A 57671-nucleotide genomic window follows, 5' to 3' on the forward strand; every position below is an offset into this window, starting at 1 on the left:
CAGGCGCCTCCCGCATCTTCGAGGGTGGCAGCGTGAACCAGACGGTTGTGGAGATGGAGCGGGGATTCCTCTTCATCATGTCCATTTCCGACGGTTCGTCTCTCGCCGTCCTCGCACATCCGGAGGCGGACATCGGCCTCATCGGGTACGAGATGGCGCTCCTGGTCGACCGTGCCGGTACGGTCCTGACACCGGATCTGCGTGCGGAGCTCCAAGGGAGCCTGCTCAACTAACAGACAGTCGGTGCGTTTTGGCGTCCCGGGGCCGTAAGGTTTCGGGACGCGGCTCCACATGATGGGTGCCAGGCACAGTCGGAGGAGGAGAAAGTGGCAACACCCCCAGACGGTTCGTCATCGGGCAACTGGTCGTACGGCCCTGCCCAGGGTCAGCACGACGGTTCCCAGAACCGGTACAACTTCCCCTCCTCGCCGAGCCACCGGCAGCCGTACGCACCGCAGGGCCCCGGGCCCTCGCCGTACGACCAGCCGTCGGCGCCGCGCATCCAGCCGGTGCAGCCGCAGCGACGCGCCCCTGAGCCGGCGCCCGCCGGGGCGTCGAACAACCCCCTGGTGCGCCCGTACGCCATGACCGGCGGCCGGACGCGCCCGCGCTACCAGCTCGCCATCGAGGCACTGGTGCACACCACCGCGCAGCCGCACCAGATGCAGGGCCAGTTGCCCGAGCATCAGCGGATCTGCAACCTCTGCCGCGAGATCAAGTCGGTGGCGGAAATCTCCGCCCTGCTCACGATCCCTCTCGGCGTGGCCAGGATCCTCGTCGCCGACTTGGCGGAGGCGGGCCTGGTCGCCATCCATCAGCCCGGCGGCGACGAGAACGCCGGCGGCCAGCCAGACGTGACACTGCTCGAAAGGGTGCTCAGTGGACTTCGCAAGCTCTAGCGGAGGGCCTTCCCGCTCCACCACGTCCGCGAAGATCGTGGTGGCTGGCGGCTTCGGCGTGGGCAAGACCACGTTCGTCGGCGCCGTCTCGGAGATCAATCCGCTGCGCACAGAGGCCGTCATGACGTCCGCTTCGGCGGGCATCGACGACCTCACCCACACCGGGGACAAGACGACCACGACGGTCGCCATGGACTTCGGTCGTATCACCCTGGACCAGGACCTGATCCTGTACCTGTTCGGTACGCCCGGCCAGGACCGCTTCTGGTTCATGTGGGACGACCTGGTACGGGGCGCGATCGGCGCGGTGGTGCTCGTGGACACCCGGCGCCTGGCGGACTGCTTCCCCGCGGTCGACTACTTCGAGAACTCGGGTCTGCCCTTCGTGATCGCCCTCAACGGCTTCGACGGCAACCAGCCGTACTCGCCGGACGAGGTCCGTGAGGCACTGCAGATCGGCCCCGACACCCCGATCATCACGACGGACGCGCGGCATCGGGCGGACGCGAAGTCGACGCTGATCACGTTGGTGGAGCACGCGTTGATGGCGCGGCTGCGGTAGCCGCTTCGGTCTTCGGCACGTTTTGCTTGCGGCCCTCGTTCCTCCTGTGGGAGGGATGGGGGCCGCGGTGTTTTTCGCGGGACTTGAGGGAGGGGCACAGGGATGAGCGCGGAGGCGGCTGCGTTACGGCTGGGGACGACCGTGGCGCGCGCGGCGGCCCAGGCATGGCTGGGCGGGAAGCGGCGGGAGCAGGAACGCCGGTTGTCGATGGCCGAGTTGGTGCGGGTGCGGGTGTCCGGGCTGCGGCTGCAGCGGAGCGTGGAGCGACAGTTCGAGGAGATCGCGGACGCGGTGTTCGACCGGCTGGCGCCGTTTCTGGAGCGGGAGTTCCGGGGGCTGGAGGAGGGTGGGCGGCGGGCGGTGGTGGACGGTGTCTGCGACACGTTCGCGGCGGCGGACCTGTCGGACAAGGCGATGCTCGCCGCGGACGTGAACCCCGCGGAGATCGTGCGCCGGGTGACGGGTTCGGTGCGGGCCCCGGTGGGGCTGAGCGAGGCGGAGACGCGGCTGTACGAGGTGCTGTTCGCGGAGTGCTGCGAATACTACGTACGGATCGTGCGGGGTCTGCCGGTCTTCGAGGAACGGGCACTGACGGAGCTGCTGGCGCGGACCACGTCGCTGGGCGCGGAGATCGCCCGGGTGCTGGAGCGGCTGCCGGACCGGTCGTTGTTCGCGCCGGAGGGGGCGGATCGGGACGGGGAGTTCCGGCGGCGGTATCTGGAGCTGGTCAGTACGTCGCTGGACGAGGTGGAGCTGTTCCGGCGTACGTCGGACCGGGCGGCGGCGCAGGCGCGGTTGTCGGTGGCGTATGTCAGCCTGCGGGCCTCGGGGGACGACGGGACGCGGCGCCGCGCGGGAGGCCTCAGAGGGCGCTCCATGCCGCTGCTGCGGCCCGATATGAGCGACTGGGAGGAGGGCGGCCGGAGCGAGGCCGCGGGGATGCGCGTGGAGGCCGCTCTGGGCGGCGCCTCGCGGGTGCTGCTGCGCGGTGAGGCGGGCTCCGGCAAGACGACGCTGCTGCGGTGGCTGGCCGTCATGGCGGCGCGGGGCGCGTTCACGGGTGAGCTGGCGGGCTGGAACGGTCTGACGCCGGTGTTCGTGAAGTTGCGGGAGTACAGCGGGCGGACGCTGCCGACGCCGGAGGCGATGCTGGACTCGGTGGCCGGGCACATCACGGGGGTGATGCCGAAGGCATGGGTGGAGCGGCAGTTGGCCGAGGGCCGGGCCCTGCTGCTCATCGACGGCGTGGACGAGCTGCTGGACGGGGAGCGGCGAGCCGTACGGGAGTGGCTGCGGAAGCTGCTCGTGGCGTACGGGGAGGTCCGCGTGGTCATCACCTCGCGGCCGGCTGCGGCGGGGGCGGACTGGCTGCGGCGGGAGGAGTTCACCGCGCTGCACCTGGACCGTATGACTCCCCCTGATCTGGCGGCCTTCGTCCGGCAGTGGCATCGGGCGGTGCGGGAGCTCGGCGAGGAGCTGCCGTGTGCGGTGGAGGAACTGCCGCAGTACGAGCAGTCGTTGCTGAACAGCCTGAAGGACCGGCCCCATCTGCAGTCGCTGGCGGGGACGCCGCTGCTGGCGTCGATGCTGTGCGCGATGCATCTGAACCGCGGCAGCCAACTCCCCCGGGACCGCATGGAGTTGTACCGGAACGCTCTGCACACGCTGGTCCATGAGCGGGACGCGCACCGCAACGTCCCCAGTGCCGTGGACAGCCGGCTGAGCCTCGGGGACAAGCTGGTGCTGCTGCGGGATCTGGCCTGGCGGCTGTCGGACAACAACCGCAGTGAGATCTCGCTGGACCAGGCGGAGCGGTATGTGGGCCGGAAGCTGGCGGGGATGCGGCATCTGGAGGAGCAGGACGGCGGTCGGGTGCTGGCGCAGCTACGCGGGCGCTCCGGGGTACTCCGCTCCCCCGCCGTGGGACGGCTGGACTTCGTCCATCGCACCTTCCAGGAGTACCTGGCGGCGGCGGAGGCGACGGAGGAGGACCGGATCGGGAACCTCGTCGGGCGGGCCCACCTGGACATCTGGCGCGAGACGATCGTCATGGCCGCAGGCCATGCGAACCGGCCCCAGCGGGAGGAACTGCTGGGCGGGATCCTGGACCGGGCGCAGGAGGAGCCCGGACACGCGCGGCGGTTGCGACTGGTGGCGGCGGCCTGTCAGGAGACGGTGCTGGAGGTCTCCGAGGGGCTGGCGGAGCGGTTGGACGCGGCGGTGGAGGCGTTGTTGCCGGCGCGACGGGAGACGGACCCGCCGGCGCTGGCCGCGGTGGGGGTGAGCCTGCTGCGCAAGTTGCCGCGCTCGTTGAGCGAGCTGACGGAGAAGGCCGCGGTGCAGACCATACGGACCGTGGCACTGATCGGCGGTGAAGAAGCGCTGCGGAGGATGGCCGGCTATGTGGGTGACGAGCGCGGCAGGGTCGTGGCCGAGTTCATCAGTGCCTGGGCCTACTTCGACGCGGAAGCCTACGCGGACCGCGTGCTGTCCGGGTTGCCGTTGCGGAACCGGCTCGTCAGACTCACCCATTCCGGTCAGTGGTCGGCCGCGACCCGGATGAGGTCGATCAACTCCCTCTGGATCAGCTACCCCTTCAGGAACTACGCGGCGTTGGGGAGCCTGCCGCCGCTGAAGGACCTGATCGCCTTCGTCCCCGGCACCGCCGACCTCACGGGAATCGGGGACCAGCCCGAGCTGATCGCCCTGGCCCTGGTGGGCGCCGGGTCGCCACAGCGGCTGTCGCCCCTGGCAGACCTGCCGAACCTGCGGGATCTGACCCTGGGCGTCAGGAACCTGCCGGACCTCGACGAACTGCCCGGTGTTCGCGCGCTGTCCTCTCTCATGCTGTGGGGAGTGGCCCCGAGCACCGACCTGTCACCGCTGGCCGACTGCTCCGGCATCACGTATCTGCAACTCCAGACCGATGACGTCTGTCTGCCGGGTGGCATGCGCGCCCTCTCCGCCCTGCCCCACCTGGACAGCCTGAGCCTCCATGGAGTCGACGTCGCGGCCTGGTTGAAGAACGGGGAGTTCCCGCCCCCGGCGGTCAGACACCTCCGCCTGTACGACTGTCTGCTGCCCGACGACCCCGCCGCGCTGAACTTTCCCGGTGTAGACGTCCGGATTCGCTGACCACGCGCGTGGCCCCGCCCTCCGTGGGGAGAGCGGGGCCATGGCCACATGCAAAAGAACTCAACGCCAGCTGTGGGGCGCCCGGAAGCCGGGCTCGCGCTCCAGGCGGCGCCAGCCCGCCTTCGCGCGGCCGCGGTGGGCCGGGGTGGTGTCGGAGGGCCGGGCGGCGGCGCGGGCCAGGAGGATCGCGGTGATGGCCGCGACTTCCTCGGGCTCGGCGTGGCCCTTCTCGACGCGGATATCAGGGAGGTTCATGGGTGTCAGTCTCCGTGGACGAGGTTTCCGCGGGGGTACCGCGAAGGATCCGCTGGGTTACTGCGGGGGGTTGCCGTGCTTGCGGGAGGGCAGGTCGGCGTGCTTGGTCTGGAGCATCGCGAGGGAGCGGATGAGGACCTCGCGGGTCTCCGCGGGGTCGATCACGTCGTCCACCAGGCCGCGCTCTGCCGCGTAGTAGGGGTGCATGAGTTCGGACTTGTACTCCTTGACCATGCGGGCCCGCATGGCCTCGGGGTCCTCGGCGTCGGCGATCTGCCGGCGGAAGATGACGTTGGCGGCACCTTCCGCGCCCATCACGGCGATCTCGTTCGTCGGCCAGGCGTAGGTGAGGTCGGCGCCGATGGACTGGCTGTCCATGACGATGTAGGCACCTCCGTACGCCTTGCGCAGGATCAGCGAGATCCGCGGCACGGTCGCGTTGCAGTAGGCGTACAGGAGCTTCGCGCCGTGGCGGATGATGCCGCCGTGCTCCTGGTCGACGCCCGGGAGGAACCCAGGGACGTCCAGGAAAGTGACGATCGGAATGTTAAAAGCGTCACACATCTGGACAAAGCGCGCAGCTTTTTCCGACGCCTCGATGTCCAGGACACCGGCCAGCACCTGCGGCTGGTTGGCGATGATGCCGACGACCTGGCCGTCCAGCCGGGCCAGCGCGCAGATGATGTTGCGCGCCCAGCGCTCGTGGACCTCCAGGTACTCGCCGTCGTCGACGATCTCCTCGATGACCTTGGCCATGTCGTACGGCCGGTTGCCGTCCGCCGGGACCAGGTCCAGCAGGACGTCGCTGTGCCGGTCCGGGGCGTCCGTGCACTCGACGCGGGGCGGGTTCTCGCGGTTGTTCTGCGGCAGCAGCGACAGGAGGTAGCGGACCTCCGCGATGCACGTCTCCTCGTCGTCGTACGCGAAGTGGCACACACCGGAAGTCTCCGCGTGCACGTCCGCGCCGCCCAGGCCGTTCTGGGTGATCTCCTCGCCCGTCACCGCCTTGACCACGTCCGGGCCCGTGATGAACATCTGCGAGGTCTCACGGACCATGAAGACGAAGTCCGTCAGCGCCGGGCTGTACGCCGCGCCGCCCGCGCACGGGCCGAGCATGACCGAGATCTGCGGGATGACACCGCTCGCCTTGGTGTTGCGCTGGAAGATACCGCCGTAGCCGGCGAGGGCCGAGACGCCCTCCTGGATACGGGCACCCGCACCGTCGTTCAGGGACACCAGCGGAGCACCGGCCGCGATGGCCATGTCCATGATCTTGTGGATCTTCGTGGCGTGGGCCTCGCCCAGCGCACCGCCGAAGATACGGAAGTCATGCGCGTACACGAAGACCGTACGGCCCTCCACCGTGCCCCAGCCGGTGATCACACCATCCGTGTACGGCTTCTTGGCCTCCAGGCCGAAGCCCTGGGCACGGTGCCGACGCAACTGCTCGACCTCCCGGAAGGAGCCCGGGTCCACAAGCAGCTCGATCCGCTCCCGAGCGGTCAGCTTGCCCTTGGCATGCTGCGCCGCGGTCGCCTTCTCGCTCGGGCCGGCCAGCGCCTGCGCACGGATCTCACGCAGCTCGGCCGTCCGCCCGCGGGCGTCGATCGGCTCACCCGGTGCCTCATCCAAAACGGTCATGTAGTGACCTTACGAAGGACACGGCGGAAAGCGAGCCGTTGACTCCGTACAGTCTCCGGCGCGTTTTCCTGGTGCCCCTGAACAGAACCATGGCGGCATGCAGCCGTTCCGACTGCTCAGAGGGGCTGCGCGCTGTAGGGATCGCACAAAGCTGTCAGCCGAGAGCCACCTCACATCGGTGGACGGCGCATACCATCCCCGGAGTGACACGGACCCTCAGCCGGCGGCCTGTGGAGAGGACCTCGACCGAGTCGTCCGCCCGCACGATCCGGCGCACGGGCCGGTCCCAGGTGATCTCCAGCGGTTCGCCCGTGCGCGGCGGCTCGCTCACGCAGAGCGTAGCGGTACGGCCCCGGCGGCGGAGCAGCACACTCGCGCCGGCGGAGGCGGTGAGCGGGCCGGCCTTGCCCGGCTGCCAGAAGTTGGCGGCCGTGAGGCCCAGGGAGGGGACACCGACCGCCTGGCACCGGCTGTCGTTGGCGAGTACCGACAGCCACCGCCGGTCGGCGGCCCTGGCGGCCACCTCGTGCCGGGCGGCGCCGGGCATGAGCAGGTAGCGGTAGGTCGCGTCGGTCGGGTCCGTGCCGTGGTCCAGCCAGAGGGTCTGCCAGCGGCGGGTGCGGCGCTCGGTCGTACCGCCGGCGTTGATGTCGGCCCAGGCCCCGGTGCGGGCCTCGCGCAGGGCGCGCAGATCGCCGTACGGCACCACCCAGCCGCCGTGGCCCGCCAGGTGCGCCCAGCCGGGTCCGCGTGCGAAGGGCTGGGTGCCGTGCTCCCCCAGGTTGCGGTTGTCCACGACGGTCTCGACGGGGACTCCGTCGGCGCAGGTGATCCCGGCCCCGAGGCAGATCACGGCGTCCGCGACGCAGAACCACGACTTACGGGCCTGAAGCGTCGAGCCGAGCCCCCTCAGGTGCTGCCCGATCGCCGCGTACTCGCCGTCTGTCGTGCCGCCGACCCACCGCACGTCCGGCTTGGGCTCGCCCCACTCGCCGCCCGCCTTGTCGGGGAGGCGTTTGGTGGAGACGGTCGTACCGGGGAGGCGGTACCAGTCGACGGTCGGCCAGTACCAGTCCGTGTACTGGTCGCCGAGGCCCTTCGCCCACCAGGAGAGCATGCCGGCGCCGGTGTGCCAGCCGCGCGGGTTCTCGCCGTTGCCGCATTCGTAGAACGCGATGCGGTCGCTCGCCATGGCGACGTTCGCGACGAAGCCGGGGCGGCGGTGCACGGCCCGGTCCATGGCGGCGAAGAGGTGGTGGCCGGTGGGTTCGGGGGCGGCCGGGACGGGTGACTCGGCGACCGCGTGCAGGCGTGCCAGATCGCCGGTGCCGAACTGACGGGCCGTCAGGATCGGGGTGACCGCGTCCCGTTCGATCCAGCCCTTGACACGGCCGTACCAGCGCTCGCGTTCCGCCGCGCTCGCGCCGCCGGCGAGCAGGGCCATGGCGGCGATGACGCCCTGGCCGTGGAAGTGGTCGCCGCGCATCACGCGGCGGTCGTCGCTCTTGAGGTGTCCCCGGGTGATGGCACGGCCGTTAACGCTGTCCATCATCAAGCCGTCGTGGATGAGCGGGGCGAAGGCCCGCTCGACGCCGTCCAGGACGAGCTGCTTGTTCGGGTCGGTCACCTCCCACTCGGATCCGGCGAGCAGGGCGAAGAGGCGGCCGAGGCCGTCGAGGAGGACCTGGCCGTAGGTGCCGGAGTAGGCGACCCAGGTGTGCTGGACGAACGAACCGTCGGCGTAGAGGCCGTCGCCCTTGGTGACGTACGGGAAGACCGGCGAGAGCGCGTCACGGGCGAGCGCGATCTTCGCGGGGGCGCGGCCGAGGATGCCGCGCAGGGCGACGCTGCGGCACAGGTCGACGCGGTTGGCTCCGGTGGAGGTGCCGGAGTAGTCGGTGAGCATCGAGTCCGGGACGAAGTGGTCGACGGCGGCGCAGGCGGCGGCTCGCTGTGCGTCGGTGAGGTGGTCGTACAGGGCGGCGGTGATGTCCATCAGCAGGCGGGGGCTGCCGATCTGCCATTCCCACCAGTTGCCGTAGCGGGTGGTGGACGGGTTGTAGACGGTGGCGGCCAGGTGGTCGAGGCCGCGCAGGACGTCGGCGAGGAGGGCCGGGTCGCCGGTGGAGCCGGTGCCCCGCTGGACGTGGGCCCGGGTCATGGTCCACAGGCGGCCGTAGCTCTGGGTGATGCCGGCGGGCGGGTCGTAGGGGTGACCGGGCCAGAGGGATGTGGGGGTGGGGGCCATGGTGGCCCGGAAGCCGCGGGCGAGGGTGCCGGTTTCGGCGAGGCGGGAGGCGTACGGCTCTGCCGTGGGGTCGTAGCCGGCACCGAGGGCGATGTCGAGCCAGCGGCGGCGAAGGGCGTCGTACGGGTCGGGGGCGGCTGCCGCTCGGGCAGGGGTCCGGGCCCCTTCGGCCAGAGCCGCGGCGAGGGCGGCGGCGTACAGGAAGGCACGGCGCGTGACAGTCATGCCCATGCCCATACCACGTGACAGGGAGTGACACCAGGGACACGCTCCGAATGTTGAACATTGAACGGAATAGGTCTACGGTGGGCCGCGTTGATGTAGTTCAAGATTCAACATAACTTCGAAGGAGCACATCATGGTGAACCCCGACCTGACCCCCCTGACCGGCGACTACACGATCGACACGGCCCACTCCACGATCGGCTTCACCGTCCGCCACGCGATGGTCACCAACGTCAAGGGCAAGTTCCTCGACTTCAGCGGCTCGCTGCATCTGGACGGCAGCGACCCGTCCGCGTCCTCGGCGTCCATCGACGTCAAGATGGACAGCATCGACACCGGCTCCGCGGACCGCGACGGCCACCTCAAGAGCGCGGACTTCTTCAAGACGGACGAGTTCCCGACGATGACGTTCCGCTCCACCGAGGCGCAGGCCCTCGGTGGCGACGACTACCGCATCACCGGCGACCTGACGATCCTCGGCACGACGAAGCCGATCACCATCGACCTCGAGTTCAACGGCGCCGCGAAGGACCCCTTCGGCAACGAGCGCGTCGGCTTCGAGGGCAAGGCGCAACTCCTGCGCTCCGACTGGGGCCTCACCTGGAACGCGGCGCTGGAGACGGGCGGCGTGCTGGTCTCGGACAAGATCAAGCTGAGCTTCGACATCTCGGCGATCAAGAACGGTTAAGCCCTCGGAGGATGGCGGCGACCTGGGCCTCCCGGCCGCTCGGGGTCCGGGCACGCAGGAGGCCGAGCATGAGCTGGTAGCGGTCGGTCCGGCCCAGCTTCTCGAAGGCGGCCGCGGCGCGTGGGTTCTCCCTCAGTGCCGCGGTCAGCTCGTCCGGGACCTCGGCGTGGCGCTGCGACGCGTACGCCGCCTCCCACCGCCCGTCCGCCTTGGCCGCCGCCACTTCGGCGAGGCCCGACGGGCGCATGCGTCCTTCGGCGGTCAGTTCCGCCACCCGCCGCACATTGACCATCGACCAGAGGCTGCCGGGCCGCCGCGGGGTGATCCGCTGAAGGTAGGACGACGCGTCGAGTCCCTTGCGCTGCCCCGTGATCCAGCCGTGGCACAGCGCCACGTCGTTGACCTCGGCGGCGGTGACGGACGGGGTCCCGGAGCCCTTCTTGGCGACCTTGACCCAGAGGCCGGGGTGCGGGGCGGGGTGGGCGGTCAGCCACGCGTCGAGAGCGGCGGCCGACTCGAAGGCCAGGGGCTGGGGTGCTGTGCTGCCGGAGGGGGTCATACGGGCACGTTAGGCGGGGTGCAGGTCGGATCCCGTCCTATTGGGGGCTCGCGTCCCGGAGGAGAGCCTCCGCCTGTTCGCGGGCGTGCGTGAAGGGTTCCGGGAAGACCTTCAGGCCGTGGGCCACGAGGGCGCCCTCGTGCAGGAGCATGAGGGTCCGGCCCAGTCTCCGCGCACCGGCACCGTCCGCGGCGACGTCCCCGGCGAGGCGGGTGAACAGGGCGAGCATCCACTCCTTCTGCCCGACGATGACCGGGAAGGCCGGGTGGGACGGGTCGCTGATCTCGGCGTGGGCGTTGACCATGCTGCATCCCCTGGAGCCGTGCTCCGCCGACCACGCGCGGGAGGCGTCGAACACGGCCAGGACACGTGCCCGCGGCGTCGCCGGCGCCGCGTCCAGGTACCGCTGGAGGAAAGCCCTCCAGCGTTCGTCGCGGCCGGCCAGGTACTCGACCACGATCCGCTCCTTGGAGCCGAAGCGGTCGTAGAGGGTCTTCTTTGTCACTCCCGCCTCCGCGGCGATGAGGTCCACTCCCACGGCGTGAATGCCGCGCTCGTAGAACAGCCGCTCAGCGGCTTCCAGGACGCGCCGTGCGCCACGCGTCATCGCGATGCGGTCCGGTTTCTCTGCGGTGCCCATGACCCAGAAGTATACCGATCTGTATACTCGCAGACGTGAGCCAGGTATACCGATCTGTCTAGTAGGTGGGTGTCGTGAACGCTCTGCTGTCGATCGCCTTCGTCCTGTGTTGGAGCTCGGGGTTCATCGGGGCCAAGCTCGGCGCCGAGGGCGCGTCCGCGGTCACGATCCTGACGTGGCGGTTCCTGCCGCTCGCCCTGATCCTGGCCGTCGTCGCCGCGGCGGTGGGCCGCGCGTCATGGCGGGGCCTGACCGCACGGGACATCGCCCGCCAGGCGGTGATCGGCGCGCTGTCCCAGAGCGGCTATCTGCTGACCGTCTACTACGCGATCCAGTTGGGGGTCTCCAGCGGCACCACGGCTCTGATCGACGGCGTCCAGCCCCTCGTCGCCGGAGCGCTGGCCGGACCGCTGCTGCGGCAGTACGTCTCACGCCGGCAGTGGCTCGGCCTGTGCCTGGGCGTGAGCGGCGTCGTCATCGTCACCGCGGCCGACGCCATGGCGGGGACGGGCGTCGCCGCGTGGGCCTATCTCGTCCCGTTCCTCGGCATGCTCTCGCTCGTGGCGGCCACCTTCCTGGAGAGCCGCTCCCGCGCACCGGTCGCGCCCGGCGTGGCGATGACCGTCCACTGCGCCACCAGCGCCGTGCTGTTCACCGCGCTCGCGGCGAGCACCGGAACGACGGAGCCGCCCGCCGACGCCGGCTTCTGGGTCGCGGTCGCCTGGCTCGTCGTCCTGCCCACCTTCGGCGGATACGGGCTGTACTGGATCATCCTGCGGCGCTCCGGAGTCACCAAGGTCAATACGCTCATGTTCCTCATGGCCCCGGTGACGGCGGTCTGGGGCGCGCTCATGTTCGGTGAGCCGTTCGGCCCGCAGACCGCCCTCGGTCTGCTCGTCGGCCTCGTCGCCGTCGTCGTGGTGCACCGCGAGGGCGGCCCGTCCCGCACACGCACCACGCCGGCGCCCGACGCGGGCTGAGGGACGCGGCCCCGCGGAAAAACCGGTGGATCCCCTCCCCCGGCCCGCGTAGTCTGCGTACGTGTCCAGCCCCGAAGCCTCCAGACTCCGGCCACCGGCCCTCCGGTGGCTGTTCGTGATGTCGGGCTGACCGAGGCTCACTTCGCCTCAAGACCCCACTCCGCTGCCGGGCGGCCGTTCAACGTGCCGTTTTCCACGACGACTTCGGGTTGCGGAGTTCCTTCATGCCGTTCGCACTTCATCTGCTGGGCCTTGCCGTCTTCGCCCAGGGCACATCCGAGTTCATGCTGTCCGGGCTGGTGCCGGACATCGCGCGGGACCTGCGGGTTTCCGTGCCCGCCGCCGGTGCGCTCACCTCCGCCTTCGCCGTGGGGATGGTGGTGGGGGCGCCTGTCATGGCCTCTCTCGCGCGGCGGTGGTCGCGGCGGGGTGCGTTGCTGGGGTTCCTGGGGGTGTTTCTCGCCGTCCACGTCGTGGGCGCGGTGACCGGGAGTTTCGAGGTGCTGGTCGCGACCCGCGTCGTCGGCGCGCTGGCCAACGCCGGGTTCCTGGCCGTCGCCCTCGTCACGGCCGTCCACATGGTCGAGCCGGGCGCCAAGGGGCGGGCCACCTCCACCCTGCTCGGCGGGGTCACGCTGGCCTGTGTGGTGGGGGTGCCCGCGGGGGCGCTGCTCGGACAGCTCTGGGGTTGGCGTGCCGCGTTCTGGGCCGTGGCGCTGGTGTCCGTGCCCGCCGTGGTGGCGGTCGTGCGGTCCGTGCCGGGTGGCGCCGCCGACTCCGCGCCGCCCGCCCTGCGGGGCGAACTGCGGTCGCTGCGCCGCCCTCGGCTCCAGATCACGCTGCTCCTGGGCGCCCTCGTGAACGGGGCGACCTTCTGCACCTTCACCTATCTCGCGCCCCTGGTCACCAAGGTGACGGGGCTGGAGAGCGGGTGGGTGCCCGTCGTGCTGGCGCTGTTCGGTGCGGGGTCGTTCGTGGGGGTCGGCGTCGGGGGACGGTTCGCCGATCGACGGCCCGCCGCGGTGCTGGCCGCAGGCGGAAGCGCCCTGTGCCTCGGGTGGGGCGCGCTCGCGCTCGGCGCCGGGACGCCCGCCGTGACGCTGGGGCTCGTCTTCGTGCAGGGTGCGCTGTCCTTCGGTGTCGGGTCCACGCTCATCTCCCAGGCGCTGTACGCGGCTCCCGACGCGCCCACGCTGGGCGGTGGCTTCGCGACGGCCGCGTTCAACGTGGGCGCGGCGCTGGGGCCCTGGCTCGGCGGTACGGCCATCGGGGCGGGCCTCGGGTACCGGTCGCCGCTGTGGGTCAGCGCCGTGCTGGTCGCGCTGTCACTGGCCGCGGCCGGTGTGACGGGCGGGCTCGCCGTGCGGCGGCAGCGGGGCGCGACCGCCCGTCGCGCTTCGGCATCACGGCCGACCTGACCACCCCAGGCGCGATCCGGCTCCTCCAACTCGGCCCCGGGGCCACTGTCCTGAACGGGTGTGGCCGGAATTGGCCCCTTGTCCGGACGCGCACGGGATTCCCATAATCCAGCAACAGATTTTGACCGGCGCATGTCACCAGGAGAGGACTTCGTTCCTTTCCCTCCCTGTGCGTGGCGTGCCCCTGACGTCTCAGCGCTTTCACGTTCGCATGTCCAACCCCCCACGGAAGGCATCACGTTGAAGAAGCTCCTCACCGCGCTCAAGAGATGCGCGGTCCTCGGCGCAGCCGCTCTCGCGATCGTCAGCCTTCAGCCCGTCTCGGCCGCGCAGGCGGCCGACCAGCGTGTCGTCGGCGGAACCCGTGCCGCGCAGGGCGAGTTCCCGTTCATGGTCCGGCTCTCCATGGGCTGTGGCGGCGCGCTCTACACCCAGCAGATCGTCCTCACCGCCGCGCACTGCGTGAGCGGGACCGGCCCCAACACCAGCATCACCGCCACCGCCGGCGTCGTGGACCTGCAGTCCACCAGCGGCCGGGTCCAGGTCCGCTCCACGTACGTGTACCGGGCCCCCGGTTACAACGGCACCGGCAAGGACTGGGCGCTGATCAAGCTCGCCCAGCCCATCAACCTGCCCACGCTGAAGATCGCCACCACCACGCAGTACAACACCGGCACCTTCACCGTCGCCGGCTGGGGCGCGAACCGCGAGGGCGGGGCCCAGCAGCGCTACATGCTCAAGGCCAACGTGCCGTTCGTCAGCGACGCCCAGTGCCGTTCCTACAGCGGCTACAGCGGCCTCGTCGCGAACGAGGAGATCTGCGCCGGCTTCCCCTCGGGCGGCGTCGACACCTGCCAGGGCGACTCCGGCGGCCCGATGTTCCGCCGCGACGCCAGCAACGCCTGGATCCAGGTCGGCATCGTGAGCTGGGGCATAGGCTGCGCCCGGCCGAACGCCCCGGGCGTCTACACCGAGGTCTCGACCTTCGCCTCGGCGATCGCGTCGGCGGCCCGCACCCTCTGACCGCACGGTGTCTCTGACCTCGCGGTGTCCATGACCTCGCGGTGTCCATGACCGCGCGGTTTCCCAGACCGCCACGAGCACGGGCCCGGTGTCTCAAGACGCCGGGCCCGTGCCGTGCCGTGCCGTGGCCGTACCGGTCGTTCCGTCAGAACCCTCCCCCGTCGAACCCACCGCCACCGAAGTCCCCGCCTCCGAAGCCGCCGCCGTCGAACCCACCGCCGTAGTCCCCGCTGTCGAAGTCCGCGCCGGAGACGTCGCCGCCCTCGTAGCCGCCGGTCTCGTAGCCGTAACCCGCGCCGTAGTCGGCCCCGTAGGCGGGGGTGGCCATCATGCTGCCCAGCATCGTGCCGATGAGGAGGCCGGGGAGGATGCCGCCGCCGAAGTAACCGCCTGCCCAGGGCCCGTAGGCGGGGCCGGCGTCCCAGTACGGGCGGCGGCCGTCCTCCGTGTCGACCTCGCGGACCACGGGATCGCGGCCCTCGGCCAGACGGGTGCGGTCGGCCGCGCAGACCGGGACCTCGCGTGCGGTGCCGGCGGGCGGTGTCCAGGTCGCGTCGGCCACCGCCGGACCGTGGCGCGGGTCGAAGAAGCACGGCGGCCTGCGTTCCGGAAGGGGCCGGCCCTCCCGGCGGGCGGTCAGCCGGGTGAGGGAGAAGCGGCCGTCCGCCAGGGCCTGGGTGACCGCCCTGACGTCCTCCGGTTTACGCGCCCCGTCCATCAGCCGTTTCGCCTGGTCGTAGGCGTCCAGGGCATGCTCGTAGTCCGTGCGCGTGGCGTCGTCGGCGCCGGGCTCGGCCGGGTGGAAGTCGAGGCGGTCCAGTTCCTCGCCGAAGGCGGTGATGTCCTCGTCGACGACGACCCTCAGCTTCGCCAGCGCCGCCCGCTGCTCCTCCTCGTGGCGGCGCCGGTTGCGCCGGACCAGCGCGTACGCGCCCGCGCCGCCCGCCGCCAGCACCGCGCCGGCGGCGATCAGCCCGCCGACGTCCACGCCGCCGCCCGAGCCGTCGCTCCAGGAGGCGGGTGCCGTGCCGCCGACGTTGCGCAGCGCCGAGTCGACGAAGTCGTTCAGCTGGGCCTTGGGGTCGCCGCTGTCCCGCACGGCCCCGACCAGGTTGTCCACCGCCGGCCCGGACAGCACGGAGGCGTCGGCCCGCGCGCCGAAGCGATCGCCGCTGCGGATGGCGTACAGGCCGGTGACGCCGGTCTCGGTACGGAGATCGCGGAAGACCTCGTCCGACTCACCGGCCGGCAGGACAGCCACGAAGACGGGCTTGTCGGCGTCCTCGATCTTGTCGGCGAGCGCTTCGGCGTCCGCCGACGACAGCAGGTCGGAGGCGGCGGGGTCCACGTACACCGGACCCTCGCGCAGCGCCTCGGCGACCCTCGACAGGTCTGTGGCCGCGTGCGCGCCGGACGCGCCGGCCATGAGCACCGCCAACAGCGCGGCGACCGGCACGATCAGCAGACGCAAGAGGCCTCGGAACAACGAAGCCTTCATACCCTCGACGCTACCCGATGGGGTGAGAAAACGGACATCCGTTCCGATGGAGGCCTGCCCCATCGGAACGGATTCTGTACAGATCAAGCAGCGCTGTACGCCGCCCGCAGCTTCGCCACCGCCGCCCCGTACCGGCCCGTCAGCAGCAGATGGTCGGCCTCGGCGAAGGGCCCCGCCATCGCCTCGGTGATCTCGGTGCCGGCCTTCTGCTGCACGATCAGCCGCGCCTTGGTGACGAGCGTGCGCCCCGCCTCCTTCGCCCCCGCCCGCTCGGCTGCCGCGGCCGCGACGCCGAGCGCCCTCAGGGTCGCCGCGCCGCCCTGGGGCACCTCGGTGAGCGTGGTCAGGCCCCAGCCGTACGGGAAACGCGGGTCGTACGACGCGTCCCCGACGTTGATCGGCTGCTGGGCCTCGGACTTCGGCCAGGTGACGGGGAGCTGCCCGGTGAAGGGCCGCTTCCCGTACAGCACGTCCGCCACACCGTCGCCCTCGGTGCCCGGCAGCCAGGAGGCCACCAGCGCGTCGATCCCCGCCAGCCTCTCGTCGTCGATGAGCTGCGGGCGTCCGGAGACGATCAGCACCGCGCACTTCATCGCGCCGCACACCTTGTCGACGGCGGCCCGGTCGGCGGTGCTCAGCTCCAGGTCGTGGCCGTTGCCGACGTCTCCGACGCCTTCGGCGTACGGGGTCTCGCCGACGACGACCACGCCGACGTCATGGCCGTCCGTGGGCGCCGAGGCGTCCTTGGAGTACGTCAGCCGGGCGCTGTTCTTCCGCATCGCCTCCAGGATGGTCGTGCCGGGCGTGATGTCCCCGGACGAGCCCTGCCAGGTGATCGTCCAGCCACCGCTCTGGTTGCCGATGTCGTCGGCGTTGGATCCGGCGACGTAGACCTTCTGCGACGTCCTCAGCGGCAGGAGGCCGGCGGAGTTCTTCAGCAGCACCTGCGACTCGGCCGCCGCCCGCCGGGCCACGGCCCGGTGCTCGGCGGACCCGATCCTCGACGCACCGCTCGTGTCGGCGTACGGCTTCTCGAAGAGTCCGAGCCGGAACTTCTGCGTGAGGATCCGGGACACGGCGTCGTCGATCCGCCGCTCGCCGATCCGTCCGGCCCTCACCTCGTCGACCAGCGTCTTGTGGAAGTCCTTGTACGCGTACGGGACCATGATCATGTCGAGGCCCGCGTTGACCGACGTACGGACGTCCGAGGGGTGGTCGCCGGGGATCTGGTCGATGGCCTGCCAGTCGCTGATCACGAAGCCGTCGAAGCCCATCCGGTCCTTGAGGACGCCGTTGATCATGTCGGCGCGGGCGTGCATCTTCACCGGCCCCCGTCCGTCGCCGACGAGGTCGAGGGAGGAGTACGACGGCATGACGGTGCCGATCCCTCGGTCGACGGCCGTCTGGTACGGGGCGAGGTGGACGGCCTCCAGTCGCTGCCGGGTGACCTTGGTGACGCCCTGGTCGATGGTGTAGGTGCCGGTGGTGGAGGAGCCGTACTCGGTGCCGCCGTCGCCGACGAAGTGCTTGGCGGTGGCGAGGACCTTGTCCCCGCGGTCCAGGTCCCGTCCGTCGGGCCTGCCCTGGAGTCCCTGGATGACCGTCTCCATCGCGTCGACGAGCGCCGGGTCCTCGCCGAAGGACTCGTACGTCCGCCCCCAGCGGTCGTCCCGCGCCACGCACAGACAGGGCGCGAAGTCCCAGGGGATGCCGGTGGCCCGTGTCTCGGCCGCGGTCACCGCGCCGGCCCGGCGGGCGAGCCCGGGATCTCTGGACGCCCCGAGTCCGATGTTGTGCGGCATGATCGTCGCGCCGACCAGGTTGTTGTGGCCGTGCACCGCGTCGACGCCGTAGATCAGCGGGATCTGGAAACGGGTCGCCTGCGCCCGGAGCTGGAAGCCGTCGATCATCCTGGCCCAGGCCTCGGCCGTGTTGGGCGTCGGCGTGGAGCCACCGCCGGAGAGGAGCGAGCCGAGGGCGTACGTGGCGATGTCACCGGATGCCGTGAGGGCGCCGCGTTCGGCCTGGGTCATCTGGCCGGCCTTCTCCTCCAGCGACATGCGGGAGAGGAGGTCGGCGACGCGCCGGCGCACGGGCAACCGGCTGTTCAGATACGGCAGTCCGTGCGCGTCCACGACGATCCGCGGGGTCTCGGCCGGGGGTTTGGCACCGGTGACGGTCAGCTTCAGCGGGATCGTCTCGGCGGACTCGGCAGAGCCGTCCTTGATGGTGGGGACGCGGATCTCGCGGGTGGTGCCGGAGGCGGTGCCCGCCGGGAAGGTGACCGTCCCCGTGGTCGGGGTGTAGTCCTTGCCGGGGTCGGCGGTGCCGCCGGTGGCCTCGTAGGTGACGGTGACGGGTTCAGCGAGGGGCGCCGAGCCGGTGGTGGCCACGGTGAACCGTACGGTCGCCGTGCGGCCCTCGTCCGTCGGGTACACGGCGGAGTCGGTGCGCACGGATGCCTTCAGCGACTGGTCGGCCCTGCCGTACAACTCGACGGCGTCCATGGCGAATCGGTCCTTGACGCCGACGGGGAGGGTGACGGCGTAGCCCCACATCTCGGTGAGGCCGAGGATGTGGTCGATGCCGCCGACGGGCTGGTGGTCGGTGCGGTAGGTGAAGTCGGTGAAGGACAGTTCGATCTGTTTCCAGCCGGTGAAGTCGTCGGTGAAGGAGGTCGTCCACAGCTCGGAGGCCCCGCCGTCGGCGCCGCCGTCCTTGAGTTCGAAGATGATCTTCTTGCCGTTGTCGCGGCCGTCCCACCAGAAGCGGATGCCCTTGTGGGCGGACCAGTCGTGGGCGGGCTCGGCGGAGGCGAAGTCGTGGGTGAAACCGCCGTAACCGCTGATGTCGTATGTGCCGGAGAGGACCTTCTCGCCCTCGGGCGCGTCGTCGCGGGCGGTCAGCGTCAGGGCGGGCGGGTCGTCGTTGTCGCCGCCCCAGGTGAAGATGCCCTCGGCGGGCGGGTTCGCGAAGGGCACCTCGCCCTCGAAGCGGTCGACGGGGACCGGGGCGGGGTCGCCGGCGCCGGACGCGGGCGCGGCGGCGGTGAGCGGGAGCAGGGTGGCGAGCAGGGCGGCGGAGGCGAGCAGGGCGGTTCTGCGCATGGAACGTCCCTCGACTCTCAGAGTCCACTTATGACTTAACTCACGCCTTGAGTCAACTGGCGCCCCTGCTTGGCGTCAAGACTTCACGTCAGACCCGGGGTCCGGGCAACTCCCGGCCGGATCAGACGTGTTGTCCCTTCAGCTAATGAAGGCGCCGGCCGGGAGGCGGTGGTGCGCCCTCGCACAAGTCAGTGCGGCGCCCCCGTCGCGCCGGGCCGCGCACCCACCCCCTCACCGGCCCGCACCGACGCCGGGCAACCGGTACGGCTACTCCGCCGGCGTCACCCCGGCCCGCAGCAGCCCGTACGTGTAGGCGTCCTCCAGCGCCTGCCACGACGCCGCGATGACGTTCTCGGCGACGCCGACCGTCGACCACTCCCCCGCCCCGTCGGACGTGGAGATCAGGACGCGGGTCGTGGACTGGGTGCCGTGGACGCCCTCCAGGATGCGGACCTTGTAGTCGACGAGGTCCAGCTTGGCGAGCTGGGGGTAGATCTTCTCCAGGGCGACCCGGAGCGCGCGGTCCAGGGCGTTGACCGGGCCGTTGCCCTCGGCCGTGGCGACGATGCGCTCGCTCTTGGCCCACAGTTTGACCGTGGCCTCGTTGGCGTGGGTGCCGTCGGGGCGGTCCTCGACGATCGCGCGCCAGGACTCGACGTCGAAGTACTTCAGGGGCTTGCCCTCGACCTCGGCGCGCAGGAGGAGTTCGAAGCTCGCGTCGGCGGCCTCGTACGTGTAGCCCGCCAGCTCCCGCTCCTTCACCCGCTCGACCACCCGGCCGACCAGCTCGCGGTCGCCGCCGAGGTCGATGCCGAGCTCCTTGCCCTTGAGCTCGACGGAGGCGCGGCCCGCCATGTCGGAGACCAACATGCGCATGGTGTTGCCGACCAGTTCGGGGTCGATGTGCTGGTACAGGTCCGGGTCGACCTTGATCGCGGAGGCGTGCAGTCCGGCCTTGTGCGCGAAGGCGGAGACGCCGACGTACGGCTGGTGCGTGGAGGGGGTGAGGTTGACGACCTCGGCGATGGCGTGCGAGATACGGGTCATCTCGCGCAGGTGGCCGCCCGGGAGGACCTTCTTGCCGTACTTCAGCTCCAGGGCCGCCACCACGGGGAACAGGTTGGCGTTGCCGACGCGCTCGCCGTAGCCGTTGGCCGTGCACTGGACGTGGGTCGCGCCCGCGTCGACCGCCGCGAGGGTGTTGGCGACGGCGCAGCCGGTGTCGTCCTGGGCGTGGATGCCGAGCCGGGCACCGGTGTCGGCGAGGACGGTGGAGACGACCGCCTGGACCTGGGCGGGGAGCATGCCGCCGTTGGTGTCGCAGAGGATGACGACATCGGCGCCGGCTTCCGACGCCGTGCGGACGACGGACTTCGCGTACTCGGGGTTGGCGCGGTAGCCGTCGAAGAAGTGCTCGCAGTCGACGAAGACGCGGCGGCCCTGCTCGCACAGGTACGACACCGTGTCGCGGACCATCTCCAGGTTCTCGTCCAGGGTGGTGCGCAGGGCGAGCTCCACATGCCGGTCGTGGGACTTCGCGACCAGCGTGATCACCGGGGCCCCGGAGTCCAGGAGTGCCTTGACCTGCGGATCGTCGGCGGCCTTGGCGCCCGCGCGGCGGGTCGCGCCGAAGGCGACCAGCTGGGCGTGTGTGAAGTCGATCTCCTGCTGGGCGCGGGCGAAGAACTCGGTGTCCCTCGGGTTGGCGCCGGGCCAGCCGCCCTCGATGAAGCCCACGCCGAAGTCGTCCAGGTGCCGTGCGATGGCCAGCTTGTCGGCGACGGTGAGGTTGATGCCCTCGCGCTGGGCGCCGTCGCGCAGGGTGGTGTCGAAGACGTGGAACGAGTCGTCGAGCTCGCTGGTTACCGTCATGGTCGTAAGGCTCCTGTGTTGGATCTCGGTCTACCGGAATGACCGGCTCCACCGCCCCCACCTATGGTCCCTCGCGCTCTCCGCCCGGCTGCGGGTGGGCCGGGAAACAGAAAAACCCCTCGCGGGTGCGAGAGGTCTGCGCGCGGGTCGAGGACGACGGTGTCCACCCGTACCTGGTCGTACGTGGTGGTCACTGCGGACCGGCGCGCCTGCTGCCAATAATCATGGCGAACGAGAGCACGGGGGCAGTCTGGCACAAGTCGTCCCCGTGCTCACCGTCCGTCTCAGGATGCGAGCACTGCGCTGATCACCGCAGTCGGCGCAGGAAGCCGTCGCCCGCGGCGTTGGTGTCGCCGGGGACGAGTGCGGACGAGGACGAGGAGAAGGCGAGCAGCCGGCCGTCGCGGGCGAACGCGGTGGGTGCCGCGTAGCCCTCGCTCTGCGGTCCTCCCGTCACCGTGCGGGTGACCAGTTCGGTCCGGCCGGTGCGCAGGTCCCGCACATGGACGTTCTCGACGACCGTCTCCTCGCCCGACGGGGTCTCGGTCAGGTAGGCGAGCCGGCGGCCGTCGGGGCTGAGGATCCCGGCGCCCAGCCCGCCCCTGCCCTCATGGGTCATCCACCGCGTCTTGCCCGTGCGGCCGTCGTAGAGGTAGAGCTCCCAGGTGTACGTCGGCGCCTCGGGGACCACGTCCTCGTCGAAGGAGGAGTACGCCACGAGGCTGCCGTCCTCGGAGAGCGTCGCGCCCGCCGGGGAGCCGTGGGTGGGGTGGCCCTCCGGTGTGGCGTTCACCAGTTTCCGCTCGCCGGTGCGCAGGTCTGCCAGCCACAGCTCGTGCCGCCCGCCGCGCGGGTGCCGCTGCACGTAGGCCAGGTGGCTGCCGTCCGCGCTCAGGGTGACGGACGCGACGTACCAGTCCGAGGGGACGTGGTCGCTGATCCGCTCGGCGGTGCCGGTGCGGCGGTCGACGACGTACGCGAGGGTCTGGTCGGCCGGGTCCCCCTCCATCCGCCCGGAGGAGGCGGTGAAGGCGACGTACCGGCCGTCGCGGGACATGTCGAAGCTGTCGAAGACCGAGCCGGATCCGCCGTCGGCGGCGATGCTGACGCGTTCCGTGCGCCCGGTGCGACGGTCGTGCACGTACATGTCGTCGGCGTAGGGGTGGGGCGGTTCGGACCAGTCGACGAGGTTCTTCGCCCGGGAGACGAACGCGACGTACCGGCCGTCGCCGCTGATCTCCGCCCGGTGGCTGCCGCCGCCGTCCGCCTGCGTCCCGTCCGACGCGACGTTGACCCGCTCGACGGTCCCCCGGCGCAGGTCCCGGACGAACACGTCGGTCACCCCGTTGGTGTCGCCCGCCACCACGCCGGCGTCGTCCGAGACGAACGCGGCGTAGCGGCCGTCGGAGCTGAGCGCCGGGCCGCCCGCCCCCCGCTGGATCTGCTCCCCGCTCGCGGACAGCGTGATCCGCTCGGTCCGCGGGCCGGGCGCCGGTGCGGCGGAGGTCGCCGAGAGGGCGACCATCGCCCCCGCGAGCACCGCCACGGACACCCCACGCATGCTTCTGAGCACACTTCCCCCTGTGTTCTTGTTCTTGTTCTCGTTCTCGTTCGTGTTCGTGTTCGTGTTCGTGTTCGTCGTGGTCATCGCGCTGTCCGCAGGAAGACGTCCGACACCCCGTTGGTGTCCCCCGCCACCAGATCGGGGGACGCCCACTCGAACGCCACGACGGTGCCGTCGGCGTTGACGGAGGGCTTCCCGGCCGGCAGGTCGTTGCGGCCGCCCCAGCGGTCCACGCTGATCAACTGCCGCACGGCGCTGATCGCGGCGTCGTTCGACGGTCCGTCGGCCTGGGTGCCGTCGGCGGCGGTGCTGATCCGCTCGATCACGGGTGCGTGCGGCGCCGCGGCCGCGGTCGTGCCGGTGAACGCGAGCAGCAGCGCCGCCCCTGAGGAAACGCCGGACACACGTGTGGCTCTGCGCATGGTCCCCCCTGTGGTCCCCGTGGACGCTCTCCCCCAGCCCCGCGCCGGGGGCTCCGTAACGAGGCAAACGCACCACGCGCTACAGGGTCAATCCGCATTATTGCGTACAACCAGGGCGCGGGCTCAGACGTCCGCGAGGAGGCCGTCGTCCAGGAACTCCCTTACGTGGCGCAGAACCTGCGCCCGGTCCGTGCCTCGCAGGCCGATCGCCACATGGATGGAGAACCCGTCGAGCAGCGCCCGCAGCCGGGCGGCGAACCGGTCCGGGTCGACCGGCCGGAACTCGCCCCGCGACACCCCCTCCGCCAGCAGCGCCACCAGGTCCCGGTGCCAGGCGCCCTCGATGGCGGCCTGGCGGTCGCGGGCCTCGTCGTCGGCGTTCTGCGAGCGGTTCCAGACCTCCAGCCAGAGGGTCCAGTGCGGGTCGCGGTGGCCGGCGGGGACGTACAGGTCGACGTACGCCTCGATCCGTGCGCGGACCGTGGCGGACGCCCGTGTCAGCAGCCGGCCCCGCTCGGCGCCGAGCCGGCCCTCGCTCCACTCCAGGGTCTGGAGCAGCAGTTCGTCCTTGGAGTGGAAGTAGTAGAGGAGGTGCCCGCTGCTCATGCCGACCTCGCGGCCGAGCGCCGCCATGGTGAGTTTCTCCAGACCGCGCTCGGCGATCATCTCCATGGCGGCGGCGAGCACGTCCTCGCGGGGCGGGGCGGGGGTGCGGCGGCGCGGGGACCGCGGCGGTGGCGTCATACGGCGGCCACCCGGACGGCGCCCGGACGCGGCACCCCGTCGTCCCCGGGTCGCGGCGGCGCCTCGCGGAGGCGGCCGGCGAGCGGCTCGGTGAGAGGGCGGTCACAGGCCGTGCGGGGCAGCAGTACGTTCACCCGTACGTTCTACCGGACCACGGCCCTCGGCTGCTGCTGGGTGATGCAGTGGATGCCGCCCCCGCCGGCGAAGATCGTCCGGGCGTCCACCAGCGTCACCGTCCGCTCGGGGAACAGCCGCCGGAAGATGCCGGCCGCGATCTCGTCACGCGGGTCGTCGAAGCCGCACAGGACCACGCCGCCGTTGCAGAGGTAGTGGTTGATGTAGGAGTAGTCGGCCCAGTGGCCCTCGGCCTCCAGGACGGTCGGGGCGGGGACCTCGACGACCTCCAGGCGGCGGCCGCGCGCGTCCGTCTGCGCCTTCAGCAGGCCGACGACCTCCTTGGTCACGTCGTGGTCGGGGTGCGCCGGGTCCGGCTGCACATGGGCCACGACCACTCCGGGGCGGGCGAAGGCGGCGACGATGTCGACGTGGCCGAGGGTGCCGAAGCCATGGGGCGGGTAGTCGCCGGTGAGGCCCCGCGGCAGCCAGATCGCCTTGCGGGTGCCCAGGTGGGCGTGGATCTCGGCCTCCACCTGCTCACGCGTCCAGTCCGGGTTGCGCTCGGGGCCGAGCTGGACCGTCTCCGTGAGCAGGACGGTGCCCTCGCCGTCGACATGGAGGGCACCGCCTTCGTTGACGAGCTTCGAGGCGTACGTCCGCGTCGCGCCGGCGAGGTCCGCGACATACGCGGCGATCTTCGCGTCGTGCTCCCAGCGGGCCCACTCCTGGGCGCCCCAGCCGTTGAACGTCCAGTCGACGGCGGCGAGTTCGCCCTTGCCGTTGGTGAGGAAGGTGGGTCCGACGTCCCGCATCCAGGCGTCGTCGAGTTCCCGCTCGACGGTGTCGACACCGGGGCCGAGCAGCGTCCGGGCCTCGGCCGACTGCCCGGGGCCGCACACCATCGTCACGGGCTCGAAGCGGCGGATCGCCCGCGCGACGGACGCCCAGGCGATACGGGCGGCCGCCAGGTCCTCCGGGTCGTCGAAGGTGGCGTTGGGTCCCGGCCACGCCATCCAGGTGCGCTCGTGCGGAGCCCACTCGGCGGGCATGCGGAAGCCTTCGGGGGCAGCAGACATGAAGTGTCCTTAGAAAGCTGTGACGTTCAGAGGAAGTACAGACGGTTGAGGGAGACGGACTCGGCCGGCTCCGAGCGCAGCGGCTCGCCGTCGAGGGTGACCAGACCGGTGCGCTGGTCGACGTCGACGGATCCGGTACGGGAGTTCAGGCGCAGGTCGGCGGGTCCGATGCCGCGGGTGCCCCGGACGGCGACCCTCCTTCTGCGCGTGGGCATCGCGTCGTTGCCCTGGTCGACGGCCGCCCGGGCGACGAAGGCGACCGAGATGTCGGCGGGTGTGGCCCCGTGCGCCCCGAACTGCGGCCCCAGCACGAGCGGTTCGCAGGTGTCGGTGGCCGCGTTGGGGTCGCCGACCACCCCGTACGCCGGGAAGCCCGCCTTGAGGACCAGCTGCGGCTTGGCGCCGAAGTACTCCGGCCGCCACAGCACGATGTCGGCGAGCTTGCCGACCTCCAGTGACCCCACCTCGTGCGCGAGTCCGTGGGCGATCGCCGGGTTGATGGTCAGCTTGGCCATGTAGCGCAGGACGCGCTCGTTGTCGTGGCCGTCGTCCGGGGCGCCGAACTCGGCCTTCATCTTCCCGGCCATGGCGAACGTACGGCGGACCGTCTCCCCCGCGCGGCCCATGCCCTGCGCGTCCGACGAGGTGATGCCGATCGCGCCCAGGTCGTGCAGCACGTCCTCGGCGCCCATGGTCCCGGCGCGGATGCGGTCGCGGGCCATGGCGGCGTCGCCGGGCAGGTCGGTCTTGAGGTCGTGGACGGAGACGATCATGCCGTAGTGCTCGGCGACCGCGTCCCGGCCGAAGGGCAGGGTGGGGTTGGTGGAGGAGCCGATGACGTTCGGCACGCCGGCCATCTTCAGCACGTTCGGCACGTGTCCGCCGCCGCAGCCCTCGATGTGGAAGGCGTGGATGGTGCGGCCCTCCAGGACGCGCAGGGTGTCCTCGACGGACAGGCACTCGTTCAACCCGTCGCTGTGCAGGGCCACTTGGACGTCGTGTTCCTCGGCGACGCGCAGGGCGGTGTCCAGGGCGCGGGTGTGGGCGCCCATGTCCTCGTGCACCTTGAAGCCGGACGCGCCGCCCTCGGCGAGGGCCTCGACCAGGGGCGCCGACGAGGACGACGAACCGCGCCCCAGGAAGCCGATGTTGACCGGCCAGGCGTCGAAGGCGTTGAACGCGTGCCGCAGCGCCCAGGGCGAGTTGACCCCGACGCCCCACACCGGCCCGAACTCCTGCCCGATGATCGTGGTCACCCCGGAGGCGAGCGAGGCCTCCATGACGCGCGGCGACAGCAGGTGGACGTGGGTGTCGACGGCCCCGGCGGTGGCGATGAGCCCCTCACCGGACACGATCGAGGTCCCGGTGCCGACGACGACGTCGACCCCGTCGAGGGTGTCGGGGTTCCCGGCCCGCCCGATCGAGCAGATCCGGCCCTCCCTGATCCCGATGGAGACCTTCCGGATCCCCAGCACCACGTCGATCACGACGACGTTGCTGATGACGACGTCACAGGTCTCCCGGACGGCGGCCGCCTTGAGGTGCAGCCCGTCGCGGGCGGTCTTGCCGAACCCGGCGAGGAACTCGTCGCCGTACTTCTGCGCGTCGGACTCGACGCGGATCGTCAGCCCGGAGTCGCCGAGCCGGACGCGGTCGCCGGCGCGCGGGCCGTGGGTGGCGGCGTACTCGTGCGGGGTGAGGCGCCGCGCCTCGGCGGGGTGGCCTCCTGGGCGGCTCATCGCTCGACCTCCTGGTCAGGTGTTTCCGGTACGCCGAGGTAGCCGCAGGCGGCGGCGCGGCGCAGTGCCTCCTCGCGGGCGCCGGGCGCGTCCAGCGCCCCGTCGACCAGCCCGGCGAACCCGATGGCGATCCGCTCGCCCCCGATGGGCACCAGCCCGACCTCGGCGCTCTGCCCCGGCCCGAACCGCACGGACGACCCGGCGGGGACGGCGAGCCGCATCCCGTAGGCCCGCTCCCGGACGAAGTCGAGCCGCGGGTTGGCCTCGAAGAAGTGGAAGTGGGAGGTGACCGAGACCGGCACGGTGGCGGTGTTGGTGACCGTCAGCCGTACGACCGCTTCGGGCTCGGCGTGCGCGGGGCCCGGCAGCAGCGCGCCGGGGGCCCGGTCGCCGAGGCCCCCGCCGATCGGGTCGCTGACGACCGCGAGCCGGGAACCGTCGTCGAAGACCGCCTCGACATGCACCTCGGTGACGACGTCGGCGACGCCCGGCAGCACGTCGTCCGGGCCGAGCACCGACCGGGCGCGTGCGATGGCCTCCGCCAGCCGGGCGCCGTCGCGGGCGGCCTCGCACACGGTGTCCGCGATCAGCGCGGTCGCCTCCGGCACGTTGAGCCGCAGACCGCGGGCTCGGCGGGCGCGGGCCAGCTCGGCGGCTCCGAAGAGAAGCAGCCGGTCACGTTCCGTGGGGGTCAGTCTCATGCCGTGGGCACCTCCTTGCTTCGGTCAGATTAGAGCATCACTCTAAACATGAATTCCCGGCAACCGAAGTGTTGACTCAGCACAGCCGATCGCCCACATTGAACGTCGCTCTAATTCTGGCGGCCGATCGAAGGAGACCTGCCATGCCGATGGAACAGCGCGGAGTCGACACCATCCCCGACGAGGAACGCACGAGCGGCCCCCGGGACCTCGTCTCGATCCTGCTGGGCTCGAACCTCTGTCTAGGAGTGATCGTCTTCGGCTGGCTGCCGCCGTCGTTCGGCCTGGACTGGTGGGCGTCGGTCAGCTCGATCGTGGTGGGCACCCTGGCCGGCACGGCCCTCACCGCCCCGCTGGCCCTGATCTCGCTGCGCACGGCGACGAACCTGTCCACGTCCTCCGGCGCCCAGTTCGGGGTCCGGGGCCGACTGGTCGGCTCGGTCGTCGGCCTGCTGCTGGCGCTCGGCTACTCCGCGCTGACGGTGTGGATCGGCGGCGACGTGATGGTGAGCGTCCTGGGCCGCCTGCTCGGCATCCCGGCGAACGACGTGTCGTACGGCGTCGTCTACGCGCTCCTCGCCGCCGCGACCGTCGCCGGGGCGGTGTACGGCTACCGCGTGCTGCTCGCCATGTCCCGGGTCCTCGCGATCGGCATGACGGCGCTGCTCGTCCTGGGCGTGCTCGCCTACGCGCCCCAGTTCACCACCGCCGCGCTGCCCGAGGCGGGCGGCTACCTGCTGGGCGGGTTCTGGCCGACCTGGCTGCTGGCGATGGTGGCGGCCGGGCTGTCCGGCCCGATCGCCTTCATCACCCTGCTCGGCGACTACACCCGCTACATCTCCCCGGCCCGCCACTCCTCCCGCCGGGTCCTGCACGCGACCTGGCTCGGCCTGCTCCTCGGCCTGCTGGTCCCGCAGCTGTTCGGCACCTTCACGGCGTACGCGGCGCGGGCGGCCCTCGACTACGCGGGGCCCCTGGTCGACGCCTCCCCCACCTGGTACCTGATCCCGCTGCTCCTGGCCGCCTCGGCCGGCTCGGTCGGCAACGCGGGCCTGATGCTCTACTCCATGGGCCTCGACCTGGACGCCATCCTGCCGCGCGCCTCCCGCGCGACGGCGACGTACGCGGTCGCGGTCATCGCCACGGTGTGCGTCTTCGTCGGCCACTACGCCTCCAGCGCCCAGGACGCGATGACGTCGTTCGTCCTGCTGCTGACGGCCATCGGCACCCCGTGGGCGGTCATCACCCTCATCGGCTTCGCACGCTGTCGCGGGGTGTACGACGCGGAGGCGCTCCAGGTGTTCAACCGGCGTGCGCGGGGCGGGATCTACTGGTTCCGCGGCGGTTGGAACGTCCGGGCGACGGTGTCGTGGGCGCTGGGCGCGGTGGTCGGCGTGCTGTCGGTCGCGCTGCCGTGGTACGAGGGGCCGCTGCTGGGGCTGACGGGCGGGGTGGACTGCAGCTTCCTGCTGTCGGGGCTGGTGGGCGGCGTGGCATACGCGCTGTCGGCCCCGGGTTCCGCGCAGGAGGAAGCCGGGGCCGACCACTCGGTGCCGGTCGGCGAAGGCAGCCCGTCCGGCGTTTGAGGATGAAGCCCTTTCGGGGCTGAAGCGGGGGCCCGGGGGCGGCGGCCCCCGGCGACCCCGGCCTCGACACCGAGCGACCGATCAGCCCAGCTTGTGCATCCAGCCGTGCTGGTCCACGGCAGTGCCCCGCTGGATGTCCAGGAGAGCCTGGCGGAGCTTCAGCGTCACTTCGCCGGGCTCTCCGCCGCTCTGCTGCCACTCGGCACCCGTGCGCTTCACGGTGCCGACCGGAGTGATGACCGCCGCCGTACCGCAGGCGAAGACCTCGGTGAGGGTGCCGTTCTCCGAGTCGCGCTGCCACTGGTCGACGGAGACGCGGCCCTCCTCGGCCTCGTAGCCGAGGTCGCGGGCGACGGTCAGCAGGGAGTCACGGGTGACGCCCTCCAGGATGGAGCCGGTGAGGGACGGAGTGATGATCTTGTCGCCGTACACGAAGTACAGGTTCATGCCGCCGAGTTCCTCGACCCACTTGCGCTCCACCGCGTCCAAGTAGCAGACCTGGGCGCAGCCCTCGGCGGCCGCCTCGGCCTGGGCCAGCAGGGAGGCGGCGTAGTTGCCGCCCGTCTTCGCGTCACCCATGCCGCCGGGGACCGCGCGGACGTGGTCCTCGGAGACCCAGATCGACACCGGCTTGACGCCGCCCGGGAAGTACGCGCCGGCCGGGGAGGCGATGACCATGAACAGGTACTCACTGGCGGGCTTCACGCCCAGGCCGACCTCCGAGGCGAACATGAACGGCCGCAGGTAGAGGGACTCCTCGCCGCCGTGCGCCGGCACCCAGGCCGCGTCCTGCCTGACCAGCGCGTCGCACGCCTCGATGAACGTCTCGACCGGCAGCTCCGGCATGCCGAGCCGGCGCGCGGAGCCCTGGAAGCGCTTGGCGTTCTTCTCGGGGCGGAAGGTGGCGACGGTCCCGTCGGGCTGCCGGTATGCCTTGAGCCCCTCGAAGATCTCCTGCGCGTAGTGCAGGACCATGGAGGCCGGGTCGAGGGAGATCGGCGCGTACGGCACGAGCTGGCCGTCGTGCCAGCCGCGGCCCTCGGTCCACTTGATCGTCACCATGTGGTCGGTGAAGTGGCGGCCGAACCCCGGGTCGGCCAGGATGGCCTCGCGGTCTGCGGCGGCGAGCGGGCTGGCGGAAGGCTTGAGCTCGATCGTGGGCGTCGTCATGAGTGGATGTCCTTCACCGGTTTCGTTGTGGCGGGCCGCGCTCACGCCAGTACTGTCCGTGTCCAGTGCTAGGACGTCCGAGCATTCCCTCATTCGGCGGCTCCGCGTTCGATTATCGCAAGCGGCAGCCGCGGAAGAAATCGGCCTGTTCGGCGTGAATCGCGACCCAGGGGTCGATGGTGTCACCCGGCGGCGGACATGGGGAAGCCGCCGGGTGGGAAGCGACCCGGCGGCTTCTGAGGTTCGAGTGGCGCGCGGCGGGTCAGCCGGCTACGCGTACGGCCAGCGCGTCGCCGATCTCCGACGTGCTGCGGGCGGGCTTGCCGGTGCGCTCCGCGAGGTCGGCGGAGACGGCGTCCTCGATGCGGCCGGCCTCGGCCTCGTAGCCGAGGTGGCGCAGCAGCAGGGCGACGGACAGGACGGTGGCGCTCGGGTCCGCCTTGCCCTGGCCGGCGATGTCGGGGGCCGAGCCGTGGACCGGCTCGAACATGGACGGGAACTCGCCGCTCGGGTTGATGTTGCCGCTCGCGGCGACGCCGATGCCGCCGGAGACGGCCGCGGCGAGGTCGGTGATGATGTCGCCGAAGAGGTTGTCGGTGACGATCACGTCGAACCGCTCGGGCTGCGTGACCAGGTAGATGGTCGCCGCGTCGACGTGCATGTACTCGGTGGTGACGTCGGGGAACTCCTCGGCCACCTGGTTGAAGATGTTCGTCCACAGGTGGCCCGCGAAGGCCAGCACGTTGTTCTTGTGGATCAGCGCGAGCTTCTTGCGGGGACGGGCCTGCGCGCGGGCGAAGGCGTCGCGGACGACACGCTCGACACCGAAGGCCGTGTTGACGGAGACCTCGGTGGCGACCTCGTGCGGGGTGCCCTTGCGGATGGTGCCGCCATTGCCCGTGTACGGGCCCTCGGTGCCCTCGCGGACGACGATGAAGTCGATCTCCGGCTGACCGGCGAGCGGGGTGGCGACACCCGGGAGGAGCTTCGACGGACGCAGGTTGACGTGGTGGTCGAAGAGGAAGCGGAGCTTGAGCAGGAAACCGCGCTCCAGGACGCCGGACGGGACCGAGGGGTCGCCGATCGCGCCGAGCAGGATGGCGTCGTGCTTCTTGAGCGCCTCGACATCGGCGTCGGTGAGGGTCTCACCGGTGGCGTGGTAGCGCTTGGCGCCGAAGTCGTACTCCTTGGTCTCCAGCTTCACATCCTGCGGAAGGACGGCGGAGAGGACCTTCAGACCTTCGGCCACGACCTCCTGGCCGATGCCGTCACCCGGGATCACTGCGAGATTGATGCTGCGAGACATGTCGGCACCCTACTCCTCGTCCCATGGGATGACATGCCGCGTCCGCGATACGGACAGCCGGACGGGGGACGGCGCTTGCGCGTCGACCGCCGTTCACCCGTATGTCCGGCGGGTGTTGGCCTCCGCTGGGAACTTTCCCCCCATGGACATCCCTGACTTCGGCATCCCCCCGCAGCTCGCCCGCCGTATGAGCATGGCGGAACAGCACGAGTACCTGCGGACGAAACTGTCCCGGCGCCGCACCCTGGTGACGGCCGGCGCGGTGGCGGGCGGGCTGCTGACGGGCTGCTCCGGTTCGGCGCCGGGCAGGACGCCCACCCCTTCGGCGTCCGCGTCCGAGGTGCCGGGCTCGGCCGTCACGCCCTTCGGCCGCCACCTCGCCTTCGGCGCCGACCCGAAGACGCAGATGCGGATCTCCTGGCAGGTGCCGGCCGCGGTACGCAAGCCGGTCGTCCGGATCGGTCTGCGCCCGGACGACCTGAGCCGCGGCATCGAGGCCGAGGTCCGGGCTCTGCACACCCCCGAACTGCGCGGCGTGCGCGCGGCACTGGAGCAGTACTACGTCCACGCCGCCCTGGACTCACTGCGCCCCGGCACGACGTACTACTACGGGGTGGGCCACGACGGCTTCGACCCGGCCTCGCCGCACAACCGCGCGACGATCGCCTCCTTCCGGACCGCCCCCGCCACCCCGCGGACCTTCACCTTCACCGCCTTCGGCGACCAGGGCGTCAGCGAGGCGGCGGCGACCAACGAGCACGTCCTGCTGCGTCGCGACCCGGCCTTCCACCTGCACGCCGGTGACATCTGCTACGCCAACGCCAAAGGGCTGGGCAGGCGGTCGGACCGCTACGACCCCCGCTTCTGGGACCTGTACCTCAAGCAGACCGAGTCCGTGGCCAGGTCGGTGCCGTGGATGGTGACGACCGGCAACCACGACATGGAGGCCTGGTACTCCCCGGAGGGCTACGGCGGCCAACTGGCCCGCTGGTCCCTGCCGGACAGCGGCTTCGACGCCCGTTCGACGCCGGGCGCCTACTCCTTCACCTACGGCAACGTCGGCTTCGTGGCGCTGGACGCGAACGACGTGTCGTACGAGATTCCCGCCAACCTGGGCCACACGGACGGTCGGCAGACGAAGTGGCTGGACGAGCGGCTCGGGGAACTGCGGGCGGCGCGGGACGTCGACTTCGTCGTCGTCTACTTCCACCACTGCGCGTACTCGACGTCCACGCACGCGTCCGACGGCGGGGTGCGGGCCGAGTGGGTGCCGTTGTTCGCCCGGCACCAGGTGGACCTGGTGATCAACGGGCACAACCACGTCTACGAGCGCACGGACGCCATCAAGAACGGCGAGGTCGGGGCGCGGGTGCCGATCGGCGCGGCCACGGACCCGACGCGGGACGGGATCGTGTACGTCACGGCGGGCGGCGGGGGCAAGGAGCTGTACGGCTTCCCCGCGGGCGTCGAGGAGAGCTACGAGGGGCACGTGAGCGAGCGGGAGTCGGTCGACACCTTCAGGTGGACCAAGTCGCGCGACACCAAGGCGGAGAGCGTGCGGTGGTCGCGCGTGCGGTACCGGGGCTTCTCCTTCCTCTCGGTGGAGGCGGAGAGCGGCCCGCGGCCTCGCCTGACGGTGTCGGCGCTGGCAGGAAGCGGCGAGCGCATCGACCATTTCGAGGTGCGGCGCGGAGCGTGAGCCCCGCGCCGCACCCCGTGCGGGCGCGGCTCCCGGCTGGTGTGGTGTGCGCTGCGGCGTTCGCTGTGCCGGGTCAGGCGGCCTGGTGGCCCGTGACCCCGCCGTTGTCCCTGCGGTCGAGGGCGCGCTGGAGGGCGGCTGCGGCGTTCTTTCGGTCGGACTCGCTCGTACGGGAGAGGTGACGGACTCGACGGCGGGCGGTCGTCTCGGCCATGGGAAATCGACTCCTTCGACAATCCGGGAGTGCAAAGAGGGGGTTGCGAGACGCCGGATGGGCGGGGAGCGGTGCCGCAGGGGTTGCCTGCACGGGGCCCGGCTCACGACCGCCATTCGCTTGATCGAGCGAGACGTTCGGCTTCTACAAAGCTAAGGGAGGACAGCGCGTCTGTCTCCACAATTACTCGGACTTCCTACTATCTGAGACGGTGGAGTGAGTCACACACACCTGACCTGCGCCTTTGGCTATGCCCCCTCAGAGCACGTCCGCGTCCCGCCAGTCGAAGACCAGCTCGGCCATCACCCGACCGCCCAGCCCCGTCCGCCGCGCGTCGGACCGTACGGCGACCGCCTCGACGTAACCGACCCGCAGCCACCGGTCCCGGTGCCGTACCCGCCGCATGATCACCGCACCGTGCGCCGCCGGCCGCCCGGCGTCGTCGTACACCGGGAGGTGGTCATCCGGCCAGTATCGGGCGGATGGCCCACTCGGCTGATCCTGCGCGGGTCGCGGGAGACCGGGACAGGACGAGGGGAACCGGTGAACCCATGAACGACACGTCGAAAGTGTTCCTCGAGGGTGGCCCCGACGACCTGCCCGAACGGATCGTCGCGACCCCGTCCCCAGGCCCGGACGCGAAGATCCGGCTCCGCGGCGGATACGAGCACTTCAGGCCGACTTCACGGCACGCGGACACACCGGAGGGCAGGCTGCCGGTGTACGAGTGGTGGGAGCGCACGGAGATCGCCGAGTAGCGCGTCCGCACAGCCCGAGAAGGCCGGGTCCGCTCGGGACCCGGCCTTCTCGGTTGCGCCGACGTGTCAGCCCATGTGCGGGTAGGTGTAGTCGGTCGGCGGAACCAGCGTCTCCTTGATGGCGCGGGTCAGCGTCCAGCGCATCAGGTTCTGCGGGGCGCCGGCCTTGTCGTTGGTGCCGGAGGCGCGGCCACCGCCGAACGGCTGCTGGCCGACGACGGCGCCGGTGGACTTGTCGTTGATGTAGAAGTTGCCGGCCGCGTAGCGCAGCTTGTCCATCGTGTACGCCGCGGCGGCGCGGTCACCGGAGATGACGGAGCCGGTGAGCGCGTAGGCGGAGACCGACTCCATCTGGTCCAGCATCTCGTCGTACTTGTCGTCCTCGTAGACGTGCACGGCGAGGATCGGGCCGAAGTACTCGGTCGTGAAGACCTCGTTCTCCGGGTCGGTGCACTCGATGACCGTCGGGCGGACGAAGTAGCCGACCGAGTCGTCGTAGGAGCCGCCCGCGACGATCGTGCAGGCCGGGTCCTCCGTGGCGCGGTCGATCGCGGCCTTGTTCTTGGCGAAGGCGCGCTCGTCGATGACGGCGCCGATGAAGTGGGACAGGTCGGTGACGTCACCCATGGTGATGTGGTCGACCTCGGCGGCGAACTCCTCCTTGAAGCCGGAGTTCCAGATCGATGCCGGGATGTACGCCCGGGAGGTCGCCGAGCACTTCTGGCCCTGGTACTCGAAGGCACCGCGGGTCAGGGCGGTCTTCAGGATCGCCTTGTCGGCGCTCGGGTGGGCGACGACGAAGTCCTTGCCGCCGGTCTCGCCGACGATGCGCGGGTAGGAGCGGTACTTCTCGATGTTGTTGCCGACCGTCTTCCACAGGTACTGGAAGGTCTTGGTCGAGCCGGTGAAGTGGATGCCGGCGAGGTCACGGTGCTCAAGAGCCACCTTGGAGACCTCGATGCCGTCGCCGGTGACGAGGTTGATGACGCCCTTGGGCAGACCTGCCTCCTCCAGCAGCTGCATGAGCAGCACGGCGGCGTGGGTCTGCGTCGGGGACGGCTTCCAGACGACGACGTTGCCCATGAGGGCGGGGGCCGTCGGCAGGTTGCCCGCGATCGCCGTGAAGTTGAACGGCGTGATCGCGTAGACGAAGCCCTCCAGCGGGCGGTGGTCGAGGCGGTTCCAGACGCCCGGGGAGTTGGCCGGGGGCTGCTCGGCGAGCAGGTCACGGGCGTACTTGACGTTGAAGCGCCAGAAGTCGATCAGCTCGCAGGGCGTGTCGATCTCGGCCTGCTGGGCGGTCTTGGACTGGCCGAGCATGGTGGAGGCGGCCAGCGTCTCGCGCCACGGGCCGGCCAGCAGCTCGGCGGCGCGCAGGATGATCGCGGCACGGTCGTCGAAGGACATCGCGCGCCAGGCCGGCGCGGCGGCGAGGGCCGCGTCGACGGCGTCCTGGGCGTCCTGCTGGGTGGCGTTGCCGTAGGTGCCGAGGCGGGCCTTGTGGTTGTGCGGCTGCACGACGTCGAACCGCTCACCGCCGCCCATCCGCTTCTCGCCGCCGATGGTGCAGGGCAGGTCGATCGGGTTCTCGGCCAGCTCCTTGAGCTTGGCCTCCAGCCGGGCACGCTCGGGCGAGCCGGGGGCGTAGCCGTGCACCGGCTCGTTGACAGGGGTGGGGACCTGGGTCACAGCGTCCATGGGTTCCGTAACTCCTTACTGAGCGGTGTGTTTCAAGCCGTTGTGTGGGGCTCAGCCCTTGCTGACCATGGACCGGAGGAAGAACCGCAGGTTGGCGGGCTTCTCCGCAAGCCGGCGCATGAAGTAGCCGTACCAGTCGGTGCCGTAGGCCGTGTACACGCGCATGCGGTGGCCCTCGGCGGCGAGGCGCAGGTGCTCCTCGCTGCGGATGCCGTACAGCATCTGGAACTCGTACTCGTCCAGCTTGCGCCCGGCGCGCCGGGCGAGTTCCTGGCCGATGGAGATCAGGCGCGGGTCGTGGGACCCGATCATCGGATACCCGTCGCCCTCCATCAGAATCTTCAGGATGCGGACGTACGCCTTGTCGATCTCGTGTTTCTGCTGGTAGGCGACGTCGGCGGGCTCCTTGTAGGCACCCTTGACCAGCCGCACGCGGCTGCCGTTCGCGGCGAGGCGGCGGGCGTCGGCCTCGGTGCGGAAGAGGTAGGCCTGGATGACGCAGCCCGTCTGCGGGAAGTCCTCGCGCAGCTCCTCGTGGATGGCGAACATCGAGTCGAGGGTGGTGTGGTCCTCCGCGTCGAGCGTGACCGTGGTGCCGATGGCGGCGGCGGCCTCGACGACGGGCCGGACGTTGGCGAGCGCGAGCTCGTGGCCGCCGTCCAGGGCCTGGCCGAACATGGACAGCTTGACGGACATCTCGACGCGGTCGCCGAGCTCCAGGTCCTTGATCCGGTCGACCAGGCGCAGGTAGGAGTCCCGGGCGGCGGCGGCCTGATCGGGACGGGTGATGTCCTCGCCGACGACGTCCATCGTCAGTTCCAGGCCCTTGCCGGTGAGCTCCTCGATGATCGGCACGATGTCGTCGACGTTCTCGCCGGGGATGAACCGGTCGACGACCTGCTTCGTCACCGGGGCCGCCGATACCAGGCGTCGCATCCGGTCGCTGCGCGACGCGGCGAGAATCACGGGACCCAGCACGGGGCACCTCCACAAACTCAGCCAGATGACGGCCGACACCCCGATCGGTGATGTTCCGGGTACGGCACGGAGAACCACCGTGAAACCTAAGGATCCCTCCGAACGGCGGCCATCGACAGCTGTCACGCATCCGTGCCGCAGATCTCAGACAGATGTATGAAGGGTTCGCGGAAATGCGGGAGAATGCCCGGGTGACGCCGGAATACAAGGGTGACTACCAAGAGCTGGTCGACGAGATCTCGGAGCTGCTGGGCGTCCCCGCGACGCTGGAGAACCGGGACTTCGAGCTGATCGCCTTCGGTGCGTACGACAGCGAGGGCGAGCTCGACGCGTCGGCCCTGGACCCCGTCCGCACCCGCTCGATCCTGACCCGGCGCTCCACGTCGGCGGTGCGCAGATGGTTCGAGGGTTTCGGCATCACGCGGGCGACCGGCCCGGTGCGGATCCCGCCGACTCCGGAGGCGGGGGTGTATCGCGGACGCATTTGCCTGCCGGTACGCCACAAGGGTGTGGTGCTGGGCTACGTCTGGCTGCTCGACGACGATCCGGGCCCGACCGAGCGGCAGCTGTCGGCGGCGATGGAGGTGACCACCCGCATCGGCGCGCTGCTCGCGGACGAGGCGCAGCACGGGGCGGATCTGAGCCGGGAGTTGCGGGCCGTGCTGACCGCCGAGCCCGGCTGGCAGGGTGACATGGCGGTCGCCGAGCTGCGCACGGCCCTGGGCCCACGCGCCGACGGCGTCCATACGGTCGTCTGCGTGGCCCCCTGGCCCTCGGCCGACCCCGACGACGGCCCGTCGGTGCGTACGGTGCCGCACGCGACCGCGCTGTGCACGGTCCCGTGGGGGGCGACCGGGCAGAGCCTCGCGGTGCTCGTACGGCTGCGTTCCCCCGAGGTCCGGACGGCGGCGCTGGCGGCGGCGTCCCGGTTGCTGAAGGACGGCCCGACCGCTGTGCCGTCCCGGCCGCTCACGCAGGGCCGGGCACAGGGCCCGGCACAGATCGCGGCCGGCGTCGGCGACCCTCGCACCGGTCTCGCCGATCTGGGCACCGTCTGGCAGGAGGCGTCGGCGGCGGCGCGCGCGGCGCTGGCGGAACCGCGGCTCGGACCGGTGGCCGAGTGGTCGCGCATCGGACCGTACCGCCTGCTGGCCTCCCTCTCCCCGGACAGGCTCCGCGACCCCTCGGTCGCCCCTCTCCTCTCCCCCGCCCACCACGAACTCGCCCACACCGCCGAGGTCTACCTGGACTGCGCGGGCCAGGCCGGCCGCACGGCCGCCGAACTGGGCGTCCACCGCCAGACCCTGTACTACCGCCTCTCCCGCGTGGAACAGCTCACGGGCCTGGACCTGGACGACGGGGAGGACCGGCTGCTGCTGCACATGGCACTGAAAGGGGCTCGGCTCCAGTGACGGCCACCGGATGACGAGCACGGACGATCCACCCGACAGCGGGCCGCCCACCGTCGTCCCTGCCCCGGATGAGCAACCAGCGGATGGTGAAGGTGTCCGGGCGGCCGAGACTGAGCACGGGCGACAAGTTGGCGAGGTGCGCCCGGCGTAGAGGACCTCGGGGTGGTCGGCCACCCGTCTCACACGCGGAAGTCCAGAATCCGGTCGCAATTGTTGGAAATGATTGTCATCATGCTACGGTTCGCAGCAATCGCTCTCTTGACCACCCTTTTACCCGGAGGGTTCCGTGCGCCACCCCGCCCGCCTTCTCCCCGTCACTGCCCTCACCGCCGCCTCCGCGCTGCTCACCGGCTGCTTCGCCGGTGCGGAGTCGTCGGCCGACGCGGGGGCGGACGGCAAGCGCGTCCGTGTCGCGATGATGCAGCCCCCGCTGTCCGGGCTGTCGCCGCTGTCCGACGACGCGTTCAAGCTGTCGCGGTGGTCGACCGCCGAGACCCTCGTCAAGCTCGACAAGGAAGGCGACGCCCAGCCCGCGCTCGCCACCAAGTGGCAGCAGTCAGGTCGTACGTGGACCTTCGAGATACGCGAGGGCGTCACCTTCCACGACGGCACCAAGCTCACCGCCGAAGCCGTCGCCAACTCCCTCACCAAGGCGGCCACCGCCTCCCCCAAGCCGCGCATCCTCGACGGCGTCGACCTGACCGTGAAGGCCGACGGCGACAAGGTCACCGTCACGACCGCCACCGTGGACCCCCTCGTCCCGCAGCGGCTCAGCTCCCCGCAGCTGTCGATCCTGGCGGCCAAGGCATACCAGGGGAAGAGGGTGAACCCGGTCGGCGCCGGCACCGGCCCGTTCGAGCTCGTCAAGGCCGAGGGCACCGCCTCCGCCACCCTCGACCGCTATGACGCCTACTGGGGCGGCAAGGCCAAGGCCGCGGGGATCGACGTGAGGTTCATTCCCGACGGCACCGCCCGCGCGGCGGCGCTGCGCAGCGGTGAGGCCGACATCGTCGAGGCGATACCGGTCTCGCAGGCGGCGATCCTGGACCAGGACCTGATCACCGAGGTCCCGATGCCGCGCACCAACACCCTCTACCTCAACAACGAGAAGGGTGCCTTCAAGGACCCCGCGCTGCGGGCGGCGGCCCGCGAGGCGATCGACGCCGAGGCGATCGTGAAGGGCGTGTACGAGGGTCGCGCCGACGTCGCCAAGGGGCTGCTGGGCCCGGCACTGCCCTGGGCCGCCGAGCTGCGCGGGCCGGTCACCCGGACCACGAAGGCCGGTGACCCGGCCGGGAAGACGATCACCATCGGCACCTACACCGACCGGTCCGAACTGCCCGAGGTCGCCGCGACGCTGCAGCAGCAGTTCCAGAAGGCCGGGTTCAAGGTGAAGCTCGACATCCGTGAGATCACGAACATCGAGTCCGACGCCATGGCGGGCAGGTTCGACGCGTTCATCCTCTCCCGCGCCACGATCCTGGACTCCGGTGACCCGGCCGCGTACCTCTACAGCGACTTCGCCTCCGACGGCGGCTACAACCTCGCGCAGTTCGCCGACAAGGGGGTCGACAAGGCCCTGAAGAAGGCCTCCGACACCCCGGTCGGGGAGGCGCGGCGCAAGGCGATCATCGAGGCCGAGGCCGCCGTGCTCGCCAAGGACGCGGCCGTCCCGATGCTCCACGAGCGGGTCATCCAGGGCGACGCCGCCGGTGTCGTGAACGCCGCGCACGACCCGCGCGAGCGCGAGCTCGTCACCTTGGACACGTACGTCAAGTGAAGGCCCTAGCGAGGAAGGCGGTCGGCCCGGTCGGGCTGACCCGCCTGGTCTGTCTCGTCGCCGTCCTGGCCACCGTCGGCCTGCTGCCCTGGCTCGCCCACAAGGACCCGGCGCTCACCGTGCTGCGCGCCCGGTCGGCCGAGCAGGTGGCGACCGAGGAGGCCCTGTCCGCGATCCGCGAGGATCTCGGCCTGGATGCCCACCCCCTTTCCCTGCTGGGCAAGTGGGCCGCCGGCCTGCTGCGCGGTGATCTCGGTACCTCCTGGGTGTCGGGCACCGACGTCCTGCCGTCCGTCATCTCCGGACTCCAGGTCTCGCTGGGCCTGATGGGCGCGGCGCTCGGCGTCGCGGTGTTGCTGGCCGCCGCGCTGGTGGTGCCGGTGCTGGTCCGGGGACGAGGCACGGCCGGCGCGTTCGCCGCGATGCTGGCCGCCCTGCCCGAGTTCCTGCTGGCCGTCATCGCGCTGCTGGTGTGCGGGGTGTGGCTGGGCTGGCTGCCGACGTCCGGCTGGGCAGGCCCGCAGTACATGGTCCTGCCCGCGATCGCCCTCGGTCTCCCGGCGGGCGGACTGCTCGGGCGGCTCGTCGCGGACGCGCTGCCCGCGGTGCTCGACGAACGGTGGGTGGAGCTGTGGCGGGGCGCCGGGGTGAGCCGGGCCCGGATCGCGGCGGCCGCGCTGCGGCGGGTCATGCCGCCGCTGGTGCCGCAGTTCGGAATGGTCGCCGTCGGCCTGACCGGCGGCGCGGTCGCGGTGGAGGTGGTCTTCGCCGTACCCGGCATCGGACGCACCGCCCTCGGCGCGGCCAAGTCACAGGACCTGCCGCTGCTCCAGGGCTCGGTCCTCGCCCTCCTGCTGCTCGGCCTGGCCGCGGGTGCGCTGGCCACGCTGCTACGGCGCCGACTGCTGGGCCCCGCCCTGCGCGACGCCGGGCTGACGCTGCCCCCGGCGCGTCCGGTCCGCGCGCATCCGGCGATCCCGCTGACGCTCGCCGCGACCCTGCTGCTCGTCACCGGCTGGGGCCTGCTGCGCGATCCGTACACGGTGAACGCCGCCGCCCGCCTCACCGCCCCCTCCTGGGCGCACCCGCTCGGCACCGACGCCCTCGGCCGCGACGTGCTCGCCCGGCTCGGTCACGGCGCCGCCTCGACGGTCGGCACGGCCGCCGCCATCTGTGTGCTGAGCCTGCTGGTCGCGCTCGCGCTGGGCTTCCTGCCCGGCATCGCGGCGGGCGCGGCGGACATCGCCAACGCCCTGCCCCCGGTGATCGTCGGCATCCTGGTCGCGGCGGCCGTCGGCCCCGGCACCGGTGGCGCGGCCCTCGCCGTCGCCCTGATCTCCTGGCCGGCGCTGTCCGCGCACGCGGCCGCGCTGGTGCAGGAGGTGCGGGCGTCGGCGTTCCTGACCGCTCAACGGGCCATGGGCGCCACCCCGTTCTGGATCCTCACCCGGCACGTCCTGCCGTCCGTCGCCGCCCCGGTCGCCCGGCACGCCCTGCTGCGCCTGCCCGGCATCGCCCTCGCCCTGGCGTCCCTGGGCTTCCTCGGCCTGGGCGCGCAGCCGCCCGCCCCCGAGTGGGGCCTGCTGCTGGACGAGTCCCGCGCCTACGTCGAACGTGCCCCCTGGGCGGCCCTCGCGCCGGCCGTCGCGCTGGCCCTGCTGGCGGGCCTGGCGGTGTCGGGGGCGGCGGCCGCGCAGGGGAGGCGGCCACGCACCACCACGAGTGGCGCCCGAGGCAAACGCGGCGCGGACGCCGTACGCGCCGCCGCACGGAAGGAGACCCCCGTTGGAGCCTGAGAGCCGCTCCGAGACGCTGCTGTCCGTGCGCGGGCTGCGGATCGCCTTCGACGGGGTCGAGGCCGTGCGCGGTCTGTCCTTCGACGTCCTGCCGCGTGAAGTCCTGGCGATCGTCGGGGAGTCGGGCGCCGGCAAGTCCCTCACGGCCCGGGCGCTGCTGGGCATGCTGCCCCGGGACGCGACGACGAGCGGGACGATCCGGCCGGACCTCGCGGCCCACCGCGGCCGCCGGATCTCCCTCGTCCCGCAGGACGCCCTGTCCGCGCTGTCCCCCGTGCACCCGGTCGGCGACCAACTCGCCGCCGCCGTACGGTCGGTGGCCGGCGTCTCCCGCAAGCAGGCCCGGGACCGGGCGGTCGCCGCGCTCGATCGCGTCGGCATCCCGGACGCCGCCCGCAAGGCGCGGGCGTATCCGCACGAGTACTCCGGCGGCATGCGGCAGCGCGCCGTCATCGCCATGGCGACGATCAACGAACCCGATGTCGTCGTCGCCGACGAGCCCACCACCGCCCTGGACGAGGAGCACCGCGACCAGGTGCTGCGGGTGCTCGCCGAGCAGCGGGAGGCCGTCGGGGCCGCGCTGGTCCTGGTCACGCACGACATGGACGTCGTACGGGGCCACGCGGACCGCGTGCTGGTCATGTACGCCGGCCGCCTCAGCGAACTCGGCCCGGCGCACGAGGTGCTGGGCCGTCCCCGCGCCCCGTACACCGCGGGTCTGCTGGCCTCCCTCCCCCAGCACGCGCCGCCCGGCCGCCGCCTCCCCGCCCTGCGCGGCACCCCGCCCGCCCCGGGCTCCCTCCCGCCGGGCTGCTCCTTCGCCCCGCGCTGCCCGCTGGCGGCGGACCCCTGCCGTGGGCCGGAGCCGGAACCGCAGGAGGTGGAGGGACGCCTGGTGGCCTGCCACCGCTGGGAGGAACTCCCGTACCCCGCCACGGAGTTGTTCCAGGACCAGGGAGAGGAACGGCAGCCCGCATGAGTGACGCCCTGCTTGAGGTCCGCGACCTCGTGGTCCGCTACGGCGACGTCACCGCCGTCGACCGCGCCTCGTTCACCCTCGCCGCCGGCGAGACCCTCGCCCTCAACGGCCCCTCCGGCTGCGGCAAGTCCTCCACGGCCCTCGCGGTCCTCCAACTGCGCCGCCCGGCCGGCGGTGAAGTCCGCTTCGAGGGGCGGGAGTTGACGACCCTCACCGAACGCGAACTGCGCCCGCTCCGCCCGCGCATGCAGCCCGTCTTCCAGGACCCGTACGGCTCACTGAGCCCCCGCCACCGCATCCGCGACGCGGTGGCCGAGCCGCTGAAGGTGCAGGGCCGCTGGACCGCCGACGACGGCCCCGCCCGCGTCGCCGAGCTGCTGGACCGGGTCGGCCTCGACCCGTCGTACGGGGACCGCCGTCCGCACGAGCTCTCCGGTGGCCAGTGCCAACGCGCCGGGATCGCGCGGGCGTTGGCGTCCGAGCCGCGGCTGCTGGTGCTGGACGAGCCGGTGTCGGCCCTCGATCCGTCCGTGCGCGCCGGCGTGCTGAACCTGCTCGCCGACCTCCAGGACGACCTCGGCCTCGGCTACCTGTTCATCTGCCACGACCGGGCGGTCGTGCGGCATTTCGCGGACCGGACGATCGAGATGCGCCAGGGGCGGATCAGCGGTCCTTGAGGCCCTCGATCACCTGCCGGAGCCCTTCCGCCAACTGGTCGGCCTCGGGGGCGGTCTTCGGGTCGAAGGTCCACTGCGCCATCAGGCCCATCATCAGGGTCAGATAGAAGTAGCCGAGGGTGTCCACGGCCTCCTCCGCCACATCCTCCTCGCGCCCGCCGTGGAACAGCGTGACGATGCCGCGCGCCCCCTCCCGCTGGGCCCGCGCCAGATGCTCCCGCACCGCGGGCAGCCGATCGCCCATGGCCACGATCTCCATGCTGAGCCGCCACAGCGACCCCGGCTCCCGCATGGTGCCGATGATGTTCGACCACACCTGGGCGAACCGCTCGATCGATCCGGGCTCCCCGGGGATCTCGCCGCCCCCCTCGAAGGCGTCCGACATCCCCTCCACCATCTCGACGTACGCCTGCGCGAGCAGCGCGTCCTTCGAGCCGTAGTGGTAGCCGATCGACGCCAGGTTGGTCCCCGACTCCTTGACGATGTCGCGCGCGGTCGTACGCACGAACCCCTTCGCCAGCAGGCAGCGCTTGGCGCCTTCGAGCAGATCCTCGCGGTGTCCCATGCGGACCACCCTACCCCCGATCCATACAACCGTCCTAGACGACCGGCTTATACGTCCGTTCTAGACACGCGTTTAATACGCCCGTACAGTCACCGCCATGACGAACTCGACGAGCCCTGCCACGGGCATGCGGGCCGGCCGCCGCTGGGGGTCCCCCCTCCGGGGGAGGGCTGCCCTCGGTGTGCTGATGCTGCCGCTCCTGCTGGTCTCCATGGACGTCTCCGTCCTGTACTTCGCGGTCCCGGCGCTCAGCGCCGACCTGGAACCGAGCGGCACCCAGCAGCTGTGGATCTTCGACATCTACGCCTTCGTGCTGGCCGGCCTGCTGATGACGATGGGCTCGCTCGGCGACCGCATCGGCCACCGCCGGCTCCTGCTGATCGGCGCCGCCGCCTTCGGCACCGCCTCACTGGTGGCGGCGTACGCCGACAGCGCCGAGACCCTCATCGCGGCCCGCGCGGTCCTCGGCATCGGCGGCGCCACCCTGATGCCGTCGACGATGGCCATGCTCCGCACGATGTTCACCGACCCCGCCCAGCGCGCGAAGGCGATCGGCCTGTGGTCCGGCGTGATGACGGCGGGGATCGCGCTCGGGTCGGTGATGAGCGGGGTGCTGGTCGAGTACTTCTGGTGGGGCTCGGTCTTCCTGGTCAACCTGCCCGCGATGGTGCTGCTGCTGGCCCTCGGCCCGGTGTTGCTCCCCGAGTCGAAGAACCCCTCGCCCGGCCGCTTCGACTGGCTGAGCGTCCCGCTGTCGATGGCGGCGGTGCTTCCCGTGATCTACGGACTGAAGGAGATCCCGTCCGAGGGCTGGAACGTCCGCTACGTCCTCTCGATCACCGTCGGCCTGCTGTTCGCTGCCCTCTTCGTCCACCGCCAGCGCACGGCCGCGGCGCCGATGATCTCCCCGGCCCTGTTCCGCGGACGGGGCTTCGCACCCTCGGTCGCCCTGAACCTCCTCTGCGCCTTCGGGGTGTTCGGTTCGGCCTACTTCACCACGCAGTACCTTCAGTCGGTGCTCGACAAGAGTGCGCTGGAAGCGGCCCTGTGGGCGCTGCTGCCGTCGGTGCCGATCGGCGCGGCGGCACCGATCGCGACCCAGTTGGTGCAGAACGGCGTCAACCGCGCCTACGTCGTCACCGCGGGCTTCCTGATCTCCGCGTCGGGTTTCGGGCTGCTGGCCCTCGCCGGTACCGACTCGATGGTGCTGGTGCTGGTCGGGTGCGCAGTCCTCGCCGTCGGGGGCGTCGCGGTGATGTCCCAGATCATGGACCTCGCGATGGGCACGGCCCCGGTGGAGCGGGCGGGCGCCGCGTCCTCCCTGATGGAGACCGGCACCGAGTTCGGCGGCGCGCTGGGCATGGCGGTCCTCGGCTCGATCGGTACGGCGGTCTACCGCCACGAGATCCCGGACTCGGCCCCGGACGTGGCCCGCGAGACGCTGGGCGGGGCGTTGGCGGTCGCCGACCGCATCCCGGGGCTGGCGGCGGTCGCGCGGGAGGCGTTCACCAGCGGGATGCAGGGGGCGGCGATCGCGGGAGCGGCCGTGCTGGCGGGCGCGGCGGTGCTGGCGGCGGTGACGCTGCGGCGGGTGCGGGTGCGCGAGTCGACGCGGGTCCCGGAACCGGACAAGGTCCTGGCGTGACAACGCCGGGCGGGCTGAGGATCCTCAGCCCGCCCGTCGTCTGTGGTGAAGCGTCAGACCAGGTTCACCGCTCGGGCCGACGTCGCCCCGATCTCCGCCGCGACCTCGGTCAGCACGCCCGCGGGCACCGTGTCGTCGACGGTCAGCACGGCCAGCGCCTCGCCGCCCACCGCCGCACGGGCGACCTGCATGCCGGCGATGTTGATGCCGGCCTCGCCGACGATACGGCCGACGGTGCCGACGACACCCGGACGGTCCTCGTACTTGAGGACGACCATGTGGTCGGCGAGCGCGAGGTCCACGTCGTAGTCGCCGACCGCGACGATCTTCTGGAGGTGCTTGGGGCCGGCCAGCGTGCCGGAGACCGACACCTCCTCGCCGCCCGCGAGCGTGCCGCGCACGGTGACGACGTTGCGGTGGTCGGCGGACTCCGAGCTGGTGGTCAGCCGCACCTCGACGCCGCGCTCCTGCGCGAACAGCGGGGCGTTGACGTACGACACCGTCTCGTCGACGACGTCCTCGAAGACACCCTTGAGGGCGCTGAGCTCCAGCACCTTCACGTCGTGCTGGGTGATCTCGCCGTACACCTCGACGTCGAGGCGGACCGCGACCTCACCGGCGAGCGCGGTGAAGATCCGGCCGAGGCGCTCGGCGAGCGGCAGACCCGGCTTGACGTCCTCGGCGATGACGCCGCCCTGCACGTTCACCGCGTCCGGGACCAGCTCACCGGCGAGGGCGAGACGCACCGAGCGGGCGACGGCGATACCGGCCTTCTCCTGCGCCTCGTCGGTGGAGGCGCCGAGGTGCGGGGTGGCGACGACCTGGTCGAACTCGAACAGCGGGGAGTCGGTGCAGGGCTCCTTCGCGTACACGTCGAGACCGGCACCGGCGACCCGGCCCTCCTTCAGCGCCGAGTACAGCGCCTCCTCGTCGACGATCCCGCCGCGCGCGGCGTTGACGATGCGCACGCTCGGCTTGACCTTGCGCAGCGCCTCGTCGCCGATGAGGCCGAGGGTCTCGGGGGTCTTGGGCAGGTGGACGGTGATGAAGTCGGAGACCTCCAGCAGCTCGTCCAGCGACAGCACCTTCACGCCCATCTGCGCGGCGCGCGCGGGCTGCACGTAGGGGTCGTAGGCGACGACCTTCATGCCGAAGGCGGACATGCGCTGGGCGACGAGCGCGCCGATGCGCCCGAGGCCGACGACGCCGAGGGTCTTCTCGGCGAGCTCGACACCCGTGTACTTGCTCCGCTTCCACTCGCCGTTCTTCAGCGCGGCGTTGGCCTGCGGGATGTTGCGGGCGGTGGCGAGGAGGAGACCGCAGGCCAGCTCGGCGGCGGTCACGATGTTCGAGGTGGGCGCGTTGACGACCATCACGCCGGCCTTGGTGGCGGCGGAGACGTCGACGTTGTCCAGGCCGACGCCGGCACGCGCGACGACCTTGAGCTTCTTGGCGGCGGCGATCGCCTCGGCGTCGACCTTGGTGGCGGAGCGGATCAGAATCGCGTCCACGTCGGCGATGGCCGGGAGCAGTTCGGCTCGGTCTGCTCCGTTGCAGTGGCGGATCTCGAAGTCGGGGCCAAGCGCGTCGACGGTGGCGGGCGACAGCTCTTCAGCGATGAGTACGACGGGTTTCGAGCTCACGTGAGTCCTCACAAGTCCAATGCGGACGGCCGTCCCGACGGCCGCAGGCGGTGGAGGGGTGCTAGCCGCGTGGAAGACGCACGACGCTGTGGGCCTGACGCGTATGTATTGCAGCAGTGTAGTGGCGCGGCGGAGGTCGTCTTGCGCCTCTGCGGAAGGATCACCCGTCCGTGGCTGGACGGGCTGGACAACACCCATTGTCCAGGTGTTACCCGCGGTTTGCCGAAGGGGCCGGAGCGTCTCGCTCCGACCCCTTGGTGCGAGGCTTACGCCTCCTCGTCGTTGACCCAGCTCATGAGCTTGCGCAGCTCCTTGCCCGTGGTCTCCAGCAGGTGCTCGGAGTCCTGGGTCTTGTACTCGTTGTACTTCTTCAGACCGCCGTGGTACTCGTCCATCCAGGTCTGGGCGAAGGTGCCGTCCTGGATCTCGGCGAGGACCTTCTTCATCTCGGCCTTGGTGGCGTCGGTGATGATCCGCGGGCCGGTGACGTAGTCGCCCCACTCGGCGGTCTCGGAGATCGACCAGCGCATCTTCTCCAGGCCGCCCTCGTACATGAGGTCGACGATCAGCTTCAGCTCGTGCAGGCACTCGAAGTAGGCGATCTCCGGCTGGTAGCCGGCCTCGGTCAGCGTCTCGAAGCCCGCCTTGACCAGCGCGGCCGTACCACCGCACAGGACGACCTGCTCACCGAACAGGTCGGTCTCGGTCTCCTCGGTGAAGGTCGTCTTGATGACGCCGGCGCGGGTGCCGCCGATGCCCTTGGCGTACGACAGGGCCAGCGCGAAGGCGTTACCGGAGGCGTCCTGCTCGACGGCCGCGATGCAGGGAACGCCGCGGCCCTCCTCGTACTGACGGCGCACCAGGTGACCCGGGCCCTTCGGGGCGACCATGCAGACGTCCACGCCGGCCGGGGGCTTGATGAAGCCGAAGCGGATGTTGAAGCCGTGGCCGAAGAACAGCGCGTCGCCGTCCTTGAGGTTCGGGGCGATGTGCTCCTCGTAGACCTGGGCCTGGATCGGGTCCGGGACGAGAATCATGATGACGTCGGCCTCGGCGGCGGCCTCCGCCGGGGTCACCACGCGCAGGCCCTGCTCCTCGGCCTTGGCCTTGGACTTGGAGCCCTCGTGCAGACCGACACGCACGTCGACACCCGAGTCACGGAGCGACAGCGCGTGGGCGTGGCCCTGGCTGCCGTAACCGATGACCGCGACCTTGCGGCCCTGGATGATGGACAGGTCGGCGTCGGCGTCGTAGAACAGCTCGGCCACTTTGGGTTCTCTCCTTGAGTGCAGGTGTTGCGTCCCACCGTATGACGGCGGGGGGAAGGGAAGTCTGGGGGTCTCGCTATACGGGCGGAATCCGGGCGGCCGGTGTCACCCGACCGCCCGAACGCGTCCCTAGGCCGACCGGTCGAGGGCGCGCAGCGACCGGTCCGTGATCGAACGGGCACCACGGCCGATCGCGATCGTGCCGGACTGGACGAGCTCCTTGATGCCGTACGGCTCCAGCATCTTCAGCATGGCGGACAGCTTGTCGCTGGAGCCGGTGGCCTCGATCGTCACGGCCTCCGGGGAGACGTCGACGGTCTTGGCGCGGAACAGCTGGACGATCTCGACGATCTGGGAGCGCGTCTCGTTGTCGGCGCGCACCTTCACCAGGACGAGTTCACGCTGAACGGCCGAACCCGGCTCCAGCTCGACGATCTTGAGCACGTTGACGAGCTTGTTGAGCTGCTTGGTCACCTGCTCCAGCGGCAGGTCCTCGACGTTCACCACGATGGTGATGCGGGAGATGTCGGGGTGCTCGGTGACGCCGACCGCGAGCGAGTCGATGTTGAAGCCGCGGCGGGAGAACAGGGCGGCGATCCGGGCGAGGATGCCCGGTGTGTTCTCCACCAGGACGGAGAGCGTGTGCTTGGACATGGGTCTGCTTCCTTTACCTACGGCTCTCAGTCGTCTTCGTTGTCGCCGAAGTCGGGGCGGACGTCCCGGGCTGCCATGATCTCGTCGTTGGAGGTGCCGGCGGCGACCATCGGCCACACCATCGCGTCCTCGTGGACGATGAAGTCGATGACGACCGGACGGTCGTTGATGGAGTTCGCCTCTTCGATGACCTTGTCGAGGTCCTCCGGCGACTCGCAGCGGATCGCGTAGCAGCCCATGGCCTCCGACAGCTTCACGAAGTCGGGGACGCGGGTGCCGGCGCTCGGCTGCTTGCCGTCGGCCTCGGGGCCGGAGTGCAGCACCGTGTTGGAGTAGCGCTGGTTGTAGAAGAGGGTCTGCCACTGGCGGACCATCCCGAGGGCGCCGTTGTTGATGACGGCGACCTTGATCGGGATGTTGTTCAGGGCGCAGGTGGTGAGCTCCTGGTTGGTCATCTGGAAGCAGCCGTCGCCGTCGATCGCCCAGACCGTCTTGTCCGGGGCTCCTGCCTTGGCGCCCATCGCGGCCGGGACCGCGTAGCCCATCGTCCCGGCGCCGCCGGAGTTCAGCCAGGTGGCGGGCTTGTCGTACTGGATGAAGTGCGCGGCCCACATCTGGTGCTGGCCGACGCCCGCCGCGAAGACCGTGCCCTGCGGGGCGAGTTGGCCGATGCGCTCGATGACCTGCTGCGGGGACAGGGAGCCGTCCTCGGGCTGGTCGTAGCCGAGCGGGTAGGTCTCGCGCCAGCGGGAGAGGTCCTTCCACCAGGCGCTGTAGTCGCCCTGGTGGCCCTCGGCGTGCTCCTTCTGGACGGCCTGGACCAGGTCGGCGATGACCTCGCGGGCGTCACCGACGATCGGCACGTCGGCGGCGCGGTTCTTGCCGATCTCGGCCGGGTCGATGTCGGCGTGGACGATCTTGGCGTAGGGGGCGAAGCTGTCCAGCTTGCCGGTGACGCGGTCGTCGAAGCGGGCTCCGAGGGCGACGATCAGGTCGGCCTTCTGCAGCGCGGTGACGGCGGTGACCGCACCGTGCATGCCCGGCATTCCCACGTGCAGCGGGTGGCTGTCGGGGAATGCGCCGAGCGCCATCAGGGTGGTGGTGACGGGCGCTCCGGTGAGTTCGGCGAGGACCTTCAGCTCGGCGGTGGCGCCGGACTTGATCACGCCGCCGCCGACGTAGAGGACGGGCCGCTTGGCGCTGGTGATCAGCTTGGCGGCCTCGCGGATCTGCTTGGCGTGCGGCTTGGTGACGGGCCGGTAGCCGGGCAGGTCCATGGTGGGCGGCCAGGAGAAGGTCGTCTTCGCCTGGAGGGCGTCCTTGGCGATGTCGACCAGGACCGGGCCGGGGCGGCCGGTGGCGGCGATGTGGAACGCCTGCGCGATGATCCGCGGGATGTCCTCGGCTTTGGTGACGAGGAAGTTGTGCTTGGTGATCGGCATGGTGATGCCGACGATGTCCGCCTCCTGGAAGGCGTCCGTGCCGATCGCCTTGGACGCCACCTGGCCGGTGATCGCCACGAGCGGCACCGAGTCCATGTGGGCGTCGGCGATCGGGGTGACCAGGTTGGTGGCGCCCGGGCCGGAGGTCGCCATGCAGACGCCGACCTTGCCGGTGGCCTGCGCGTAACCGGTGGCGGCGTGGCCGGCGCCCTGCTCGTGGCGGACCAGGACGTGGCGCACCTTGGTGGAGTCCATCAGCGGGTCGTACGCCGGAAGGATCGCACCGCCGGGAATGCCGAATACCGTGTCGGCGCCGACCTCCTCGAGCGAACGGATGAGGGACTGCGCACCCGTGACGTGCTCGGGGGCGGACTGGTGTCCTCCGGATCGGGGCCGCGGCTGCGGGTGAGGGGCCCCGGTGGCCTGCTCGGTCATCGGCATTCTCTTCTCGATGCTGAGGGTTTTTGCGAGGTTTGGGCGGAGTTTCAGTGCTGCACGACGGCTGCCTGTGCAACAAAAAACCCCTCGTGCCATAAGGCAAGCGAGGGGAGCGCGCCGGGTGTGGAGGCTGGGAGTTCCGGTTGTGTCCGGACGTCACCAGCTTCAGCCGACGCGCTTTCCAAGTACGAGAATTCGGGTGCGCATGGCACAGACCCTCCCCCCGGCACGCACTCACTGTCAAGTGGGTGGGACGGGAGTCTCATTATGTGAACGCAGGGCACTGCCGCCTCCGAGAACAGCGGGCACACCACTGGTGTACACCCCCGCACCCCTTTCCATGGGCTCTCTGACGCCACCGGCGAAGGCGGGCTCCACCGGACCGTGCGGCACCGGATAGCGGCCGGCGCCGAGCGCCCGGCGCAGCCGGTACTCGTCCAGCGGTCCGGAGAACGCCATGCCCTGCCCGTGCGTGCACCCCATCGCGCGCAGCGCGACGACCTGTTCCGGCAGGTCCACGCCATCCGCGACGGACTGCAGCCCGAGGTCGCCGGCGATCCGCAGCAGCCCACCGGTGATCTTGTGCAGCCGAGCGGACTCGACGACCCCCTCGACCAGACCCCGATCGAGCTTGAGCACGTCCACGGGAAGCCGGCGCAGGGCCGTGATCGCCGCGTAACCGCTGCCGAAGCCGTCCAGGGCGATCCGGACGCCGAGTCTGCGCAGGCCGCTCAGGCGGCGCTCCAGCTCGTCCAGCGAGACCCGGGGGTCGAGGTCGGACAGCTCGATGATCAGTGACCCGGACGGCAGCCCGTGCCGGGTCAGCAGCGCCTCGATCGAGCCGAGCGGCATCGACCGGTCCAGCAGCCGACGCGCCCCGATCCGCACGGCGACGGGTACGGCGAGCCCGGTCGCGGTGCGCTCGGCGGCCTGCTCCACGGCCTCCTCCAGCATCCAGCGGCCCAGCTCGGCGGTCTTGTCACTGTCCTCCGACACGCGCAGGAACTCGGCGGGCGTGAACAGCACCCCTTGCGAGGACCGCCACCGCGCCTGGGCGGCGACCGACGCGATCCGGCCGTCCGTCAGGCACACCACCGGCTGGTGCAGAAGGGCGAACTCGCCGTCGTGCAGCGCGGCCCGCAGACGTGTGGCCAGCTCCGCCTTGCGTACGACGTCCTGCTGCATCTGCGGCTTGTACAGCTCGACGCGGCCCTTGCCGCCCGCCTTGGCGCGGTACATGGCGAGGTCGGCGTTGCGCAGCAGCTCGCCCGCGCCGAGGCCCGGTTCGGCGAAGGCGACGCCGATGGAGGCGTTGACCCGGACATCGTTGCCGTCGATGAGGTACGGCTGCGACAGCGTCGCCCTGAGGCGGTCGGCGAGCTCCAGGATGTGTCGTTCGCGGGCGGTGCGGTCACGGGTGGTGTCCCCGACGATCAGGGCCGCGAACTCGTCGCCGCCCAGCCGGGACGCGGTGTCGCCCTGCCGGACCGCGTCCTGGAGTCTGCGGGCGGCCTGGACGAGCAGTTCGTCCCCGGCCTGGTGCCCGATCGTGTCGTTGACGCCCTTGAAGCCGTCGAGGTCGATGAAGAGAACGGCGGTGTTGCGCAGGGCGATGCCCCGGTCGGTGGACCGGCGGCCGGACAGGGCCTGCTGCACGCGCTTGGTGAACAGCGCGCGGTTGGGCAGGTCGGTGAGTGGATCGTGCTCGGCGTTGTGCTGGAGCTGCGCCTGCAGGCGCACTCGTTCGGTCACGTCCCGGCAGTTGAAGATGAGGCCGCCGTGGTGGCGGTTGACGGTCGACTCGACGTTGAGCCAGCCTCCCCCACTCTCGGCTTCGCTCGAGCGGGAGGTGCCCCCACCGCCGGACCGGAAGCGGCACTCGATGCGCGTAGTGGGTTCCTCGATCGGGCTGGCGGCGAGGAAGCGGCGCACCTCGTGCACCACGCAGCCCAGGTCCTCCGGGTGGATGAGATTGGCCAGTTCCGTGCCCACCAGCTCCTCGGCGGGGCGGCCGTAGACCCCGGCGGCGGCCGGGGAGACGTACCGGAGGATGCCGTTGGGCGCGGCGATCATGATCACGTCGCTGGAGCCCTGCACCAGGGAGCGGAAGTGGTTCTCCTTCTGCGCCAGTTCCTGGGTGAGGGTGATGTTGTCGAGCAGCATGATGCCCTGGCGCGCGACGAGGGCGAGCACGACGGTGCCGCCGGTGATGAGCACGACCCGGTCGACGCTGCGGCCGTTGAGGACGTTGTAGAGGATCCCCAGGGTGCACACGGCGGCGGCGAGGTACGGGGTGAGCGCGGCCAGGGAGCCGGCGATCGGCCGGGTGACCGGATACCGGCTGTGGTCACCTTGCTGGGCGGGGGTCTGGTGGTGGCTTCCGGCGCGCTGTCCGGGCACGTGCTCGTGCACCACGCGCGTGTGCCCCGTGCCGTGCCGGTCGCCCTCCTCCTGCCCGTGCCGGGGCGCGGCCCACGGGGCGTACGCCAGGAGCAGCGAGCCGGCGAACCAGCCCGCGTCGAGGAGCTGGCCGGATCGGTAGCTGTTGTGCAGCAGCGGCGAGGTGAACAGGGCGTCGCACATCACGGTCAGGGCGAGCGCGCCGATCGCGGTGTTGACCGCGGTGCGGTTCGCCGACGAACGCCTGAAGTGCAGCGCGAGCACCATGCTGACCAGGGCGATGTCCAGCAGCGGGTAGGCGAGCGAGAGCGCGGTGTGCGCCACGCTCTCCCCGCCGCTTGAGTCGATCTTGGCCGCCTGGGCGAGGGCGAGGCTCCACGCCAGCGTCAGCAGCGAGCCGCCGATCAGCCAGGCGTCCAGCCCGAGGCAGACCCAGCCGGCCTTCGTCACCGGCCGTTTGGCGAGTACCAGGAGTCCCACGATGGCGGGCGGCGCGAAGCACAGGAAGAACCCGTCGGCGTAGGAGGGGCTGGGCACGGGCCGCTCCAGGACGACCTCGTACCACCCCCAGACCAGGTTGCCGAGGGCCGCCATCGCGGAGGAGAGGGCGAACAGCAGCCAGGCGGGTCGAAAGCGGATATGGCGGCTGCGGGCGTAGCGGAAGCAGGACACGGCGGCGGCGCCGGCCGCGGCGGCCAACCCGAAGTCGCCCATGATCAGCGCGACTTGGTCCGAACCCCAGCCGAGCGCGGCGCCGATGGCGTATCCCGCGCACACCAGGGCCAGCACGAGCTGGGGGACGACTCCCGGGCCGCCGCCGGAGGACGGCAGACGGGGCAGCATCGCCGGCGGTGAGGGCTTTGCCCGCACCGCCGAGTCCAGGGTGGTCGTGGGGGGCGGCGGCGAGCTCACCGGGGCCTCCCGGTCCGCGCCGCTCCCGGGCCCCGGGGATCCCGGTGCGTCGGCTGCGCATGCCGCCTGCGGCTGCTGTGCCCGCGGGGGTGATGGCTGTGGCGGCAGCCATGGCCGCCTTGCCGGCCGCGTCTGCGCGCGGCCGTACACCAGGGTCGCCGGCGGCGGCCCCGCCGCGTCGGATCGCTCGTCCATAGGCCGTGCATCGCCCGTCGCCCCCCTCACACCTCTGCAATGTCCATCCCCGGCGCCGAACGTGCGCGGCGCAACCCCTGTCGGGACGATACACCAGTCTCGTCACTCAGGGACATAGTGCCTCTACGCTCCGTGACGACCAGCGCATATGCGAGTACGGACCGCTTCCGTGAGGTTGCGGAGGGTACTCGAAGCGGATGAAGGACACGGCGCGCGCGGCGAGCGGGACCCGTGCGCGCCGCTCAGCCGGTGAACGTCACACGCGCGTCTCGCCCGTCGTAAGGATCACGTTCCGCAGGGGCTCCCGGTTCACATGACGGTTCAACTGGTCCACCAGCAGCCTCTTGGCGCGCGGCAGGAACGCGGATGTCGGGCCGCCCACATGCGGGCTGATCAGCACGCCCGGCGCATGCCACAGGGGGTGTTCCCGGGGCAGCGGTTCGGGGTCGGTGACGTCCAGGGCGGCGGTGACGCGCCCGGTCTCCAGCTCGGCGAGCAGCGCCTTGGTGTCGACCACGGCTCCGCGGGCGACGTTGACCAGCAGCGCACCGTCCTTCATACGGGCGAGGAAGTCGGCGTTCACCAGGTGCCGGGTGGCGTCCGTCAGGGGCGTGGACAGGATGACCACGTCCGCTTCCGGGAGCAGGGCGGGCAGTTCGGTGAGCGGATGCACGAGTCCGCGCGCCGTGGTGCGCTCAGAGCGCGCGACGCGCGCCACCCGCGCCAGCTCAAAGGGCGCGAGCCTGTCCTCGATCGCGGCGCCGATCGAGCCGTATCCCACGATGAGGACGCTCTTGTCGGCCAGCGCGGGCCGGAAACCGCCGCGCCACTCCCCCTTGTCCTGGGCGCGTACGAAGTCGGGGACCCCGCGCAGCGAGGCGAGGATCAGCGTGAGGGTGAGCTCGGCGGTGCTCGCCTCGTGCACCCCGCGCGCGTTGCACAGCTTCACGCCCGGCCGCAGGTGCTTGAGGCCCGCCTCCACGTGGTCGATGCCGGCGGAGAGCGTCTGCACGACCTCCACCGAGCTCATCCGCGGAAGGGGACGCTGCCCGAGCTCGGGTGCCTTCATGTACGGCACGACGTAGAAGGCGCACTCGGCGGGGTCTGCGGGGAAGTCCTCGGCGCCGTCCCAGAAGCGGTAGCTCGGGCCCTCGGGAAGGCCCTCGATCTCTTCCGGCGGGATGGGCAGCCACACGTCAGCAGTCATGCTCAGGAGGCTATGTCAGGCGAACAGGAGTGCAGAGGTTAGGTTGGGGTGCCGGAAGAGGGAGGGTCACGGCCAGGTGGAGCGCAGGACGATCGGCGCGGCGGCACTCGCGGTGGGAGCCGTTGGGCTCGGGTGCATGCCGATGAGCTGGGCGTACAGCTCGTCGCGGCAGCGGGGCGAGCAGTCGGTCAGGGCGGTGCACCGGGCGCTCGACGTGGGCTCGACTCTGCTGGACACGGCCGACATGTACGGTCCGTTCACCAACGAGCTGCTGGTGGGGCGGGTGTTGAAGGAACGCCGCCAGGACGCGTTCGTGTCGACGAAGGTCGGTCTGCTGGTGGGCGAACAGCACATCGTGGCCAACGGCCGTCCCGGCTATGTGAAGCGGGCCTGCGATGCCTCGCTGCGCCGCCTCCAGACGGACGTGATCGACCTGTACCAACTGCACCGCGCGGACCCCGAGGTCCCCGTCGAGGAGACGTGGGGCGCGATGGCGGAGCTCGTACAGGCGGGAAAGGTACGGGCGTTGGGGCTGTGCGCGGTGGGCGCGCGCGGGGGCCGACGGTCCGGAACGCGCCTGCACGACGCGACGATCCGTCAGTTGCAGCGGGTGCAGCAGGTGTTCCCGGTGAGCGCCGTGCAGGCGGAGTTGTCGGTGTGGTCGCCGGAGGCGCTGGAGACGCTGCTGCCGTGGTGCGAGGCGCGCGGCGTCGGCTTCCTGGCCGCGATGCCCCTGGGCAACGGCTTCCTGACCGGCACCCTGACGCCCGGCGAGGGATTCGAACCGGACGACGTCCGCGCCCGGCACCCGCGCTTCACCGCGGAGATGATGGCGGCGAACCAGCCGATCGTGGTCGGCCTGCGCCGGATCGCGGCCCGGCACGGGGGCGGGGTCACGCCGGCGCAGGTGGCGCTGGCATGGGTGCTGGCGCAGGGGCGGCACGTCGTCGCGGTGCCCGGCACCAAGCGGGAACGCTGGGTGTCGGAGAACGCGGCGGCCCAGGGAGTGAGGCTGACCGCGGAGGACCTGGCCGAGGTGGCGGAGCTGCCGAGGGCGCAAGAATCCTGGGACTGACGTCGGCCCGGCGCGAGGCCGAAACCGGCCGGGAATCCGGACGGTGTTGATTCAAGGTTCATGGATCGGGAACCTGTGGGGCGCGAGCGGTGTAAGAACAGTAGTACCCGCCGCGTCGAAGGGACCATGATCGTGCAACGTCGAGTGGTGACGGCCGTGATGGCCGCGGCCGCACTCCTGCTCACGGCCGGCTGTTCCTCCGACGACGGAGGCTCACCGGGTGAGGGCGGGGCCGCGGCACCGAGCAGTACCACCGGGTCGTCGTCGACCGGGAAGGCGCCCGAGCAGACCCCGCCCGCGCAGGGCTCGGTCAAGGTCGTGCGCACGGTCGCCGAGGGCCTGAACACCCCTTGGGGCCTGGCCCCGCTCCCCGACGGCGATCTGCTCGTCTCCTCCCGCGACGACGCCACGATCACACGGGTCGACGGGAAGACGGGCAAGAAGACCGAGCTGGGCGAGGTGCCAGGGGTCTCCCCGGCGGGCGAGGGCGGCCTCATGGGCCTGGCCCTGTCGCCGGACTACGCCTCGGACCACATGGTCTACGCGTACTTCACCTCGGCCTCGGACAACCGCATCGTCCGCATGATCTACGACGAGCAGAAGCCGTCCGGCGAACAGTTGGGCGCGCCCGACACGATCTTCAGGGGCATCCCCAAGGGCTTCGTCCACAACGGCGGCCGGATCGCCTTCGGCCCGGACAAGATGCTGTACGCGGGCACGGGCGAGAGCGGCGACACGGGCCTGTCCCAGGACAAGGACTCCACCGGCGGCAAGATCCTGCGCCTGACACCGGAGGGCGAACCGGCCCCCGGCAACCCCTTCCCCGACTCCCCCGTGTACTCGTACGGCCACCGCAACGTCCAGGGCCTGGCCTGGGACTCCGAACAGCGTCTGTTCGCCGCGGAGTTCGGCCAGGACACCTGGGACGAGCTCAACGCGATCAAGCCGGGCGGCAACTACGGCTGGCCCGAGGCCGAGGGCAAGTCCGACAACGCCGAGTACCTCAACCCCCTGGCCCAGTGGGGCACCGACGACGCCTCCCCCAGCGGCATCGCCTACGC

Annotated in this window: 46 protein-coding genes and 1 pseudogene (2 of these 47 cut by a window edge); 19 read left to right on the forward strand and 28 right to left on the reverse strand. The window is 71.2% G+C overall.

Going from position 1 to position 57671, the window contains the following annotated elements; all coding sequences use genetic code 11:
- The 4 genes from ABZ078_RS03215 to ABZ078_RS03230 form a co-directional block, all read left to right on the forward strand.
- A protein-coding gene (locus ABZ078_RS03215; RefSeq protein WP_004983065.1) for a roadblock/LC7 domain-containing protein crosses the window boundary here: on the forward strand, positions 1-233 show its 3' portion. 181 nt of this gene lie to the left of the window's left edge; only the last 233 of its 414 coding nucleotides appear in the window; its start codon lies off the left edge, out of view; it ends in the stop codon at positions 231-233.
- Positions 234-326: 93 nt separating this feature from the next.
- Positions 327-899 (forward strand): DUF742 domain-containing protein, encoded by a 573-nt coding sequence (locus ABZ078_RS03220; RefSeq protein WP_356571064.1) that lies wholly within the window; start codon positions 327-329, stop codon positions 897-899.
- Positions 880-1461: an ATP/GTP-binding protein gene (locus ABZ078_RS03225; protein ID WP_003997631.1), complete on the forward strand. Its 582-nt coding sequence runs from the start codon at positions 880-882 to the stop codon at positions 1459-1461. The genes ABZ078_RS03220 and ABZ078_RS03225 overlap by 20 nt, the downstream gene beginning before the upstream one ends.
- Positions 1462-1563: 102 nt before the next feature.
- On the forward strand, positions 1564-4596 hold the full coding sequence (locus ABZ078_RS03230; RefSeq protein ID WP_356571066.1) for an NACHT domain-containing protein: 3033 nt from the start codon (positions 1564-1566) through the stop codon (positions 4594-4596).
- 60 nt (positions 4597-4656) lie between these two features.
- Here the strand turns inward: ABZ078_RS03230 and ABZ078_RS03235 are convergent, their stop codons facing one another.
- The 3 genes from ABZ078_RS03235 to ABZ078_RS03245 form a co-directional block, all read right to left on the reverse strand.
- Positions 4657-4851 (reverse strand): acyl-CoA carboxylase subunit epsilon, encoded by a 195-nt coding sequence (locus ABZ078_RS03235; protein WP_356571068.1) that lies wholly within the window; start codon positions 4849-4851, stop codon positions 4657-4659.
- A gap of 57 nt (positions 4852-4908) precedes the next feature.
- A complete protein-coding gene (locus ABZ078_RS03240) occupies positions 4909-6492 on the reverse strand; it encodes an acyl-CoA carboxylase subunit beta (RefSeq protein ID WP_356571070.1) in 1584 nt (527 codons plus the stop codon).
- Between the two features lie 154 nt (positions 6493-6646).
- On the reverse strand, positions 6647-8965 hold the full coding sequence (locus ABZ078_RS03245; RefSeq protein ID WP_356571072.1) for a polysaccharide lyase 8 family protein: 2319 nt from the start codon (positions 8963-8965) through the stop codon (positions 6647-6649).
- A 133-nt stretch (positions 8966-9098) separates the two neighbouring features.
- Here ABZ078_RS03245 and ABZ078_RS03250 point away from each other — a divergent pair, with 133 nt between their 5' ends.
- Entirely contained in the window at positions 9099-9653 is a 555-nt protein-coding gene (locus tag ABZ078_RS03250; protein WP_356571074.1) for a YceI family protein, read from the forward strand.
- Here ABZ078_RS03250 and ABZ078_RS03255 read toward each other — a convergent pair.
- Together ABZ078_RS03255 and ABZ078_RS03260 are read right to left on the reverse strand one after the other, a co-directional pair.
- The gene (locus ABZ078_RS03255; RefSeq protein ID WP_356571076.1) at positions 9640-10212 is read right to left on the reverse strand and encodes a YdeI/OmpD-associated family protein; all 573 of its coding nucleotides are present in this window, start codon (positions 10210-10212) and stop codon (positions 9640-9642) included. The genes ABZ078_RS03250 and ABZ078_RS03255 overlap by 14 nt on opposite strands.
- Before the next feature lie 37 nt (positions 10213-10249).
- Positions 10250-10852, reverse strand: a complete 603-nt coding sequence (locus tag ABZ078_RS03260) for a helix-turn-helix domain-containing protein (RefSeq protein ID WP_356571078.1) — start codon at positions 10850-10852, stop codon at positions 10250-10252.
- Between the two features lie 74 nt (positions 10853-10926).
- Here ABZ078_RS03260 and ABZ078_RS03265 point away from each other — a divergent pair, with 74 nt between their 5' ends.
- The 3 genes from ABZ078_RS03265 (at position 10927) to ABZ078_RS03275 (ending at position 14273) form a co-directional block, all read left to right on the forward strand.
- A complete protein-coding gene (locus ABZ078_RS03265; RefSeq protein ID WP_356571080.1) occupies positions 10927-11832 on the forward strand; it encodes a DMT family transporter in 906 nt (301 codons plus the stop codon).
- Between the two features lie 224 nt (positions 11833-12056).
- Positions 12057-13250, forward strand: coding sequence for a Cmx/CmrA family chloramphenicol efflux MFS transporter (locus tag ABZ078_RS03270; RefSeq protein WP_356571082.1), 1194 nt, complete (start codon positions 12057-12059; stop codon positions 13248-13250).
- A 240-nt stretch (positions 13251-13490) separates the two neighbouring features.
- Complete coding sequence (locus ABZ078_RS03275; protein WP_356571084.1) at positions 13491-14273, forward strand: serine protease; 783 nt, start codon at positions 13491-13493, stop codon at positions 14271-14273.
- 145 nt (positions 14274-14418) lie between these two features.
- Here the strand turns inward: ABZ078_RS03275 and ABZ078_RS03280 are convergent, their stop codons facing one another.
- The 10 genes from ABZ078_RS03280 to ureA all read right to left on the reverse strand — a co-directional run bounded on the left by ABZ078_RS03280 (position 14419) and on the right by ureA (position 27113).
- Positions 14419-15771 carry a hypothetical protein gene (locus ABZ078_RS03280; RefSeq protein ID WP_356571086.1) on the reverse strand — a complete coding sequence of 451 codons (1353 nt, stop codon included), beginning with the start codon at positions 15769-15771 and terminating at the stop codon, positions 14419-14421.
- An 83-nt stretch (positions 15772-15854) separates the two neighbouring features.
- Entirely contained in the window at positions 15855-18878 is a 3024-nt protein-coding gene (locus tag ABZ078_RS03285) for a glycoside hydrolase family 3 N-terminal domain-containing protein (RefSeq protein ID WP_356571088.1), read from the reverse strand.
- 267 nt (positions 18879-19145) lie between these two features.
- On the reverse strand, positions 19146-20750 hold the full coding sequence (gene cimA, locus ABZ078_RS03290; RefSeq protein WP_356571090.1) for a citramalate synthase: 1605 nt from the start codon (positions 20748-20750) through the stop codon (positions 19146-19148).
- Between the two features lie 307 nt (positions 20751-21057).
- The gene (locus ABZ078_RS03295; protein WP_356571092.1) at positions 21058-22398 is read right to left on the reverse strand and encodes a hypothetical protein; all 1341 of its coding nucleotides are present in this window, start codon (positions 22396-22398) and stop codon (positions 21058-21060) included.
- Positions 22395-22736 (reverse strand): hypothetical protein, encoded by a 342-nt coding sequence (locus tag ABZ078_RS03300; RefSeq protein ID WP_356571094.1) that lies wholly within the window; start codon positions 22734-22736, stop codon positions 22395-22397. The genes ABZ078_RS03295 and ABZ078_RS03300 overlap by 4 nt, the downstream gene beginning before the upstream one ends.
- A 123-nt stretch (positions 22737-22859) precedes the next feature.
- Complete coding sequence (locus tag ABZ078_RS03305; protein ID WP_356571096.1) at positions 22860-23480, reverse strand: TetR/AcrR family transcriptional regulator; 621 nt, start codon at positions 23478-23480, stop codon at positions 22860-22862.
- Positions 23477-23614 (reverse strand): hypothetical protein, encoded by a 138-nt coding sequence (locus ABZ078_RS03310; protein WP_356571098.1) that lies wholly within the window; start codon positions 23612-23614, stop codon positions 23477-23479. The genes ABZ078_RS03305 and ABZ078_RS03310 overlap by 4 nt, the downstream gene beginning before the upstream one ends.
- Before the next feature lie 9 nt (positions 23615-23623).
- Complete coding sequence (locus ABZ078_RS03315; protein WP_356571100.1) at positions 23624-24673, reverse strand: agmatine deiminase family protein; 1050 nt, start codon at positions 24671-24673, stop codon at positions 23624-23626.
- Positions 24674-24699: 26 nt separating this feature from the next.
- The gene (locus ABZ078_RS03320; RefSeq protein ID WP_356571102.1) at positions 24700-26412 is read right to left on the reverse strand and encodes an urease subunit alpha; all 1713 of its coding nucleotides are present in this window, start codon (positions 26410-26412) and stop codon (positions 24700-24702) included.
- Positions 26409-27113 (reverse strand): urease subunit gamma, encoded by a 705-nt coding sequence (gene ureA, locus ABZ078_RS03325; RefSeq protein WP_356571104.1) that lies wholly within the window; start codon positions 27111-27113, stop codon positions 26409-26411. The genes ABZ078_RS03320 and ureA overlap by 4 nt, the downstream gene beginning before the upstream one ends.
- Positions 27114-27256: 143 nt before the next feature.
- Between ureA and ABZ078_RS03330 the strand changes: the two genes are divergently transcribed.
- Entirely contained in the window at positions 27257-28699 is a 1443-nt protein-coding gene (locus ABZ078_RS03330) for a cytosine permease (RefSeq protein ID WP_356571106.1), read from the forward strand.
- A gap of 81 nt (positions 28700-28780) precedes the next feature.
- Here ABZ078_RS03330 and ABZ078_RS03335 read toward each other — a convergent pair whose 3' ends face one another.
- Both ABZ078_RS03335 and ABZ078_RS03340 read right to left on the reverse strand, forming a co-directional pair.
- Positions 28781-29869 carry a branched-chain amino acid aminotransferase gene (locus ABZ078_RS03335; protein ID WP_356571108.1) on the reverse strand — a complete coding sequence of 363 codons (1089 nt, stop codon included), beginning with the start codon at positions 29867-29869 and terminating at the stop codon, positions 28781-28783.
- A 262-nt stretch (positions 29870-30131) separates the two neighbouring features.
- A complete protein-coding gene (locus tag ABZ078_RS03340; protein ID WP_356571110.1) occupies positions 30132-31175 on the reverse strand; it encodes a 3-isopropylmalate dehydrogenase in 1044 nt (347 codons plus the stop codon).
- A 142-nt stretch (positions 31176-31317) separates the two neighbouring features.
- Between ABZ078_RS03340 and ABZ078_RS03345 the strand changes: the two genes are divergently transcribed.
- Positions 31318-32874, forward strand: coding sequence for a metallophosphoesterase family protein (locus ABZ078_RS03345; protein ID WP_356571112.1), 1557 nt, complete (start codon positions 31318-31320; stop codon positions 32872-32874).
- Between the two features lie 73 nt (positions 32875-32947).
- On the opposite strand, the gene ABZ078_RS03350 is transcribed toward ABZ078_RS03345, so the two are convergent.
- Together ABZ078_RS03350 and ABZ078_RS03355 are read right to left on the reverse strand one after the other, a co-directional pair.
- Positions 32948-33088, reverse strand: coding sequence for a hypothetical protein (locus tag ABZ078_RS03350; RefSeq protein WP_003997658.1), 141 nt, complete (start codon positions 33086-33088; stop codon positions 32948-32950).
- A gap of 291 nt (positions 33089-33379) precedes the next feature.
- Positions 33380-33718 (reverse strand): annotated as a pseudogene (locus ABZ078_RS03355) (GNAT family N-acetyltransferase); the annotation flags it as partial.
- On the opposite strand from ABZ078_RS03355, the gene ABZ078_RS03360 reads away from it, so the two are divergent.
- The gene (locus ABZ078_RS03360) at positions 33640-33846 is read left to right on the forward strand and encodes a DUF5988 family protein (protein ID WP_356571114.1); all 207 of its coding nucleotides are present in this window, start codon (positions 33640-33642) and stop codon (positions 33844-33846) included. The pseudogene ABZ078_RS03355 and the gene ABZ078_RS03360 sit on opposite strands and share 79 nt — an antisense overlap.
- 66 nt (positions 33847-33912) lie before the next feature.
- Here ABZ078_RS03360 and pruA read toward each other — a convergent pair whose 3' ends face one another.
- Positions 33913-35544: an L-glutamate gamma-semialdehyde dehydrogenase gene (gene pruA / locus ABZ078_RS03365; protein ID WP_356571116.1), complete on the reverse strand. Its 1632-nt coding sequence runs from the start codon at positions 35542-35544 to the stop codon at positions 33913-33915.
- A gap of 51 nt (positions 35545-35595) precedes the next feature.
- Positions 35596-36522 (reverse strand): proline dehydrogenase family protein, encoded by a 927-nt coding sequence (locus ABZ078_RS03370; RefSeq protein WP_356571118.1) that lies wholly within the window; start codon positions 36520-36522, stop codon positions 35596-35598.
- A gap of 173 nt (positions 36523-36695) precedes the next feature.
- Between ABZ078_RS03370 and ABZ078_RS03375 the strand changes: the two genes are divergently transcribed.
- The 5 genes from ABZ078_RS03375 (at position 36696) to ABZ078_RS03395 (ending at position 43166) form a co-directional block, all read left to right on the forward strand.
- Complete coding sequence (locus ABZ078_RS03375) at positions 36696-37934, forward strand: helix-turn-helix domain-containing protein (RefSeq protein ID WP_356571120.1); 1239 nt, start codon at positions 36696-36698, stop codon at positions 37932-37934.
- A gap of 286 nt (positions 37935-38220) precedes the next feature.
- Entirely contained in the window at positions 38221-39714 is a 1494-nt protein-coding gene (locus ABZ078_RS03380) for an ABC transporter substrate-binding protein (RefSeq protein ID WP_356571122.1), read from the forward strand.
- Entirely contained in the window at positions 39711-41510 is a 1800-nt protein-coding gene (locus ABZ078_RS03385; protein ID WP_356571124.1) for an ABC transporter permease subunit, read from the forward strand. Before ABZ078_RS03380 ends, ABZ078_RS03385 begins: the two co-directional genes overlap by 4 nt.
- A complete protein-coding gene (locus ABZ078_RS03390) occupies positions 41500-42489 on the forward strand; it encodes an ABC transporter ATP-binding protein (protein WP_356571126.1) in 990 nt (329 codons plus the stop codon). The genes ABZ078_RS03385 and ABZ078_RS03390 overlap by 11 nt, the downstream gene beginning before the upstream one ends.
- Positions 42486-43166: a dipeptide/oligopeptide/nickel ABC transporter ATP-binding protein gene (locus ABZ078_RS03395; RefSeq protein WP_356571128.1), complete on the forward strand. Its 681-nt coding sequence runs from the start codon at positions 42486-42488 to the stop codon at positions 43164-43166. Before ABZ078_RS03390 ends, ABZ078_RS03395 begins: the two co-directional genes overlap by 4 nt.
- Here the strand turns inward: ABZ078_RS03395 and ABZ078_RS03400 are convergent.
- On the reverse strand, positions 43153-43731 hold the full coding sequence (locus ABZ078_RS03400; RefSeq protein WP_356571130.1) for a TetR/AcrR family transcriptional regulator: 579 nt from the start codon (positions 43729-43731) through the stop codon (positions 43153-43155). The genes ABZ078_RS03395 and ABZ078_RS03400 overlap by 14 nt on opposite strands.
- 97 nt (positions 43732-43828) lie before the next feature.
- Between ABZ078_RS03400 and ABZ078_RS03405 the strand changes: the two genes are divergently transcribed.
- Positions 43829-45376 carry an MFS transporter gene (locus ABZ078_RS03405; protein ID WP_356571132.1) on the forward strand — a complete coding sequence of 516 codons (1548 nt, stop codon included), beginning with the start codon at positions 43829-43831 and terminating at the stop codon, positions 45374-45376.
- 53 nt (positions 45377-45429) lie between these two features.
- Here the strand turns inward: ABZ078_RS03405 and serA are convergent, their stop codons facing one another.
- From serA to ABZ078_RS03435, 6 genes are all read right to left on the reverse strand, one after another.
- A complete protein-coding gene (gene serA, locus ABZ078_RS03410; RefSeq protein ID WP_356571134.1) occupies positions 45430-47019 on the reverse strand; it encodes a phosphoglycerate dehydrogenase in 1590 nt (529 codons plus the stop codon).
- Between the two features lie 266 nt (positions 47020-47285).
- Positions 47286-48287 (reverse strand): ketol-acid reductoisomerase, encoded by a 1002-nt coding sequence (ilvC, locus tag ABZ078_RS03415; protein ID WP_356571136.1) that lies wholly within the window; start codon positions 48285-48287, stop codon positions 47286-47288.
- A gap of 129 nt (positions 48288-48416) precedes the next feature.
- On the reverse strand, positions 48417-48941 hold the full coding sequence (gene ilvN, locus ABZ078_RS03420) for an acetolactate synthase small subunit (protein ID WP_043504310.1): 525 nt from the start codon (positions 48939-48941) through the stop codon (positions 48417-48419).
- Positions 48942-48967: 26 nt separating this feature from the next.
- Complete coding sequence (locus tag ABZ078_RS03425) at positions 48968-50824, reverse strand: acetolactate synthase large subunit (RefSeq protein WP_356571138.1); 1857 nt, start codon at positions 50822-50824, stop codon at positions 48968-48970.
- A 237-nt stretch (positions 50825-51061) separates the two neighbouring features.
- Positions 51062-54133 carry an EAL domain-containing protein gene (locus ABZ078_RS03430; RefSeq protein ID WP_356571140.1) on the reverse strand — a complete coding sequence of 1024 codons (3072 nt, stop codon included), beginning with the start codon at positions 54131-54133 and terminating at the stop codon, positions 51062-51064.
- A gap of 451 nt (positions 54134-54584) precedes the next feature.
- Positions 54585-55535: a 2-hydroxyacid dehydrogenase gene (locus ABZ078_RS03435; RefSeq protein WP_356571142.1), complete on the reverse strand. Its 951-nt coding sequence runs from the start codon at positions 55533-55535 to the stop codon at positions 54585-54587.
- Between the two features lie 76 nt (positions 55536-55611).
- Here ABZ078_RS03435 and ABZ078_RS03440 point away from each other — a divergent pair, with 76 nt between their 5' ends.
- Positions 55612-56610 carry an aldo/keto reductase gene (locus ABZ078_RS03440; protein WP_356571144.1) on the forward strand — a complete coding sequence of 333 codons (999 nt, stop codon included), beginning with the start codon at positions 55612-55614 and terminating at the stop codon, positions 56608-56610.
- 126 nt (positions 56611-56736) lie between these two features.
- On the forward strand, positions 56737-57671 hold the 5' portion of the coding sequence (locus tag ABZ078_RS03445) for a PQQ-dependent sugar dehydrogenase (protein WP_356571146.1). Its footprint extends 232 nt past the window's final position; 935 of the gene's 1167 nt are visible here — the first part of the coding sequence; it begins with the start codon at positions 56737-56739; its stop codon lies beyond the right edge, outside the window.

The sequence above is a fragment of the Streptomyces sp. NPDC006385 genome (assembly GCF_040612485.1).
Lineage (GTDB): Bacteria > Actinomycetota > Actinomycetes > Streptomycetales > Streptomycetaceae > Streptomyces.

Bases quoted from the DNA above. Each gene is read 5' to 3' on its own strand.
- ABZ078_RS03230 (WP_356571066.1), top strand. From the start codon at position 1,564: ATGAGCGCGGAGGCGGCTGCGTTACGGCTGGGGACGACCGTGGCGCGC.
- ABZ078_RS03235 (WP_356571068.1), bottom strand. From the start codon at position 4,851: ATGAACCTCCCTGATATCCGCGTCGAGAAGGGCCACGCCGAGCCCGAG.
- ABZ078_RS03240 (WP_356571070.1), bottom strand. From the start codon at position 6,492: ATGACCGTTTTGGATGAGGCACCGGGTGAGCCGATCGACGCCCGCGGG.
- ABZ078_RS03245 (WP_356571072.1), bottom strand. From the start codon at position 8,965: ATGACTGTCACGCGCCGTGCCTTCCTGTACGCCGCCGCCCTCGCCGCG.
- ABZ078_RS03250 (WP_356571074.1), top strand. From the start codon at position 9,099: ATGGTGAACCCCGACCTGACCCCCCTGACCGGCGACTACACGATCGAC.
- ABZ078_RS03255 (WP_356571076.1), bottom strand. From the start codon at position 10,212: ATGACCCCCTCCGGCAGCACAGCACCCCAGCCCCTGGCCTTCGAGTCG.
- ABZ078_RS03260 (WP_356571078.1), bottom strand. From the start codon at position 10,852: ATGGGCACCGCAGAGAAACCGGACCGCATCGCGATGACGCGTGGCGCA.
- ABZ078_RS03270 (WP_356571082.1), top strand. From the start codon at position 12,057: ATGCCGTTCGCACTTCATCTGCTGGGCCTTGCCGTCTTCGCCCAGGGC.
- ABZ078_RS03280 (WP_356571086.1), bottom strand. From the start codon at position 15,771: ATGAAGGCTTCGTTGTTCCGAGGCCTCTTGCGTCTGCTGATCGTGCCG.
- ABZ078_RS03285 (WP_356571088.1), bottom strand. From the start codon at position 18,878: ATGCGCAGAACCGCCCTGCTCGCCTCCGCCGCCCTGCTCGCCACCCTG.
- cimA (WP_356571090.1), bottom strand. From the start codon at position 20,750: ATGACGGTAACCAGCGAGCTCGACGACTCGTTCCACGTCTTCGACACC.
- ABZ078_RS03295 (WP_356571092.1), bottom strand. From the start codon at position 22,398: ATGACCACGACGAACACGAACACGAACACGAACACGAACGAGAACGAG.
- ABZ078_RS03300 (WP_356571094.1), bottom strand. From the start codon at position 22,736: ATGCGCAGAGCCACACGTGTGTCCGGCGTTTCCTCAGGGGCGGCGCTG.
- ABZ078_RS03305 (WP_356571096.1), bottom strand. From the start codon at position 23,480: ATGACGCCACCGCCGCGGTCCCCGCGCCGCCGCACCCCCGCCCCGCCC.
- ABZ078_RS03315 (WP_356571100.1), bottom strand. From the start codon at position 24,673: ATGTCTGCTGCCCCCGAAGGCTTCCGCATGCCCGCCGAGTGGGCTCCG.
- ABZ078_RS03320 (WP_356571102.1), bottom strand. From the start codon at position 26,412: ATGAGCCGCCCAGGAGGCCACCCCGCCGAGGCGCGGCGCCTCACCCCG.
- ureA (WP_356571104.1), bottom strand. From the start codon at position 27,113: ATGAGACTGACCCCCACGGAACGTGACCGGCTGCTTCTCTTCGGAGCC.
- ABZ078_RS03330 (WP_356571106.1), top strand. From the start codon at position 27,257: ATGCCGATGGAACAGCGCGGAGTCGACACCATCCCCGACGAGGAACGC.
- ABZ078_RS03335 (WP_356571108.1), bottom strand. From the start codon at position 29,869: ATGACGACGCCCACGATCGAGCTCAAGCCTTCCGCCAGCCCGCTCGCC.
- ABZ078_RS03340 (WP_356571110.1), bottom strand. From the start codon at position 31,175: ATGTCTCGCAGCATCAATCTCGCAGTGATCCCGGGTGACGGCATCGGC.
- ABZ078_RS03345 (WP_356571112.1), top strand. From the start codon at position 31,318: ATGGACATCCCTGACTTCGGCATCCCCCCGCAGCTCGCCCGCCGTATG.
- ABZ078_RS03350 (WP_003997658.1), bottom strand. From the start codon at position 33,088: ATGGCCGAGACGACCGCCCGCCGTCGAGTCCGTCACCTCTCCCGTACG.
- ABZ078_RS03360 (WP_356571114.1), top strand. From the start codon at position 33,640: ATGAACGACACGTCGAAAGTGTTCCTCGAGGGTGGCCCCGACGACCTG.
- pruA (WP_356571116.1), bottom strand. From the start codon at position 35,544: ATGGACGCTGTGACCCAGGTCCCCACCCCTGTCAACGAGCCGGTGCAC.
- ABZ078_RS03375 (WP_356571120.1), top strand. From the start codon at position 36,696: ATGCGGGAGAATGCCCGGGTGACGCCGGAATACAAGGGTGACTACCAA.
- ABZ078_RS03395 (WP_356571128.1), top strand. From the start codon at position 42,486: ATGAGTGACGCCCTGCTTGAGGTCCGCGACCTCGTGGTCCGCTACGGC.
- ABZ078_RS03400 (WP_356571130.1), bottom strand. From the start codon at position 43,731: ATGGGACACCGCGAGGATCTGCTCGAAGGCGCCAAGCGCTGCCTGCTG.
- ABZ078_RS03405 (WP_356571132.1), top strand. From the start codon at position 43,829: ATGACGAACTCGACGAGCCCTGCCACGGGCATGCGGGCCGGCCGCCGC.
- ilvN (WP_043504310.1), bottom strand. From the start codon at position 48,941: ATGTCCAAGCACACGCTCTCCGTCCTGGTGGAGAACACACCGGGCATC.
- ABZ078_RS03425 (WP_356571138.1), bottom strand. From the start codon at position 50,824: ATGCCGATGACCGAGCAGGCCACCGGGGCCCCTCACCCGCAGCCGCGG.
- ABZ078_RS03435 (WP_356571142.1), bottom strand. From the start codon at position 55,535: ATGACTGCTGACGTGTGGCTGCCCATCCCGCCGGAAGAGATCGAGGGC.